The organism is Nostoc sp., from assembly GCF_036917655.1.
Taxonomy (GTDB): Bacteria; Cyanobacteriota; Cyanobacteriia; order Cyanobacteriales; family Nostocaceae; genus Nostoc.
The window spans coordinates 1-57,671 of sequence record NZ_JBALCY010000071.1; the positions used below are offsets into that span (position 1 = coordinate 1).

The 57,671-nt window shown below is 42.6% G+C and carries 55 protein-coding genes, 1 tRNA gene and 1 pseudogene (1 of these 57 running past the window's edge); 33 read left to right on the forward strand and 24 right to left on the reverse strand.

What is annotated here, in order from left to right; genetic code table 11:
* Nucleotides 1–41 precede the first annotated feature (41 nt).
* From V7K30_RS25660 to pheS, 4 genes are all read right to left on the reverse strand, one after another.
* A complete protein-coding gene (locus V7K30_RS25660) occupies nt 42–197 on the reverse strand; it encodes a DUF4926 domain-containing protein (protein WP_335004133.1) in 156 nt (51 codons plus the stop codon).
* Nucleotides 198–273: 76 nt separating this feature from the next.
* Entirely contained in the window at nt 274–558 is a 285-nt protein-coding gene (locus V7K30_RS25665) for a type II toxin-antitoxin system RelE/ParE family toxin (protein ID WP_335004135.1), read from the reverse strand.
* Entirely contained in the window at nt 555–770 is a 216-nt protein-coding gene (locus V7K30_RS25670; RefSeq protein ID WP_335004137.1) for a hypothetical protein, read from the reverse strand. The genes V7K30_RS25665 and V7K30_RS25670 overlap by 4 nt, the downstream gene beginning before the upstream one ends.
* A 44-nt stretch (nt 771–814) precedes the next feature.
* Nucleotides 815–1,807 carry a phenylalanine--tRNA ligase subunit alpha gene (gene pheS, locus V7K30_RS25675; RefSeq protein WP_335004139.1) on the reverse strand — a complete coding sequence of 331 codons (993 nt, stop codon included), beginning with the start codon at nt 1,805–1,807 and terminating at the stop codon, nt 815–817.
* Nucleotides 1,808–2,161: 354 nt separating this feature from the next.
* Between pheS and surE the strand changes: the two genes are divergently transcribed.
* The 9 genes from surE to V7K30_RS25720 all read left to right on the forward strand — a co-directional run bounded on the left by surE (nt 2,162) and on the right by V7K30_RS25720 (nt 11,992).
* On the forward strand, nt 2,162–2,959 hold the full coding sequence (gene surE / locus V7K30_RS25680) for a 5'/3'-nucleotidase SurE (protein ID WP_335004330.1): 798 nt from the start codon (nt 2,162–2,164) through the stop codon (nt 2,957–2,959).
* Nucleotides 2,960–3,246: 287 nt separating this feature from the next.
* Entirely contained in the window at nt 3,247–4,143 is an 897-nt protein-coding gene (locus V7K30_RS25685; protein WP_335004141.1) for an MBL fold metallo-hydrolase, read from the forward strand.
* Nucleotides 4,144–4,690: 547 nt separating this feature from the next.
* Nucleotides 4,691–4,834, forward strand: a complete 144-nt coding sequence (locus V7K30_RS25690; protein ID WP_335004143.1) for a hypothetical protein — start codon at nt 4,691–4,693, stop codon at nt 4,832–4,834.
* 49 nt (nt 4,835–4,883) lie between these two features.
* The gene (locus V7K30_RS25695) at nt 4,884–5,960 is read left to right on the forward strand and encodes a bifunctional riboflavin kinase/FAD synthetase (protein WP_335004144.1); all 1,077 of its coding nucleotides are present in this window, start codon (nt 4,884–4,886) and stop codon (nt 5,958–5,960) included.
* Between the two features lie 193 nt (nt 5,961–6,153).
* Nucleotides 6,154–7,062 (forward strand): AAA family ATPase, encoded by a 909-nt coding sequence (locus V7K30_RS25700; RefSeq protein ID WP_335004146.1) that lies wholly within the window; start codon nt 6,154–6,156, stop codon nt 7,060–7,062.
* A 1,027-nt stretch (nt 7,063–8,089) separates the two neighbouring features.
* Nucleotides 8,090–9,382, forward strand: coding sequence for an ATP-binding protein (locus tag V7K30_RS25705; RefSeq protein ID WP_335004148.1), 1,293 nt, complete (start codon nt 8,090–8,092; stop codon nt 9,380–9,382).
* Complete coding sequence (locus V7K30_RS25710) at nt 9,372–11,132, forward strand: tetratricopeptide repeat protein (RefSeq protein ID WP_335004150.1); 1,761 nt, start codon at nt 9,372–9,374, stop codon at nt 11,130–11,132. Before V7K30_RS25705 ends, V7K30_RS25710 begins: the two co-directional genes overlap by 11 nt.
* 120 nt (nt 11,133–11,252) lie before the next feature.
* Complete coding sequence (locus V7K30_RS25715) at nt 11,253–11,669, forward strand: XisH family protein (RefSeq protein ID WP_335004152.1); 417 nt, start codon at nt 11,253–11,255, stop codon at nt 11,667–11,669.
* Nucleotides 11,657–11,992, forward strand: coding sequence for a XisI protein (locus V7K30_RS25720; RefSeq protein ID WP_335004154.1), 336 nt, complete (start codon nt 11,657–11,659; stop codon nt 11,990–11,992). The genes V7K30_RS25715 and V7K30_RS25720 overlap by 13 nt, the downstream gene beginning before the upstream one ends.
* 283 nt (nt 11,993–12,275) lie before the next feature.
* On the opposite strand, the gene V7K30_RS25725 is transcribed toward V7K30_RS25720, so the two are convergent.
* From V7K30_RS25725 to V7K30_RS25745, 5 genes are all read right to left on the reverse strand, one after another.
* Nucleotides 12,276–13,352 (reverse strand): PstS family phosphate ABC transporter substrate-binding protein, encoded by a 1,077-nt coding sequence (locus V7K30_RS25725; protein ID WP_335004155.1) that lies wholly within the window; start codon nt 13,350–13,352, stop codon nt 12,276–12,278.
* 137 nt (nt 13,353–13,489) lie between these two features.
* Nucleotides 13,490–14,749 carry a serine/threonine-protein kinase gene (locus V7K30_RS25730; protein WP_335004157.1) on the reverse strand — a complete coding sequence of 420 codons (1,260 nt, stop codon included), beginning with the start codon at nt 14,747–14,749 and terminating at the stop codon, nt 13,490–13,492.
* A gap of 898 nt (nt 14,750–15,647) precedes the next feature.
* Entirely contained in the window at nt 15,648–16,274 is a 627-nt protein-coding gene (locus V7K30_RS25735; RefSeq protein WP_335004159.1) for a cytochrome c oxidase subunit 3, read from the reverse strand.
* Nucleotides 16,275–16,410: 136 nt separating this feature from the next.
* Complete coding sequence (ctaD, locus tag V7K30_RS25740; RefSeq protein ID WP_335004332.1) at nt 16,411–18,147, reverse strand: cytochrome c oxidase subunit I; 1,737 nt, start codon at nt 18,145–18,147, stop codon at nt 16,411–16,413.
* 67 nt (nt 18,148–18,214) lie between these two features.
* The gene (locus tag V7K30_RS25745) at nt 18,215–19,303 is read right to left on the reverse strand and encodes a cytochrome c oxidase subunit II (protein WP_335004161.1); all 1,089 of its coding nucleotides are present in this window, start codon (nt 19,301–19,303) and stop codon (nt 18,215–18,217) included.
* Between the two features lie 405 nt (nt 19,304–19,708).
* Here V7K30_RS25745 and V7K30_RS25750 point away from each other — a divergent pair, with 405 nt between their 5' ends.
* From V7K30_RS25750 to V7K30_RS25765, 4 genes are all read left to right on the forward strand, one after another.
* Nucleotides 19,709–20,644, forward strand: coding sequence for a COX15/CtaA family protein (locus V7K30_RS25750; RefSeq protein WP_335004162.1), 936 nt, complete (start codon nt 19,709–19,711; stop codon nt 20,642–20,644).
* Nucleotides 20,645–20,878: 234 nt separating this feature from the next.
* Entirely contained in the window at nt 20,879–21,832 is a 954-nt protein-coding gene (locus V7K30_RS25755) for a heme o synthase (RefSeq protein ID WP_335004164.1), read from the forward strand.
* 323 nt (nt 21,833–22,155) lie between these two features.
* A complete protein-coding gene (locus tag V7K30_RS25760; RefSeq protein WP_334942374.1) occupies nt 22,156–22,398 on the forward strand; it encodes a type II toxin-antitoxin system HicB family antitoxin in 243 nt (80 codons plus the stop codon).
* Nucleotides 22,398–22,616: a type II toxin-antitoxin system HicA family toxin gene (locus V7K30_RS25765; protein ID WP_335004166.1), complete on the forward strand. Its 219-nt coding sequence runs from the start codon at nt 22,398–22,400 to the stop codon at nt 22,614–22,616. The genes V7K30_RS25760 and V7K30_RS25765 overlap by 1 nt, the downstream gene beginning before the upstream one ends.
* Before the next feature lie 122 nt (nt 22,617–22,738).
* Here V7K30_RS25765 and V7K30_RS25770 read toward each other — a convergent pair whose 3' ends face one another.
* Nucleotides 22,739–24,103: a protein kinase domain-containing protein gene (locus V7K30_RS25770; RefSeq protein WP_335004168.1), complete on the reverse strand. Its 1,365-nt coding sequence runs from the start codon at nt 24,101–24,103 to the stop codon at nt 22,739–22,741.
* A gap of 190 nt (nt 24,104–24,293) precedes the next feature.
* On the opposite strand from V7K30_RS25770, the gene V7K30_RS25775 reads away from it, so the two are divergent.
* The 5 genes from V7K30_RS25775 to V7K30_RS25795 all read left to right on the forward strand — a co-directional run bounded on the left by V7K30_RS25775 (nt 24,294) and on the right by V7K30_RS25795 (nt 27,997).
* Complete coding sequence (locus V7K30_RS25775; protein ID WP_335004170.1) at nt 24,294–25,169, forward strand: MBL fold metallo-hydrolase; 876 nt, start codon at nt 24,294–24,296, stop codon at nt 25,167–25,169.
* Nucleotides 25,170–25,336: 167 nt separating this feature from the next.
* Nucleotides 25,337–25,618: a hypothetical protein gene (locus tag V7K30_RS25780; protein ID WP_335004172.1), complete on the forward strand. Its 282-nt coding sequence runs from the start codon at nt 25,337–25,339 to the stop codon at nt 25,616–25,618.
* Between the two features lie 137 nt (nt 25,619–25,755).
* Nucleotides 25,756–26,832, forward strand: coding sequence for a dihydroxyacetone kinase subunit DhaK (dhaK, locus tag V7K30_RS25785; protein ID WP_335004173.1), 1,077 nt, complete (start codon nt 25,756–25,758; stop codon nt 26,830–26,832).
* Between the two features lie 61 nt (nt 26,833–26,893).
* Nucleotides 26,894–27,532, forward strand: a complete 639-nt coding sequence (gene dhaL / locus V7K30_RS25790; protein WP_335004174.1) for a dihydroxyacetone kinase subunit DhaL — start codon at nt 26,894–26,896, stop codon at nt 27,530–27,532.
* 201 nt (nt 27,533–27,733) lie between these two features.
* Nucleotides 27,734–27,997: a hypothetical protein gene (locus V7K30_RS25795; protein WP_335004176.1), complete on the forward strand. Its 264-nt coding sequence runs from the start codon at nt 27,734–27,736 to the stop codon at nt 27,995–27,997.
* 98 nt (nt 27,998–28,095) lie between these two features.
* On the opposite strand, the gene V7K30_RS25800 is transcribed toward V7K30_RS25795, so the two are convergent.
* On the reverse strand, nt 28,096–30,402 hold the full coding sequence (locus V7K30_RS25800) for an IMS domain-containing protein (protein WP_335004178.1): 2,307 nt from the start codon (nt 30,400–30,402) through the stop codon (nt 28,096–28,098).
* 766 nt (nt 30,403–31,168) lie between these two features.
* Here V7K30_RS25800 and pdhA point away from each other — a divergent pair.
* The 3 genes from pdhA to V7K30_RS25815 all read left to right on the forward strand — a co-directional run bounded on the left by pdhA (nt 31,169) and on the right by V7K30_RS25815 (nt 33,360).
* Complete coding sequence (gene pdhA / locus V7K30_RS25805) at nt 31,169–32,203, forward strand: pyruvate dehydrogenase (acetyl-transferring) E1 component subunit alpha (protein ID WP_335004180.1); 1,035 nt, start codon at nt 31,169–31,171, stop codon at nt 32,201–32,203.
* A gap of 154 nt (nt 32,204–32,357) precedes the next feature.
* On the forward strand, nt 32,358–33,227 hold the full coding sequence (locus V7K30_RS25810; RefSeq protein WP_335004182.1) for an aldose epimerase family protein: 870 nt from the start codon (nt 32,358–32,360) through the stop codon (nt 33,225–33,227).
* Between the two features lie 61 nt (nt 33,228–33,288).
* A tRNA-Lys gene (locus V7K30_RS25815) sits at nt 33,289–33,360 on the forward strand.
* A gap of 163 nt (nt 33,361–33,523) precedes the next feature.
* Here V7K30_RS25815 and V7K30_RS25820 read toward each other — a convergent pair.
* Nucleotides 33,524–33,754, reverse strand: a complete 231-nt coding sequence (locus V7K30_RS25820; RefSeq protein WP_335004184.1) for a hypothetical protein — start codon at nt 33,752–33,754, stop codon at nt 33,524–33,526.
* A gap of 102 nt (nt 33,755–33,856) precedes the next feature.
* Between V7K30_RS25820 and fba the strand changes: the two genes are divergently transcribed.
* Nucleotides 33,857–34,936 carry a class II fructose-bisphosphate aldolase gene (gene fba / locus V7K30_RS25825; protein ID WP_194004712.1) on the forward strand — a complete coding sequence of 360 codons (1,080 nt, stop codon included), beginning with the start codon at nt 33,857–33,859 and terminating at the stop codon, nt 34,934–34,936.
* Between the two features lie 270 nt (nt 34,937–35,206).
* Here fba and V7K30_RS25830 read toward each other — a convergent pair whose 3' ends face one another.
* The gene (locus tag V7K30_RS25830; RefSeq protein ID WP_335004186.1) at nt 35,207–36,019 is read right to left on the reverse strand and encodes a carbon-nitrogen hydrolase family protein; all 813 of its coding nucleotides are present in this window, start codon (nt 36,017–36,019) and stop codon (nt 35,207–35,209) included.
* A gap of 210 nt (nt 36,020–36,229) precedes the next feature.
* Between V7K30_RS25830 and V7K30_RS25835 the strand changes: the two are divergent.
* Nucleotides 36,230–36,835, forward strand: a pseudogene (locus V7K30_RS25835) (MarC family protein).
* Between the two features lie 154 nt (nt 36,836–36,989).
* Here the strand turns inward: V7K30_RS25835 and trxA are convergent.
* The 9 genes from trxA to V7K30_RS25880 form a co-directional block, all read right to left on the reverse strand.
* Nucleotides 36,990–37,313 (reverse strand): thioredoxin, encoded by a 324-nt coding sequence (gene trxA / locus V7K30_RS25840; protein WP_265275256.1) that lies wholly within the window; start codon nt 37,311–37,313, stop codon nt 36,990–36,992.
* A 360-nt stretch (nt 37,314–37,673) separates the two neighbouring features.
* On the reverse strand, nt 37,674–38,837 hold the full coding sequence (locus V7K30_RS25845) for a GuaB3 family IMP dehydrogenase-related protein (protein WP_335004188.1): 1,164 nt from the start codon (nt 38,835–38,837) through the stop codon (nt 37,674–37,676).
* Nucleotides 38,838–39,173: 336 nt separating this feature from the next.
* On the reverse strand, nt 39,174–39,704 hold the full coding sequence (locus tag V7K30_RS25850; RefSeq protein ID WP_335004334.1) for a YdcF family protein: 531 nt from the start codon (nt 39,702–39,704) through the stop codon (nt 39,174–39,176).
* 442 nt (nt 39,705–40,146) lie between these two features.
* A complete protein-coding gene (locus V7K30_RS25855; protein WP_335004190.1) occupies nt 40,147–41,400 on the reverse strand; it encodes an exonuclease SbcCD subunit D in 1,254 nt (417 codons plus the stop codon).
* 62 nt (nt 41,401–41,462) lie between these two features.
* Complete coding sequence (gene cysH / locus V7K30_RS25860) at nt 41,463–42,188, reverse strand: phosphoadenosine phosphosulfate reductase (protein ID WP_335004192.1); 726 nt, start codon at nt 42,186–42,188, stop codon at nt 41,463–41,465.
* Nucleotides 42,189–42,926: 738 nt separating this feature from the next.
* A complete protein-coding gene (locus V7K30_RS25865) occupies nt 42,927–43,349 on the reverse strand; it encodes a hypothetical protein (RefSeq protein WP_335004194.1) in 423 nt (140 codons plus the stop codon).
* 400 nt (nt 43,350–43,749) lie between these two features.
* Nucleotides 43,750–44,424 carry a tetratricopeptide repeat protein gene (locus V7K30_RS25870; protein WP_335004196.1) on the reverse strand — a complete coding sequence of 225 codons (675 nt, stop codon included), beginning with the start codon at nt 44,422–44,424 and terminating at the stop codon, nt 43,750–43,752.
* Between the two features lie 61 nt (nt 44,425–44,485).
* Nucleotides 44,486–45,814, reverse strand: a complete 1,329-nt coding sequence (locus V7K30_RS25875) for an Nramp family divalent metal transporter (protein WP_335004198.1) — start codon at nt 45,812–45,814, stop codon at nt 44,486–44,488.
* A gap of 770 nt (nt 45,815–46,584) precedes the next feature.
* The gene (locus V7K30_RS25880) at nt 46,585–48,267 is read right to left on the reverse strand and encodes a SulP family inorganic anion transporter (RefSeq protein ID WP_335004200.1); all 1,683 of its coding nucleotides are present in this window, start codon (nt 48,265–48,267) and stop codon (nt 46,585–46,587) included.
* A 176-nt stretch (nt 48,268–48,443) separates the two neighbouring features.
* Between V7K30_RS25880 and V7K30_RS25885 the strand changes: the two genes are divergently transcribed.
* The 6 genes from V7K30_RS25885 to V7K30_RS25910 all read left to right on the forward strand — a co-directional run bounded on the left by V7K30_RS25885 (nt 48,444) and on the right by V7K30_RS25910 (nt 54,242).
* Nucleotides 48,444–48,668 carry a hypothetical protein gene (locus tag V7K30_RS25885; RefSeq protein WP_335004348.1) on the forward strand — a complete coding sequence of 75 codons (225 nt, stop codon included), beginning with the start codon at nt 48,444–48,446 and terminating at the stop codon, nt 48,666–48,668.
* 387 nt (nt 48,669–49,055) lie between these two features.
* Complete coding sequence (locus V7K30_RS25890; RefSeq protein ID WP_335004202.1) at nt 49,056–50,975, forward strand: iron uptake porin; 1,920 nt, start codon at nt 49,056–49,058, stop codon at nt 50,973–50,975.
* Nucleotides 50,976–51,219: 244 nt separating this feature from the next.
* On the forward strand, nt 51,220–53,028 hold the full coding sequence (locus V7K30_RS25895) for an ABC transporter ATP-binding protein (RefSeq protein ID WP_335004204.1): 1,809 nt from the start codon (nt 51,220–51,222) through the stop codon (nt 53,026–53,028).
* Between the two features lie 38 nt (nt 53,029–53,066).
* Complete coding sequence (gene ccmS, locus V7K30_RS25900; RefSeq protein WP_335004206.1) at nt 53,067–53,495, forward strand: beta-carboxysome assembly chaperone CcmS; 429 nt, start codon at nt 53,067–53,069, stop codon at nt 53,493–53,495.
* 59 nt (nt 53,496–53,554) lie between these two features.
* The gene (locus V7K30_RS25905) at nt 53,555–53,833 is read left to right on the forward strand and encodes a hypothetical protein (protein ID WP_335004208.1); all 279 of its coding nucleotides are present in this window, start codon (nt 53,555–53,557) and stop codon (nt 53,831–53,833) included.
* A gap of 169 nt (nt 53,834–54,002) precedes the next feature.
* Nucleotides 54,003–54,242 (forward strand): hypothetical protein, encoded by a 240-nt coding sequence (locus V7K30_RS25910; RefSeq protein WP_335004210.1) that lies wholly within the window; start codon nt 54,003–54,005, stop codon nt 54,240–54,242.
* 180 nt (nt 54,243–54,422) lie between these two features.
* Here the strand turns inward: V7K30_RS25910 and V7K30_RS25915 are convergent, their stop codons facing one another.
* Both V7K30_RS25915 and V7K30_RS34380 read right to left on the reverse strand, forming a co-directional pair.
* Nucleotides 54,423–54,788 (reverse strand): hypothetical protein, encoded by a 366-nt coding sequence (locus V7K30_RS25915; RefSeq protein WP_335004212.1) that lies wholly within the window; start codon nt 54,786–54,788, stop codon nt 54,423–54,425.
* 30 nt (nt 54,789–54,818) lie between these two features.
* Nucleotides 54,819–55,196, reverse strand: a complete 378-nt coding sequence (locus V7K30_RS34380; protein WP_442941107.1) for a HEAT repeat domain-containing protein — start codon at nt 55,194–55,196, stop codon at nt 54,819–54,821.
* A gap of 315 nt (nt 55,197–55,511) precedes the next feature.
* Here V7K30_RS34380 and V7K30_RS25920 point away from each other — a divergent pair, with 315 nt between their 5' ends.
* The 4 genes from V7K30_RS25920 to V7K30_RS25930 all read left to right on the forward strand — a co-directional run.
* A complete protein-coding gene (locus tag V7K30_RS25920; protein ID WP_335004214.1) occupies nt 55,512–57,110 on the forward strand; it encodes an Hsp70 family protein in 1,599 nt (532 codons plus the stop codon).
* Nucleotides 57,111–57,218: 108 nt separating this feature from the next.
* Complete coding sequence (locus tag V7K30_RS34385) at nt 57,219–57,353, forward strand: hypothetical protein (protein WP_442941106.1); 135 nt, start codon at nt 57,219–57,221, stop codon at nt 57,351–57,353.
* A 60-nt stretch (nt 57,354–57,413) separates the two neighbouring features.
* Nucleotides 57,414–57,518 carry a hypothetical protein gene (locus tag V7K30_RS34390; RefSeq protein WP_442941108.1) on the forward strand — a complete coding sequence of 35 codons (105 nt, stop codon included), beginning with the start codon at nt 57,414–57,416 and terminating at the stop codon, nt 57,516–57,518.
* A protein-coding gene (locus tag V7K30_RS25930) for a helix-turn-helix domain-containing protein (protein ID WP_335004216.1) crosses the window boundary here: on the forward strand, nt 57,502–57,671 show its beginning. 232 nt of this gene lie beyond the right edge of the window; the window shows 170 of its 402 coding nt (coding positions 1–170); its start codon is at nt 57,502–57,504; the stop codon falls past the right edge of the window. Before V7K30_RS34390 ends, V7K30_RS25930 begins: the two co-directional genes overlap by 17 nt.

The following is a 57,671-nucleotide window of genomic DNA, read 5'->3' on the forward strand; positions in this document are numbered from 1 at the left end:
CAATGTGCCGAATCATTGAGGAGCCGTGTGAAGCGAAAGTTTCATGCACGGTTTTGAAGACCAACGGGGTTGGTGACAACCTCGTTGAGTTTACTGTAATGTTCCACAATTGTTGCAACATTCCCGCGTTTCAGGTTGTATTCTGGTAAGTCCTGTGCTAAGGCAACTTGGGAGAATAGGGGGTGCTGTACCTTCATAAGTTGGCTCCTTGAACTGGCACTAAGGTGACAAATTTGGTTGTATCGTTTGTAACAGTAGAACAGCACCTACAACTTAGTAAACTTGATCATGAGTGCCGATATCAATTAGCAAAATTTCCTCTTCACCAGATTCTATATTTTGCACAAAGTTAAAGACAATGCGACAATCATAGTCCACTGAACACGCCCAAGCTCCAGACAGTTTGCCTTTAAGCTTATGAGTCTGCAACAGTGGATCAAATGGATCGGCGGTTAGTAGTGCTAACCGCTCTTGAATTCGCTCTTCTAATTGTGGCTGTCGTCCCACCAATCGTTTAAATGCTCGTTTAAACGATGATGCTAGAACTACAGTTCTCACTTGCGTAACTCATCCATTATTTGAGTAACTGTTCCACGGAAAACTTTACCAGTTTGGTATTCTACTTGTGCTTGAGCGATATTAGCAGAAATTTCAGAACGCCGCCGTTCTGCCAACCGATGACGTATCAGATCAATTAGTGCTTCTTGTTCATCTACTGATAAGTTTTCGACGCTTTCTAGAACTTGATCTAACCTGGAGAATGAGGTCATTATTTCTTGTTACCTTGGTTGCAGTACATAACTATTACGTATACCTAAAATTGCTGCAAAAACCGCAAATCGCTAGCATACAAACGACGAATATCATCGATTTGATGTAACACCATTGCAAAGCGTTCTACACCAAAACCGGCAGCAAACCCAGTATAAATTTCTGGGTCGTAACCGACAGACTTAAGTACATTTGGATCGACCATACCGCAGCCCATCACCTCCAGCCAGCGCCCATTCCACTGCAAATCTACCTCCGCCGATGGTTCGGTAAACGGGAAATAACTAGCGCGGAAGCGAATTGGTAAATCGCCAAATATTGCTTGTAAAAATACTTTAATTGTGCCTTTGAGGTCTGTAAAAGTGAGTCCCTCATCAATGGCTAAAAGTTCTATTTGATGGAAAACTGCTGAGTGAGTCGCGTCTACATTATCTCGCCGATAAACTCGCCCTGGAGCCACAACCCGAATCGGTGGTTCCTCTCTTTCCATGTAACGAATTTGCACTGACGAGGTATGAGTGCGTAAAAGATTACCATCTGGCAGGTAGAAGGTATCCTGCATATCACGGGCGGGGTGGTCAGGCGGGGTATTGAGAGCCTCAAAATTGTAGTAATCTGTTTCCATTTCTGGCCCTTGAGCCACGGTGTAGCCCATACCAACAAAGATATCCAGCGCCCGGTCGATAATACCATTGAGGGGATGAATGCGACCTTGGGGGCTGTAAATTCCTGGCATAGTTACATCCAGAGTTTCTGCCTCTAGCAAAGCTTGAATTTGCGCGGCTTCTAAGGCAGCACGTTGCTGGTCTAGACTAGTTTGCAGGGATTCTTTGACTGTATTAGCGATCGCTCCAATTTTTGGTCGTTCCTCTGCGCTCATTTGCCCCATACTTCGCAACAGCGCCCCCAGTTCCCCTTTCTTACCCAGATAGTTAACTCTGAGTTCCTCCAGACGTTCTAGGGTGTCGGCGGCTGCGATCGCTTTTTCTCCTGACTGCCGCAGTGCTAAAAGTTGAGCTTCTAAATTGCTAGTCATTAGTTATTAGTCATTGGTCATTAGTCATTAGTCTATAGTCAAAAGCTGTGAACTGCTCGATAAATAAACTTACAGCTATGCCATTAACATCAGCCAAAGGCGTGGATCGAAACCAAACCTCTATTTATCAGTTAGAGACGATTGGGCTAGTACAGCGGGCGCATCAATCCAGCTAACATCTCAATTAACCAGACAAGTAACTAGACAAGGGGGTTAAGCTCGTTGTTAAAGGTAGGCAAACTGACGCCGCAGTGTACTAGTGAGTATGGATATTTTTTTGCTGTCTGTGACCGCCGACATTGACAAATGGCTAATAACAAATAACTAATAACTAATGACCAATGACCAATGACTATGAAATTACTAATTAGCAACGATGACGGCATTTCTGCCTTGGGGATTCGTACCTTAGCCAACTACTTGGCAGAGGCAGGTCATGATGTTAGTGTAGTTTGCCCAGATCGAGAGCGATCGGCAACTGGACATGGGTTAACTTTACACCAACCAATTCGCGCCGAAATTGTTGAAGGGATTTTTCATCCTGCTGTCAAAGCTTGGGCTTGCGATGGTACGCCTTCAGATTGCGTCAAATTGGCGCTGTGGGCTTTGCTAGATACTCCCCCCGATTTGGTTCTCTCTGGCATTAATCAAGGTGCAAATTTGGGAACTGAAATTTTGTATTCCGGCACTGTTTCGGCGGCAATGGAAGGTCTAATTGAAGGCATTCCCAGTGTAGCCCTAAGTCTTATTAGTCATACATCTAAAGACTTTCAACCTGCTGCTAAGTTTGCCAAAATTCTCGTAGACCAGTTAGCCCAAAAACCGTTGCCAGATTTAATGTTGCTCAACGTCAATATTCCTGCTGTTCAGTGGGAAGAAATTGCCGGAGTTACTCTTACCCGTCAAGGAGTGCGGCGTTACATTGATGTGTTTGATAAACGAGTTGATCCTCGCGGAAAAACCTACTACTGGTTAACCGGAGAGGTAATTGAGGATGTGGAACCCCCAACCGGATTAAACCTGCTTCAAAATGTACCGTTAGACGTGCATGTTGTACGTAAAAACTACATCAGTGTTACTCCGTTACAATACAATCTTACCTACGCAGATGGACTAGATAAATTGTCTGGGTGGGAATTCAATTTTCCGTAAATCATTCGATTTATCAGGAAAAAACTGGGGTTATTCAAATGCATCACAGAAAAATGTAGGCTATAACGTAGGGGCAGTCTTGAAATAACTGATACACATCCACCCCAAAAACTGGAAAATTCTATTTGACAGTATTTCATCCACATTTACACAATCAGCCAGAAACAGGGTATGCTGTTTTACCAAGAAATCCTCCTTCTACCAAAATCGGTGAGACAGCATAAACTTAGACAAAATAAGTAACAATTTTTCCAATTATCGCCCGCTCAGTCCAGCAAGCAACACCCATGTCTAGGATAGAGAACCAATTTACCGTACAATTTTGGGGCGTTCGCGGCAGCATCCCCAGTCCAGGGCCACACACCGTTCGTTACGGCGGTAATACCCCTTGCATATCAATGCAAGCGGGCGATAAACGCTTAATTTTCGATGCTGGCACGGGACTACATGTTTTGGGGCAATCTTTGTTGCGCCAAATGCCCTTAGAAGCTTACATATTTTTTACCCACTCTCACTGGGATCATATGCAGGGTTTTCCCTTCTTTACCCCAGGGTTTGCGAAGGGGAATGACTTTCACATTTACGGCGCGATCGCACCTGATGGTTCTACCATAGAACAGCGGCTCAATGACCAGATGCTGCACCCCAACTTTCCCGTACCCTTGCAGATTATGCAAGCCAATTTAAATTTCTACGACATTCGACCAGGGCAACCAATCCACATCGATGACCTTACCCTGGAAACAGCACCTTTAAATCATCCAGGTGAAGCCGTAGGATACCGCGTCAACTGGCGTGGTGGCGCTGCTACTTATATTACTGATACCGAACATTTTCCCGACCGACTCGATGACAATGTGTTGTGGCTAGCTCGTAATGCCGACATTCTGATTTACGATTCTACCTACACTGATGAGGAATATCACTCTCCAAAATCCCCGAAAATTGGCTGGGGACATTCTACTTGGCAAGAAGCGGTGAAAGTGGCCCAAGCTGCTAATGTCAAAACTCTAGTGATTTATCACCACGACCCCGCACACGATGACGACTTTTTAGATCGTGTAGGGGTAGAAGCAGCAGCAAAGTTTTCTGGTGCGATAATGGCACGGGAAGGAATGGTACTTGAGGTTCCCACATCAGTTTCCTTATCAGAATCTTTTCCTGTTACGAAGTCTTCTGTCTAAAGATTGCGATCGGAGGAATTGGAGATTTTAGATTAGATTGGTGATCAGAAGCTTTCAGCGCGAGAGCGTACCTGTTGGCTGCCCAGAGTTGTCAGAGCGCCGACCACAGGATAAGGGCGACAACAGGAGGACACACTTTATAGATTCACCAACACAGCCCAGATATCCACAGATGCCCTCTCTTGCGGCTGCTCGGAGGGTAAACACCTCGTTGCAGTCTCAACTACGAAACTAGAGCCTTTTTAGCTCTGGTATTTGAGGTTATCTGGACTTAGCAATTAGCTGTCAACCAATTTTGGATTGAAACAGACCACTGTCTTCTCTGCGAGATGCTCCGCGAACGTAGCGGGGCGAAGTGCGGGTACTTGGCTCTGATAGCGCAGCGTCTCGTAGAGAGGAACAAGCGTCCGTAGGAGCGTCGGATTTTAAATTGAGGATTTTGGATTTGTTTCGCCCTAACATGGCGGGGCATGAACCAAAAAATCTAAAATCTAAAATCTAAAATCTAAAATTCGTATTAAGCTAATCGCACAAGAAACCATCTTGGGTGACTTCCCGTGGCTTAGGCTTTTGGCTGATAGCTAAAAGGGGTGGCATTAACACCCTGGCTGATAGCACAAGACCTGATGGGCAGTTGGTGGAAGTTCAGACCGTCTACAAAAGCTGTCCTCCTCAAGGCGGTTTACCATAAGGTAGCTTCCTGCTGATAGCTAAAATAAACCTAAAATCTCAGAATCCACGTGCTAAATTTGTCTAAAAATGGGTGTTCTGTGTGGGTTGCTTCTTCGAGCGAAGGGCTGCTAACGCCGACTGCTGTTGCCCTTGGCAAGTTTGATGGTGTTCATCTTGGTCATCAAAGGGTAATTCAACCGGTCTTGCACGCTGGTGGTCACTTGTCAGTAGCCAGTAGTCCACCAACTGACAACGGACAACTGACAAATAACGAATATACCTACTCAACAGTTGTCACCTTTGACCCCCATCCACAGGAGTTTTTTACGGGGCAACCCCGGACTTTGTTAACGCCACTGGATGAAAAAGTCCAACAATTGCGATCGCTTGGGGTAGAACAACTGGTACTACTACCCTTTGACAAAGAATTATCTGCTTTGACCCCCGAAGAATTCGTAGAAAAAATTCTTGTGCAACAACTGCGATGCCAGCGAATTAGCATCGGGCAGGATTTTTGTTTTGGCGAAAAGCGCAGTGGTACTGCCAAGGATTTGCAATTAATTGCCGCCAAGCATAATATCCCCGTTACCATCGTTCCCTTACAAACTTATACAGGTAATTCGCCCACCGAAAGCAGTTGCGTCAGTACTACTCCGACTCAAGATGCCCGCATTAGCACTTCATTGATCCGCCAAACCCTTGAGCACGGCGACATCGAAAACGCAAATCTACTACTAGGACGCCCCTACACTCTCCTTGGTGTTGTCGTTCAAGGTCAACAATTGGGCAGAACAATTGGCTTTCCCACCGCCAACCTCCAACTACCAAAAGAAAAGTTTTTGCCCCGCCAAGGAGTCTATGCTGTCCGCGTTTTCACTCTCAGTGAAACATCAGATGCCGCTCCAAGTGAGAGCTTGGGCGTAATGAATATCGGTAATCGTCCAACTGTAAATGGTACTTATTCATCTGCGGAAGTACATTTATTTGATTGGTCTGGTGATTTGTATGGTAAAAAATTGGCTGTGCAGCTAGTTAAATTTTTGCGCCCTGAACAAAAATTTCCTTCTCTAGAAGCCCTGAAAACACAAATTCAACTTGACTGCGTTGTTGCTAGAGAAGTTTTGAGTGCTGGAATGCAAAGTTAGGAGTTAGGAGTTAGGAGTTAGGAGTTAGGAGTTAGGAGTTAGGAGTTAGGAGTTAGGAGTTAGGAGTTAAGAGTTAGGAGTTAGGAGTGGGAACAATGTATTTAGGGAAATTGGGCATTGGGAATCATCCAGTTCCTAGTACCTAATCCCTAATCCCTAGTGCCCAATCCCTAGTCCCCACTCCCCGCACCGCATGAGAGAAAAAATTGACGCCTTAACACAAAATCTGGCTCTTACCATCGTTGGCAAAACTGAGGCAATACGCTTAGTGCTAGTAGCCTTGCTAGGTGGTGGTCATGCCCTCCTAGAAGATGTCCCTGGTGTTGGTAAAACCCTGCTCGCTAAATCCCTAGCTCGTTCACTGGATGGCAAGTTTCAACGGCTACAATGCACTCCCGATTTACTGCCAACTGACATTACTGGCACCAATATTTGGAACCCAAAAAGCGGCGAATTTACTTTTCTTCCTGGGCCAGTCTTTGCTAATGTGCTGTTAGCTGACGAAATTAACCGCGCTACACCCCGCACTCAGTCAGCTTTACTGGAAGTTATGGAAGAGCATCAGGTAACAGTCGATGGTGTCTCTCGTGCAGTTCCCCAGCCGTTTTTTGCTATTGCCACTCAAAATCCTATCGAGTATCAAGGTACTTTTCCCCTGCCGGAAGCGCAAATGGATCGGTTTATGTTATCGCTGAGTTTGGGCTATCCTTCCGAGGCAGAAGAACTCCAGATGCTGCAAAATCTCCAAAATGGGATCAAGGTTGCTGATTTGCAACCTTGTATTACTTTGGCAGAAGTACAGGAATTGCGTTACCTTTGCTCTCAAGTAAAAGTGGCAGCTTCCTTGCAACAGTACATCTTGGAATTGGTGCGGGCAACACGCCAAGATGAGGAAATCGCCCTTGGCGTCAGTCCGCGTGGCACATTAGCATTACAACGGGCTGCCAAAGCGTTAGCTTTTCTATTAGGGCGTGATTATGCCATCCCCGATGATGTGAAATTTCTCGTCCCTCACGTTCTTTGCCATCGGCTTATTCCCAGAGGAGGACGTAATGCAAGAACTGTTGTTGAGCGATTATTGCGATCGGTTTCTATTCCTTAATATGAAAAAGGTAGACAACAGTTGATTCTAAGTTTTGACCTAATTGCTTTCTCTTGAAAATGCTATTAACCCAAGCTGCGGGTTATCAAATACAAATCTATAGGATTCATATTTGATTTTTGAAATATACGTAGGGGAGCCAGCCGCGTGGGCGGGTTTCCCGACTTGAGCGGACTGGCGTTGCGTTATGCCTCTGGCTAACGCACCATCTGAAGACTTTGGTGCCGTACTCTCGGCGATAACACACCCTACACATACTTAGATTTTTTCATAAATCAAATCGTATTCCTATACTATTTCAGGCGATCGCGCATGGTAACATTTGGCTGTCTTTAACTGCTATTAGCGGTTCTAAATAATTTGTAAACTTCTTCTCTTAGCGTTCTTCTCTAATGAGACTATCCGCGTTGGCGGAGCGTCTCGCAGAGAAGGCGGTTCGATAATTTTTACAACTCAAATAGGATTGCTATATTAGCAGTTACTAATAGCTTTAATTTTCCTAATGACGGTTTTGTTTTAGCGTGGTGACAACTAGTGAGCCAATACTAACAACCAACAGTTACCACCCCATCCTTTATAATTAGTATAAGCCGTACAAGTACGGAGAAGCAAGCTATACGCAGCATCGGTCACGGAGAGAAATTTTGAACGAAAAAATTAGCTTTTTAGATTGGATTGAGAAAAATCTGCTCTGTCAAGATTAGGAAGAGGACACAGAAGCAAAAGAGGCTAAAAATTTAATTTTATTTATTTGTTAGGTAGCTTTCACCATTTCAAATGTATAATCTATGATTAATTCATATTTTCCAAATGTATCATTTATCATTCATTATTACTTATATTAACCTCTATTACTTGTTTCTTGGTTGGAATTGTGGAAGGTAGAGTATCTTCTTTGAAAACATAAGACAGTATCCACCTAGTAGTCATTTATTGATACCGCTAGTGAAGTTGCGATTGCCTGAACTTTGACTTCAAAAATGATGAGCCATTATATGAATAGTTAGCACGTTTACGGCACTATCCAATGTCTCAAGAATTATTAAACTCCTTTCAAGAAGCATACAGCAATCTCGAACTGTTTCCGTTGATGGAACAGAACGAAATGGAAAGATTTAGAGTCGAATATGGTGATGATTTGATTGCAGACCTTAACCAATTAGTGGAAGATAGTCCCAATAGAGATGGCAAAATTGTCTTTACAGGACATCGGGGATGTGGTAAGTCAACTTTGTTAGCTGAGTTTAGCAGACAAATTCAAAATAAATATTTTGTAGTTCTATTCTCTATTGCTGACAAAATTGAAATGTCGGCTGTTAATCATATTAATATACTGTTTGCGATCGCAGTTAATTTAATGACAGAGGCAGAAGCCCGCCGAGTTGATATTCCTCAATCTACTAAAGAAGCTCTTTATAAGTGGTTTGCTACCCGTACTCGCACTGAAGAATTAAATTTGCAGGCAGAGGCTGGGATAGGTTTTGACCTCCTAAAGTTGATTAGCTCTAAATTAAAAGCTGATGCTAGCGTTCGGGATGAAATTAAGCAAGAATTTGAACGCAAATTATCAGATTTAGTTGCCAGAATTAATGAAATTGCTGCTCTAATTCAAGCTGCAACTAAACAAAACGTTTTAGTAATTATTGATGATTTAGATAAACTTGACTTAGGAAGAGTTAACGAAATTTATAGAGATAACATTAAAGCTCTGTGCCAACCGAACTTTCAAATTATCTACACTATCCCGATCGCAGTGCTTCGTGAAACATTTATCAGTACAATAATTACTACTGAAACCAACGACCAGGTTGTAGCAATGCCTGTCTTAAAAATCTTTGAAAAAGGTAAAAATCGATTTCCTAACGCCCAACCTCGCCCTGAAGCAACAAAGATTCTCGGTGAAGTTTTACAAAAGCGGATTTCCAGTGAATTAATCGCGGCAGAAACTGCTGAAAAAATTGTGATTTCCAGTGGTGGCGTATTGCGAGAGTTAATTCGGATTGCTAAGGAATGTTGCCGCATTTGTTTGCGGATTATCCGGCGAAATCCCTCAGCCGAAGTTATCATTGATGATAAAATTCTTCTTCAAGCAATCAACAAAATCCGCAATGATTTTTCCATCCGTTTAGGAAAGGTTGATATAGATATTTTGCAGAGTGTTTATGAACAATTTATGCCCAATGACCCTAAACAAGCAGAGTTTTTGGATTTGTTACATGGGTTGTATGTTCTAGAATACCGCACTGATGAAACTTGGTACGATGTTCATCCAATTATTATAGAAACCTTGAGAAGACAGGGAGCCATTAATGTTAAATGAAGAATTATTAGATGATGAGGGAGAAAATCAAGATGCGTATGATGATTTAATTGTTTCTATTGAAGCTCAAAAACGGGGATTGAATTTACTGATTGCAGTTTGTGATGATGCTAGCTTTCGTGATCAGATTATTGCCCAGTATGAAGCTGAACTAAAACCTAAGTTTCGTCCATATCGAGTAACTTTAGCACGTCAGGAACCGAGCCTAAAAGCTGCTCTTAACCAACTGGTACAACAAGAAGAATATCTTCGTCAATATAACCCGGCGGTGATCACTGTGACGGGTGCTGAACAACTTTATTTTCTCAGATTGGGAAATGAGCAATCGGAACAGGAGAAATTTTTTGGTTACTTACAGTGGACAAGGGAAGGATTGCGCGAGTTTCCCTTTGCGATCGTGCTTTGGGTAACTAACCAAATTTTAGTTAACCTGATTAAAAAAGCCCCTGATTTTTGGAGTTGGCGTAATGGTGTATTTCGGTTTGAATCTAAAAAGACGAATGCTATTCCTGGTAAAGAACTAGAACATATACGCTTTGTTTTTAGAGACACAGAATTAGCTAGCACAGATACTAATGAAAATAACCTCTTTTTCTTGCCTATCCAAGATTTACAAAGGCTAATCGATAAAGTAGAGCAGGAAGGGGGAACTAAAGACCCCACCTTGGCTACCTTATATTCTAGGTTGGGTGATATTTACCGCAGTAGATTAGATAGGGGTGAATCTCAAAATTATCAAGAAGAACAGGAATTAGCAATTAAGTATTGGCGTCAGGCGAGTGAGCTACAAAATGAATTAGGTTTGCAGATAGACTTAGCTAATAGCCTCAACAATTTAGCAGGAATATATCGTGCAACAGGACACTACAGCGAAGCAGAACCCTTATATAAAGAAGCTTTAGAACTTAGGAAACGCCTGCTAGGAGACAACCATCCTTCTTTTGCTACTAGCATGAATAATTTGGCGGGACTCTACAAATCTACTGGACAATATACTAAAGCGGAACTCCTATATCAACAAGCTTTGGAACTGAGGAAACGCCTGTGGGGAGAAAACCATGCCGATATTGCCGTCAGTCTGAACAATTTGGCACTACTATATGATGAACAAGGACGTTATGAGAAAGCAGAACCTTTGTATCTGCAATCATTAGAACTCGAAAAACGTTTGTTTGGTGAAAATCATCCTTCTTTCGCTCTCATACTGAATAATTTAGCGCTACTTTATTATCATCAAGGACGTTACAGTGAAGCTGAACCGTTGTCGCAACAAGCAATAGAACTAGATAAGCGATTTTTAGGAGAAGAGAATCCCGATGTTGCAACAGATTTGCACAATTTAGGATTGATATACCGCGCCCAAGGACGCTACGATCAAGCCGAATCTTTGTTTTTACAATCATTAGAACTCAAGCAGCGTCTATTGCAAAAGGCGCATCCGCTTTTAGCAGATACTATCTACGCTCTTGGTTATATGTACAGGGAGCAGGGGCGTTACAATGAAGCGGAACCCTTATGTATAAAAGCCTTAGAACTTGATAAGCACCTATTGGGAGAAAATCATCCCAATGTTGCCGAAAGTCTCAATAATTTGGCAGAAATTTATCGTGAAACTGGACGTTACAGCGAAGCAAAACCCCTTTATCTGCAAGCTTTAGATATTTGTGAACGAGTCTGGGGCGTAAATCATCTGCGTAGTGTCACTGTTCGTGAAAATCTAGAAAAACTTGCCGCAGCGATGCAGAATTAATGGAGAGTGCGATGTCTTGTTTACGACATGCTGCGCGAACGACAACCCCTTCGCGGAATGCATTACATAGAGCAAAAATATCATTTGGGGTTAAGCTGACTCTAATCTAGAGATTGCAAAATGGCTAAAGATGTTTTCCATCAACAGGTAAAAAAAGCATTAATTAAAGATGGGTGGATAATTACTCACGACCCTTTTACAATTCGGATTAGTGAAGCAATTAAACTACAAATAGATTTAGCCGCTGAAAATGCCATTGCCGCAGAACGTAATACAGAGAAAATCGCTGTTGAAATTAAAAGTTTTATTGCAGATTCAGATATTAGTGAATTTCATACTGCACTAGGACAATATCTCAATTACTACCAAGCTATTGAAGAACAAGAAGCAGATAGAGCGCTTTACCTAGCAGTTCCTATTGAAACATATCAAGATTTTTTTCAACTTTCTTTTGTCCAACGCGCCCTTCATCGTTACCAAGTTAAGTTGATAATTTACGACCCAAAACATGAGGAGATTCGGCTATGGATAAAATAAAACGCTATCGACAACTTATCAAACAAATTTTGAGCGAACATCAAGAAATCGCATCTAATACCGATACAGTCAAATCACAATTAATTTTAGACAATGAAAATGACCATTATCAACTAGCTTACATTGGTTGGCAAGGAGATAAGCGGGTATTTGGCCCGGTCATGCATTTTGATATTCAAAATGGGAAAATATGGATTCAATATAACGGTACAGAAGAATCTGTTGCTGAACGATTGGTTGAGTTAGGTGTACCTTCTTCTGATATCGTCATTGGCTTTCACTCTGCTTTTAAACGCCAATTTACTTCTTATGCTGTCGAGTGAATGTAAATTTTTAAAGCCTTGCGGAAAAATCATTCTGCCGCAACTATTACTTTTTCAAGCCAGTTTTGAGGATTTGTAGTAAGGACTTTAGTGCTTAGAAAATAAGGACTAAAGTCCTTACTAGGAACTTGCTTACCCATCAATTTAAACTTGACAGACTACTATATGCATGGCGCGATCGCACTCAATCAATAAGCAACAACTTGAGCTATAGTACACTGTGGCGGAAATTTGTCCCTTGTTTGGTTAATTCAGATACTAGCTGGATTTACGCTGTGCTGTATTAACGAACCCCGACGAAACCAGCTTGCTCAATTGCTCTTTGCCCCTGGTCAGTTAATAAAAGTTTGCCATAGGCATCCCCAATCTGCTGTTCCCGACCTTTATTTTGCTTAATAATTACAAACAAATTAGCGATTATAGGATAGCTGCGATTTTTGATAGCCTGAGTATTTAGCTGGTTGCGCTGACGTGGACATTGCTCAGGCGATACCATCGGTTCGCGATAGGGGGGAATTAGCTGACCAGAAGTCAGACCCAATGGCAAAGCCTTCACACTACATTGAGGTACTACTGAACGAGCAGAAGCGTAATACACACCACCAGGGGTTTTACTGAGTTGGCGCACTGCCTCTGTAGTAGAGTAGACATACTGCACATTAGAGCTAAGTGCTTGCTCTTTCAAGTCGCTGTTGGTAGGAAATATTACTGTATCTGCGTCCTTTGGTTGTTGGGAGAAAGGTGTAATGGGTAGGTTTGGCCCACCTACTTGATTCCAGTTAGTAATTTGCCCCAAATAAATTTTCTGCAATTGATTAACAGTTAAACCCGACACATTGAGTGATGGGTTGACTACCACTGCTATCCCATCCATACCCACCTGACGTTGCTCAAGGGTGAAGCCTCGCTCTCTTGCCATAGCTTGTTCTTCACCTGTAAGGGGACGGGAGGACTGAACAAAGTCCAGTTTCCCATCAAGCAACATCCGAATGCCTGAGCTAGAACCAGGGCTACCATTAACAGGGTCTACGTATCGTAATTGTAGTTCAGGGCGAGCGCTCTGGATCTGAGAATCTACCAATTGCCGGATAGATGCCCAAGCTGTACTGCCTCCGTAGTTAAATGAGGCGGTGGGGACATCAGCAACTGTCTGAAAAGTTGATGCAGTACTAGAGAGGGCGTTGGAACTTTGATTAGAGGAAGAGTTGACGCTGCTGCGGGACAATAAATTTGGCTTCAATAACCACCAAAGCAATCCGCCAATAACCATAAGTGTCAGCACTTTACCAATAATCAAACCTCTAAGAAAGAGGGCGATTTCACCGTTAATTAAAGCTTTCTTTTGATTTGTATTGTCCATATCTTTAAATGTTGTTTATTATATTTATCCTACAGGAATCTATAAATATTTTAGTTTAAAATAAATCTGCAATAAACCAGTTAATAGCCAGTTTGATGATTGCTGGTAGATGATTTATTTTTTCTAATGTAGTGAAATTAAATTTGCTCTTTGGTAGTTTTTGCAATGCGGGAATTGCTTTTATAGACTCCTCTGTTAGCTGCTGATTTGGCTACTAGGCTATTCACATTAACATTAGCTAACGGTGACCCAATCAATTTTTCTATAAAATTATTTAATTGAGTAGGTTGTTTTGGATGCGATATACTTGTAGTAATAAATGCATAGATTAAAACTATTACTATCAAACTAGTGATCCCACCAAGCCCTATTCCCAGCAGCAAAAGAAAGTTTCTATAAGTTAGCAAATAGCTATCATCAGTATTTTGGTTTATGTCAGCAGATTGTGAGGACTGCGACAACACCAGATCAGAATTAAGCGCTTGCAATGCTTCTGTAGCAGATTGGTAACGCTGGTTATAGCGATCGCAAACCATCGTATCTAAAACATTTGCAAGAGCGCCACTTACCTGTGCTTTATCGCGCCAGATAACTTCTCCAGTATTGGGATCTTCTTGTAGTTGCTCAGGTAATAAACCTGTCAAAGCTTGAATGCCAATCATTCCCACTGCATAAATATCGCTGCAAAGTTTTGGCTTTCCCTTAGCCTGTTCGCTTGGCATATAGCCAGGAGTCCCAACAGCAACTGTTAAGCCTGCTCCCAAAGCACTAATTTTCTTAATACTCCCAAAGTCAATTAGCACAATCTTCTGATCGGTGTGCCGCCGCATTAAATTTTGGGGCTTAATATCTCGGTGAATAATATTATGTTGGTGGACGAAAGCGAGCACTTCCAGGATCTCTCTTAATAAATTTAAAACTGCATTCTCGCTAAGACGCTGACCTGGTACAATTTCTTGAGTCAAGGCATGACCGTCAATAAATTGCTGGACTAAATAGAAATCCCCATCTTCATTAAAATGGGCAAACAGTCTAGGGATTTGATCGTGATCGTTGCCTAGCTGATATAAAACTTCCGCTTCCCGATCAAATAGCCTTTTGGCGATCGCTACAACCGTAGGATTGGGATCTTTTGGGTGGAAATGTTTGACGACACAATGGGGTTGTCCTGGTAAATCCCGGTCTACGGCTAAGTAGGTATCACCAGATCCCCCGCTTCCTAAGTGTTTGATAATTTCAAAGCGATTCCGAAGTATTTTTATGGCGATCGAGGATTGATGTCTGTTACCTCTAGCACCTGCTAACAAGTAAGTATTACCATATCCTCCGCTTCTCACCAGTTTGACAGTCTCAAAGCGACCTCGGAGTGTTTTTCTGACTAGAGGGTTTTGGCTCATGTGGTGTCTACTACTTGTTAATTTGCTGACCATTCACAACTTGGGTGAGGTTATGAATACCTGCCGCTAGATTTGTTGGTATTTGAGACAGTCAGCTTTTCAGGCGACCTATGCTTTGGAGCAGTTTTATGGTTAGCCTCTTTATTGATTCATTTAATACCTTTATAGGTATCTTAATATAAAATTTATTTCTGGAATAATTCAATAATTTTATCACTTAAGTAAATTTAACACTAGTCCACAGTATTTAGAACTGCGGGTAGAAGACAACATTCAGGAGTCAGGAGATTTATTTATTTTAACTATTGGGTCTGATTACTGACAAAAGCTTGAATAGTGGAATTTAAAGGCACAAATATCCTTACAGTGTCCACCACAATTTTGTTACCAGATTTTAGTGATTACTAACCGCGATCGCGTCGTCATATCAACGTGATTTGCGTAAATTTGCGAACTTTATTTATTGCTTTGCTCTGTCCTTAACATATCAAGTTACAGCATATTAACCAGTTATTCAATAGTTTCTACAAAACATCCCACTTTTCCGACTTTTCCCACCTTTTACTCGCATCTCTATAACTTGCAATAACTCCAGTTGCATTTAGCAAAAGTAATAGTGGGAATAGTCTAGGCTTGTTTTAATATATTTATATATTTGCTGTAACTTTTGCTAGGTAAAGAATAAAACTGTTTTATCAGAAAAAACTGTTTAGAACACTCCCCTGATGATTTAATCTTCTAGAAACTGTCCTAATTTAGGTTTTGCTGCCAGCCGATAGACAAAATAATGTGACATCAGGGCAGCTAGCAGCAACGGCAGCATTCTGTTAATTAAAAAAGCCCCCTAGTGGGGGCCTATTAAGTTGTTCGCGTGGAATGAACAACTAATAATTAATACTCACAGTAGATACAGTAATCCGAACAAAATAATCCAAATCACGTCAACGAAGTGCCAGTAAATTTCGGCAGCTTCAATGCCAAAGTGCTTTTTGTTACTGTAGTGACCCGGAACGCGCGATCGCCACAACACGGCAACAATCGCCAAAACTCCGATGGTAACGTGTAATCCGTGGAAACCAGTCAAAACGTAAAATGAACTAGCAAATAAATTGGTAGTTAAACCAAATTCTAAATGGGTATATTCATATACTTGACCCACCAAGAAAATAGCACCCATTATAGCGGTAATTGCTAACCAGATTCGCGCACCCCGCGGATCGTTCTTTTTAATCGCAGCGTCAGCATTGTGCATGACAAAACTACTAGAAATTAGATTGATGGTGTTGACCCCAGGTAGCAATAGTTCTAATTCTGGGGTACCGGCTGGAGGCCACACAGGTAAGGTAGCACGGAAAGCCAAGTAGGCTCCGAACAGTCCCATAAAAATCATCCCTTCAGCAATTAGAAAGACAAACAGCCCAAACAGGCGATGGTCTGGATGTTCTTCATGATGACCGACGGACGCTTCCGCCGCTTGGTGATGATTTAGTTCAGTTTTAGCTGGGTCAATTATTTGACTTTGCATGAATTTTGATAAGTGGGGGGTGGGGAGTGGGGAATGGGGGAGCAAGAATTTTAGATTTTGGATTTTGGATTTTAGATTGAAATTTAATCCAAAATTTAAAATCCAAAATCCAAAATTGAATTGCCCCATGTCCTATTTATTTCCGGTCTTCGGGATTGGCGGCAACTGCTGGGTCGGGTTCTGCTCTTAATACTGAGTTTGGCCCAGCAGATAAGAATGGATTGGGATCAGATAAGGGTACACCTTCTTTAGCCCTTTCCAAACCGTAGTCATAGGGACCTGTAGCCAGTACTGGAGTTTGATCAAAATTCTCGATCGCAGGCGGTGAGGTCGTCATCCACTCTAAGGTAAGTGCCCTCCAAGGATTATTACCAGCTTTCTCGCCATACAACCAACTCCAAATGGCATTGATGATGAAGGGAAATGTCGAAATTGCCAGTATATAAGAACCATACGTGCAGATTTCGTTCAGTGTGGTGAATTTGGGATCATATTGAGCGATACGGCGATTCATGCCCATTAAACCCAGCTTGTGCATGGGTAAGAAGGTCATGTTTAGACCGACAATTGTCAAGGCAAAGTGAACCTTACCCCAAAATTCGTTCAGCATTCGTCCCGTCATTTTCGGGAACCAGTGGTAAATCGCCGCATAAATGCCGAGAACACTACCACCAAATAGGACATAGTGCAAGTGTGCAACGACAAAATAGGTATCGTGAACGTGAATATCAAAAGGCACTGCTGCCAACATCACGCCACTGATCCCGCCAATCACAAAAGTGCCAACAAAGCCGATGGCAAATAGCATCGCGCTGTTAAGCTGGATTTTTCCACCCCACATGGTTGCTAACCAGCTAAATATTTTAATTCCCGTGGGTACGGCAATGATCATGGTGGTGATCATAAAGAACATCCGCAACCAACCGGGGACACCACTGGTAAACATGTGGTGCGCCCAAACAATTAGCCCTAAAAAGCTGATGGCGAGAGAGGAATAAGCGATCGCTTTATAGCCAAAAATCGGCTTGCGGGAATGAACGGGGATAATTTCAGAAATTCCGCCAAAGAATGGCAAAATCATGATGTAAACTGCTGGGTGGGAGTAAAACCAGAACATATGCTGGTATACTACCGGGTCGCCACCGCCAGTCGGGTTAAAAAATGTTGTCCCAGCAATTAAGTCAAAGGAAAGCAGAATCAAACCTGCTGCTAGTACTGGGGTTGATACCAAAACCAGTGACGAAGTGGCGAACATCGCCCAGCAGAACAAGGGCATTTTGTGTATGTCCATGCTGGGAATACGCATCTTCAGCAATGTCACAAGGAAATTTATCGACCCCAAAATTGAGGACGTACCCAGTAGTAGGACACTCATAATCCAAATGCCTTCACCCACTTGTCCTGTTACCAAACTCAGGGGAGGGTAGGAAGTCCAACCGGCATCGGGTGCATCGCCCACTACTAAACTGGCGATCAGCAACACACCCGCAGGCGGAATCATCCAAAAGGCAACAGCATTCAGCCGAGGAAATGCCATATCTTTTGCCCCAATCATCAGGGGAATTAGATAGTTAGCAAACCCTGCCCCGGTTGGCACGATCCAAAGGAAAATCATGATCGTGGCGTGCAGCGTGAACAGACTATTGTAGACTTCTGGGGTGACAAAATCTACCTCTGGGGTTCGCAGTTCTGTACGAACCAATTCAGCCATTACGCCACCAATGCAGTAGAAAATAAACGAAGTGACTAGGTATTGAATCCCAATCACCTTATGGTCGGTGTTGAAGCCAAAGTAGTCTTGCCATTTTCTGCTCCCTGGTTCCTCAAGAAGGGCGGGGATATTGGCAGTTTCTTGCAACTGAGCTTGGGTCATAGTCATTAGTCATTAGTCATCAGTCATTAGTCATTAGTCATTGGATTTTGACTAAATAACATATTGATTAATGGTGAACTTGATGGAGGATTTCTGGCTGAATTCCCATGTCCTTGGTGTAAGGAGCGAGAAATTCATTTGGAGATAGATCGGCAGGGTTAACAGCAACGGCTTGATTTAGCATTTCTTTGCTGGCAACTAGCTGCTCCTGCATCCATTTGTCAAAGGCTTCTTCTGTCTCAACAACTACTGGCGCTCTCATTGCACCGTGGTAGGGGCCACAAAGTTCAGCGCAGATCAGAGTATAATCGCCTGCTTTTCTGGGTGTGAAGCGAATCTCGCTTTGTCTACCAGGGATTGCATCTTGTTTCAGACGGAACTCTGGCACCCAAAAGGCGTGGATGACATCGTTGGCTGTCATATTGATTTCCACTTCCCGTCCGATGGGGACGTGCATTTCACCTGTAGTTATACCAGTTTCAGGATAAGTGAAAATCCAGGCATATTGTAGACCTGTGACGTTGACCCGTAATTCTGCTGGTTTACCTGCTTTTTCAGGACTGCCGCCAATTGTCGGAGCAACACTACCTACACCTGGGGCATTCCGCAGTTGGGGAATTTGGTCAGCATTGCGGACTTCTGCGGTAGCTGGATCTTGCATTGCCTGATCAGATTTTTCTTGATTCAGGTTGGGTTCGCTGCTGGGAGGAGTATCGCTTAAAGTTGCCGCGAGTGCGGTTCCATGCCCTGGCATTTTCATCGACTGTTGATTCATCGGTGCTTCATGGATCGCATGGGGATCAAAGCCACCGATTTCGTTGTAGACATCAAAGCTGTAAACTGAAATGCCGAAAACGATAATTGCTGGGATTGCCGTCCAGAGAATTTCTAGAGGTACATTGCCCTCAACTGGTGGTCCGTCTTCATTGTCACCTGCACGCCGACGGTATTTAAATGCAGAGTAAATTAAAATACCTTCAACGAGCAGGAATATACCTGTAGAAACGACCATCATCGTGTTGAATAGACCATCCACCAAAACGGCTTCATCCGTTGCGGCTGCTGGCAACAGACCGTGATTTTGGCCGTACCAAAAGCTGGCTAGCGTTAGTACGATGCCAATCAGTAATGTCCAGATTGAACTTGGAATCTTCACGGCTTACTTAATTGAATTTACTACGTTATCTCAAAGCTGCTCACTTACTAAGGTAGTCTAGGCTGGAAGGCATAGAGTCCAAAGGTCTGAAATTTTTATTAATTTTTTTAACTATTTTACTAATTTTGGGTACAAGGTGACTATCAGATACTGCCAAAACGTAGATATGAATCAGTAGAAAAATTTAAGGAAAAATTTAGAATGCTTAAATTAATTGTCACTAATCAATTTTTCACATCTTGAAAAATACCTAAAGCTTCAGGCAAAACCTTTCTGGAGTGATTCAAAGTATAAGTGAGTGCTAATCTATAAACCTTTAGCCTATACGCTAGGGTGAAGATAGGACGCTAAAAGAAAATTGAAAATTTTAACAGATCCACCAAGAGCGGGCAGAAAGTATCCTTCATGAGCGAATTTGTCCTACAACAACAAAATGAAGCGGCAGTTGAGCAGCAAAAGCCCAAGGAAATGATTCGGCGCTTGGTGTGGAAAATTTGCATAGCCACCTTAATTTTGATGGCAATAGGCAGTGCCACCCGTGTGATGAATGCTGGACTTGCTTGCCCAGACTGGCCCTTATGCTATGGCGAACTGGTGCCAGCCAAGCAAATGAATCTCCAAGTGTTTTTGGAGTGGTTTCACAGATTGGATGCAGCTTTAATTGGTGTAAGCGCGATCGCACTCTTCGGTTTATCCTGGTGGCATCGTCGTTTCTTACCCAGATGGCTGCCTTGGGCATCCACATTCGCTCTGTTTTTAATCGTCTTCCAAGGCATTTTGGGAGGACTCACCGTTACCGAACTGTTGCGGTTTGATATCGTTACCGCTCATTTAGGCACGGCACTGTTATTTTTTAGCACCCTCCTGATTATCGGCACGGCACTCACACCCTATCAGGGGACTGGAACCGTTGGTAAGTTGCCTTGGGTAAGTTTAACTGCTGCTGTTCTGGTTTACCTGCAAAGTCTGCTTGGTGCTTTGGTAGGCTCTCGTTGGGCGGTACACCAATGCCTTGGCGGTTCTCAACTTTGTACTGTAATGTACAGCCATATTGCTGGTTTGGTGCCGCCAACAGTGACAACCTTGGCAATGGTATTTATCTGTTGGCGTACACCAGCACTACATCCAGCCTTACGGCGACTAGCAAATATGGCAGGTGGGTTGTTGACCTTACAAATCTTGTTGGGATTTGCCACTTTCAAATTACATCTCCAAGTCGAGCCTCTCACCGTCTCTCACCAAGCTATAGGAGCTACTTTGCTGGGTACTTTGGTGGTTTTCACAGTTCTTGCACTGCGTGACTCAGTTAGTGCTAAGTCACGAGTGCTGAGTGCTGAGTAGGGCATTGGGCATTGGGCATTGGGCATTGGGCATTGGTTCTTCTCCCCACTCCCTACTCCCTACTCCCCACTCAGCACTCAGCACTCCCCACTCCCCACTCCCCACTCCCCACTCCCCACTCCCCACTCAGCACTGATAATGGGGTGCAGAAAATCTGTGTTTTCATTTGCCTGAAAGAGCCAGCTTGAGCGGTGGCTACATTAAGTTTTTGAAAAATAAGGAACCAGAGCCAAAATGATTGAGACTAATGTCTCTCGCCACCACGAAACATTTTTACAGGTAATTCAAAGTTACTACCAGCTAACGAAGCCTCGGATTATTCCGTTGCTTTTGATTACCACGGCTGGGAGTATGTGGATTGCTGCTAAGGGAGAAGTAGACCCATTGCTGTTGCTAGTAACTCTTACTGGTGGCACTTTGGCGGCTGCAAGCGCCCAGACGATTAATTGTGTCTATGACCGGGATATTGATTATGACATGGAGCGGACGCGCCATCGTCCGATGCCTTCCGGGAAGGTGCAGCCACGCGATGCTCTAATTTTTGCGATCGCACTAGCGACGATTTCCTTTACACTCCTAGCAGTATTTGCCAACCTGTTAGCCGCCCTATTAGCCTTCTCTGGCATCGTCTTTTATATTTTGGTTTATACCCACTGGCTGAAACGTCACACCACCCAGAATATTGTTGTTGGTGGGGCGGCTGGGGCAATTCCGGCGTTAGTAGGTTGGGCTGCTGTCACAGGCACTTTAAGCTGGTCAGCATGGTTAATTTTTGGCATCGTCTTTTTGTGGACACCACCCCATTTCTGGGCGCTAGCTCTGATGATTAAAGATGACTACGCAAAAGTTGGGATACCAATGTTACCTGTGATTGAAGGTACTACGGCAACCGTGAAGCAGATTTGGTATTATACCCTGCTTACCGTAGTTGCAACCGTGTTATTGGTTTATCCCTTGGGCGCAAGTGGAATTCTTTATGGTGCGATCGCCATAATTCTGGGAGGATTATTTATCCACAAATCTTGGCGGTTGTTGCAAAATCCAGAGGATAGCACTGTAGCTAGAGAGTTGTTTCTCTATTCCATTTCCTACATGATGCTGTTGTGCTTGGGGATGGTAGTGGATAGCCTTCCTGTTACCCATAATCTAATTAGTGCGGTGAGCAATCATCTGCATTTTATTGGTTAGGGGAGAGAAACTTTAGCGATCGCGTTGGTAAAAGGGCGCGATCGCATCTTTAGAAATTAAAAATTATACATAATAATTAGAGTTTGGCGGATTTGCGATTAAAAGTAAAATTTCAGTTATAACCAAATTGATTAAAAATAGGACTTATAGACGAGTTACGGAATAACGAACCGCAGAGGAGCCAGTGCGCTCTTGCGGTTCCCCGACTTGTTCGCGCAGCGTCTGCCTTAGGAGAAGCAACTGGCGCGACACGGAGAAATGAGAGTTTGAGAGATATTTTGCATAAGTCCTAAAAAAGCTGAATTAAGTTGCAAAAAATATAAATGTTGACAAATTACATTCGTACAGCAATGCACAAAGCAACTTATGAGTTGCTTGAGGATGGAACTTTCTATGGCGAAATTCTAGAATGTCAAGGTGTGTGGGCAAACGCTGCAACACTAGAAGCTTGCCGGGAGGATTTGCAAGATACTCTTGAAGGATGGATTGTACTAGGATTGCGTTTGGGTCATACTCTACCAATACTTAATGGTGTTGACCTGAATTTTACCAAAGAGGTCGCCTAATGCCACCCTTTGGATCGATTAATCGGCGGGATCTGATTCGTTATCTGAAAGATACAGGTTTTGATGGGCCTTACCCAGGTGGTAAGCATCAATACATGGTAAAAGGTGAATTAAAGCTGACAATTACCAATCCACATCAGGGAGACATCAGCCCAAGCTTACTAAATAGAATATTACGTCAAGCTAATATCAGCAGAGATGAATGGGAGACGTTATGAATTATATGCGCGATCGCTCATGAAACGATAATCTCTCGTGCGATCGCATCTCTAAAACTTAAAATCCAAAACTGAAAATTTTCAATACCTTATTACAGTCATAGCAAATCTTTCTTTAACTACTAAATTTTACAATTCTCAAGCTTTGATGTAAGAGCAGATAGTCTTTTTCTTCTTCCAACTATTCTCATACTCCATACTGCTCTGGGTAATTGTCCAGCGGGAGCAGTTAATGTAAATGATAGAGAATCATAAAGCTTCCAATTATTTTTAATTCGCCAACCTAGACACTCTCCAAAATATTTCCAAGTTTTAAAATCTAAGTCAGGTTTTCCCCCAACCCTATCCCATATTCGCTTCTGGATACTCAAACCAAAGCGCCCATTACTATATTTAACCCACAAGCGATCAATAGTTAAGAGGTCTTGACAGGGAAAATTTATGATATCTTCTACTCTGAGGTAACGTTCTTTTTCTCGATGAGATATTCTAAGCATAAGCTTCCAAGTTTCTTGATCAGCTTCTCGCCATTTATCAGATGCTAGTAGCTTTTGCAAAATTGTATAATCTATGCCTACTGCTGAATTTAAATTGTCAGCATTAAGATCTTGTATTACCTCATCAACAGATTGATAGCGTTCCTTAACATAATGCTGAATTAACTTATCTAAAAGTTGCCCACATTCAGGAGTAACACTTCTACATTGTGGTAAGTATTTTCTCCATACCCAGCAACCCCTGAGCGCATCATAAAGTTCATCAGAACCATCTGGACTTGGAAAACATTGGGTTAATAGCCGAATACAAGTCACACCCAAACTATAAAGGTCACTTGCAGGGAAAACTTGACCACGTATTTGCTCTAGTGGTGTATATCCAGGTGTTCCTACTGTTGTGCCAACACCTATAAAAGTTTTTGTAATTTGTTTAGAAACACCAAAATCAATTAATATTAACTTGCCATCCAAACGACGCATGATATTTTCTGGCTTGATGTCTCGATGAATCACACCGCGTTCATGGATAAACTTCAGGATAGGCAATATATCAGCCAAAAGCTGTTTTATCTTTTCTTCGCTAAAGGCTCCCTGCTGCTGCAATTCTTGTAACAAATTCTGTCCTTCAATTAACTCTTGCACCAGATACAGCCGCTTATCCTGTTCAAAATAAGCAATCAGACGGGGAATTTGCGGGTGTTCTCCCAAGTCATAGAGCCGCTTCGCCTCTTGCTTAAATAACTCCGTAGCTTTCTCAAGTGCAGCCGTTCCTTCAAATTGAGGGACAAATTGCTTAATTACGCAAGGTTCATCTATCTTATCTGCATCCCTGGCTTCATAAGTTCTGCTAAATCCACCCTCACCCAAAAGTCGTATTACTCGGAAGCGGTTTCTGAATAATGGTGTAAGTCTTTGTCCACACTTAATGCAAAACTTATTGTCATCAGGGTTAAAGGGATTTGAGCAGTTGGAATTAGAACAGTAAAGCATATTTGGGAATATATCAGCAGATAGTGTCTATATTCAGTTTTCCCATTTTCTGCTGACTGGGTTTCACGAGTCTTTATATTTTTGAGCAAATTTATTTCTAGTAGCGTCTACAATCTCAAGTCACTTTTGCTAGCGTAGTGATATAGAGTTTATCGCTCCCCGGTAAGCGGCTGGAAGCAAAAGGATTAATATGGCTCATTTAAATCAACGTCGCTCCCAAAATGTCAACGGCGATTTTTATGTAGATACTACCTGTATTGATTGTGATACCTGTCGCTGGATGACTCCTGAAGTGTTTTCTCGTGTTGATGAACAGTCGGTGGTTTATCATCAACCAACGAATGATGCAGAAAGATTAGCAGCACTTGAAGCACTTTTGGCATGTCCTACTAGTTCTATTGGTACAGTTGAAAAACCAAAAGATATCAAAATGGCTCAACAACAGTTTCCAATATTAGTAGCAGAAAATGTTTACCACTGCGGCTATCATTCTGAAAAATCTTACGCTGCTGCTAGCTATTTAATTCAACTTGCAGAAGGTAACATATTGGTGGATTCTCCCCGCTTTACGCCGCCTTTAGTTAAGCGTTTAGAAGAGATGGGTGGAATTCGTTATATGTACCTAACTCATAAGGATGATGTGGCAGATCATCAAAAGTTTGCCGAGCATTTCCAGTGCGATCGCATCCTTCATACTGATGATATTACTGCGGATACTCGCAATGTGGAAATACAGCTAACTGGTTCTGAACCATTTACCTTGACACCAGATTTATTAATAATCCCAGTTCCCGGTCACACCAAAGGACAAACTGTTCTACTTTATAAAAATAAGTTCCTCTTCACAGGCGACCATCTCGCTTGGTCAGAAAGCTTGCACCAACTAGCTGCATTCCACGGTGCCTGTTGGTATTCTTGGTCAGAACAGACTAAATCAATGCGTAACTTGGCTAATTACTCTTTTGAGTGGGTGCTACCAGGTCATGGACGAAGGTTTCATGCTGATAGGGAAACCATGCACCAGCAGATGCACAAGTGTATTGAGTTGATGGAATCTTTGAATTGACATTAAATAACCGACTTTTTACTTGATATTGAAAAGCCCAGGAAAAACCTAACCCCCTAACCCACGCGGGAAGAGGGAAAAATCAAAGTCTCTCTCCTTTTAGGAGAGAGATTTAGAGAGAGGTCAGACTCTATTGCAAGACTTAGACACTGTACAAATTGGCTATTATGTGGATAACGATTGGTTCAAAACACGAGTTTGTTGCTTCAGAAAACAAGTCGATTGGTTCAGAAAACAAGTCTGTTGATTCAGAAAACAAGTCTGTTGATTCAGAAAACAAGTCCATTGGTTCAGAACACAAGTCTGTTGGTTCAGAAAACAAGTCTGTTGGTTCAGAAAACAAGTCCGTTGGTTCAGAACACAAGTCCGTTGGTTCAGAAAACAAGTCCGTTGGTTCAGAACACAAGTCCGTAGCGATGGCATTTGTAAAGCCATCATCACCCGGTTAAAATCGATAATACTCTGAGACAACCAAATATCCTTATTCACATTCAAGACGATTTGTACACTGCGTAAGTCCTATATTGCATACAAACCAGAAGCGCTATAACCTGGGTTTTAGCACCCTTTTAACTAGACACGGATTATGAAAAAGCTGATCAACAAGCCGGAAGACTTTGTGCGGGAAAGTCTACAAGGTATGGCGGCGGCTCATTCCGATTTAATTAAAGTAAACTATGATCCCACTTTTGTATATCGAGTCGATGCACCTATACAGGGTAAAGTAGCAATTATTTCTGGTGGTGGCAGTGGACATGAACCAATGCACGCTGGCTTCGTGGGCAGAGGAATGCTTGATGCAGCTTGTCCTGGGGAGGTTTTCACATCACCTACTCCTGACCAAATGCTAGCAGCTGCCAAGCAAGTAGATGGAGGCTCTGGTATCCTTTATATCGTCAAAAATTACAGTGGCGATGTCATGAACTTTGAGATGGCAACGGAGTTAGCCCGTGCTGAGGGTATGCGAGTGCTAAATATTTTGATTGATGACGATGTGGCTGTGAAAGATAGTCTCTATACCCAAGGACGCCGGGGTGTGGGAACAACAATACTAGCGGAAAAAATTTGTGGTGCAGCCGCAAAGATAGGCTATGATTTGCCACAAATAGCAAACTTATGTCGCCGAGTAAATCTGAATGGGCGGAGTATGGGAATTGCTCTAACATCTTGTACAGTGCCAGCTAATGGAACGCCAACATTTGAATTGAGCGATCGCGAAATTGAATTAGGTATCGGTATTCACGGTGAGCCAGGAACAGAACGTACAGCCATCAAATCAGTAGATGAGATTACCGAAATTTTGACGCGATCGCTAATTGACGATGCACCATATAGCCGCACACTGCGCGAGTGGGATGAAAACAAAGGAGAATGGGTAGATGTAGAACTCATAAATCTCCCATTTGCCAAAGGCGATCGCCTATTAGCTTTTGTCAATAGTATGGGTGGAACCCCGATTTCCGAACTGTATATTGTTTACCGCAAACTCGCCCAAATCTGCCAACAGCAAGGATTGCAAATTGTGCGAAACTTGATTGGGCCTTATATTACATCTCTGGAAATGCAAGGTTGCTCCATTACCCTGCTGAAATTAGATGATGAAATGATCCGCCTATGGGATGCACCAGTAAAAACACCAAGTTGGCGCTGGGGAATTTCATAATTACGTTAGCGTAGCGTTAGCGAGTCTTTGAGCGTCATTACGAATTACGAATTACGTTGATATGGTGAGTCAGGCGCAGATATTACAATGGTTGCAGGCTTATGCAACCGAGATAGAGCAGAACAAAGCATATTTGACAGAATTAGATGCTGCGATCGGAGATGCTGACCACGGGATTAATATGGATCGCGGCTTCAAAAAGGTAAGCGCTCAGTTACCAACTCTTACAGACAAAGACATCGGCAACATTCTCAAAACCGTGAGTATGACCTTGATTTCTTCTATTGGCGGTGCTAGTGGCCCTCTTTATGGCACATGGTTCTTAAGAGCTAGTACAGCAGTACTTGGTAAGCAAGAATTAACAGCACAAGATGTTTTAGGGCTACTCCAAGCAGGCTTAGACGGCGTGTTACAACGTGGCAAAGCGCAACTAGGAGACAAAACAATGGTGGATGTGCTATTCCCGGCTGTGGCGGCTTTTAGGCAGACTGTAGGAGAAAATAAGGGCATCGTGGAAGCTATGCAAGAATCTGTAGCAGCTGCTCAAAATGGGTTACTGAAAACTATACCAATGCAGGCAAAAAAAGGACGAGCTAGTTATTTGGGAGAGAGGAGTATTGGACATCAAGATCCAGGAGGGACTTCTGCTTATTTGATGTTGAAGAGTTTACTAGGGGTGTTAGAAAGTTCTGGTGAATAACACTGGCTGTATCAAAGGGATAAATGGCAGACTACAAACGTTTCCACAAGCTGCGTCTGAGTATCTATCTTACGTAGTCGCGGCTATCTTTATGAAGACTTTCCAAGATAACCAGACGACTTCATACATTTCAATAAAACCAACAAACTAAATGTATCATTAATGTTCGGCTTTCTCTTTAATTTTTTTAAAATTAAACTCGTGGTAAAAAAGTCGCGTTTAAATCTGAATAAGATTAATCATGGAGTGATTGGGTATCAAGGGGTTTTTGCTCAACTAAAACTGCAATATCAGCGTAATAATTTACCAAAAGTTTGGCGAAATGGACACTACCATGACTGGCGGAATCATTTTGCTGTTTACCAAAGTGCTGATGGTAATAAAACCCCGATTTATTCAGGATGGAAGTCAGGTAAGCTGAGAATTGAGGTGGGTGGGTATCAGTTTCAGAGTCAGAGCGATTGAAGAAGAATTCAGGAATGAGAATCACTCTTTTTGGGGGATTGGAACCACCCACTTCGTACTAGGCGAGCTTATCGTAAACATCGCCTCAAAATTCCAACTTATCTGATTATCTGATTGACAGCAGATATACTCTGGATGCGCCATTTACCTCGTTGTCGAATCAAATCATACCGAACTCGCAAATTATCGTTAGAAGAGTTTTGAAACTGACCATTTTCATATAACTGTGTCACTTCCTTAACCGTAGCTTTCACTGCGGCACGATCTGCAAATAAATCAATTTTCTCTACAGATTCTATCTTCAGGCTATGGTCGTATTTGTAGTAGAGGTTTTCTGACTTATACTGTTGAGCAGTCTCCCGCGATTGAGACAAAGCTGAACCAGTTAAAATCTGCTCTAAATTATTAATGTCATGATTGGGCCCGAAAGCTTCGGCTTTGTTAGATAGCCAAGTCCGAATGACTTCCTCTGCCGTTGCATTTGTTAAAGGCCCATCTGATGATTGTAGTTTAGTGTTTGGATCAGGAATAGATATTGGTGGTTGATTTATCTGTACAAACAACTGTGAACCACGCACAGATGATGTAGGGAAAAACAAATTTTTTAACCATCCAAAAGTTGTTGTGACTAACACCCAAAAAACTAATATGCTTACCAAAGAAATAAACACCCTCCATACCAGCCGTGTTTTCCCTTCTATGGTGTTAGCAAAGGTTCGCCGCCGCCGGGGACGACGAGAATGAGGACGATTATCTGGTACACGCTCTCGGCTAGCAGATGGAGTAGGTTTTCTCCGCCTACGGTTTTGGTTATGACTGGGTGCAGCAGTCTTAGCTGAACCGTTAAAATGCTGATTAGTGCCTCTGCTCATCCGTTCGGCAGTAGGAATCTCTGATTTTACACTCCCCGATGAATTCCACATGGGTGGTGAGAAGTTTGAATATTCGGGTGTTTCTTTTGTTGGTGTTTCTGGCAAATCTAGGTCAGGTGTTCTGCTGTGATTAAATTGCCCTGAAGTCCTAGTTGAATTTTTGGGGAAAGGGGGATTATTTGTCTGGCGCTGGGGAAAATACTGGGGGTTAATTACAGCCCATTCATTAGTTGTTTCTGCATCGGTTGGTAGTGTTTCTAAATAAGCTTGCACCTGTTGGTTAGCAAAGTAATCTTTTAGGAAAGCTTGCTGGTTTGCTAAATCTCGAAAATGTGGAAATACTTCGTGTTGCAACCACTGTTCTGCATATAGACACAGCCCCGGTAATAAATCTGGAGAATCTTGAGATTTTTCCCGAATAAAAGCTAAAGCTTCGTACTCCTGACTAAGCTCTAAAACACGAGTTGCTTCTTCAGTTTGTCCCAAGAGTAAGGCACATAGCGACTGTTCTAAATGTACATCTTGGCGTTTGCCCAGACGCATAAGCATTTGCCTTGCTTGACGAATTAAAGCAGGTTGCCGTTGAGCAAATCCCCGTGCTATCAAGGCATAAACAGCTAAGTAAGTGGCAACAGCAGAAGGACGTTTGCTTTGGGCTTCAAATAACTTGTGCTGCTCTGCGACTGTTAAGTGGTTGCGTAACTGCTGGATAAATCGCAGAAAGTCATCTATATTTAAACCAGATTCATCATTGCTCGTACCATCAATCCCACCACGATCTTCTAAAAGGTTTTGCAATAATTCCAAACCTTGGCGTCGTTCGGCAGTCTTGTCTTGAGGTAGTGCCAGCAACTCCAAAATTCGATATGGTCGCAATTTGTAAAGATCGACTTGAATTTCCGCCTGTACACTGGAGAACAACCCTTCGCGGGCTAGCAGTTCTTGACCAGTTTCTAGGGATATGGCGGCATTTTCATAGTGACCTTGCTGCCACTGTTCGCGACCTAATTCTAGACAAGCAAGGGCAACAGTGAGAACAACATCTGGATGTTCGGCACTTTCGTGTATTTCTTCGTCTGCTAAATTATTGCTTTTTCTTATACTTGTAGCAGCATTTTTATTTACCAGGTACGGACGACCTAGTTTCAATACAAGTTCGTATTCTCCCAACTCTTGCAAAATTAATAAAGCGCCAACTAATTCGTCTTGGGTAATTTCGATGCCCAGACTCTGGGTGGCAGTACCCCTTTTGGTGCTTTCTGTGCGATTTTCCAGTGCTACTGCGGCAGCAGCAAGGTTATCAGGGTCATAGGCGTGGGCAAGATAAAGCTGATCGTAGGTACTGCGTTGTTTTGGATCTGATAAAACCACGTAAGCTTCTTCTATGAGTTGTTTACGAGAAGAAATTGCAGCCTGAGAATACTCACGTCGTGGCAATTGGACAATGCGATCGCTATATGCCTGCCGCAATTGTTCATCACTTGCCGCCAACGGTAGTCCTAAAATTCGGTAGTAATCTAGCGGAATTCGCACAGCCTACTTCCCCTGCACCGTGATCAACATAATTCACCTAGAGCTTTCCAGGCCTGTAAAACCGTGCCATAAAAATGCAGTGTAGAATTTACTCTACAAGTGTATATTGCAACAACTTGTTTTGTACCTTCCCCAAATTTTGAGTCACATTCTAGTACTAATTTTTTGTTTTCGCCTAGAAAGCCTCAATTTTTTGTCTTAATTCTTAGTATTTTTGTTTAACACGACTATTATCAGCCTTCGATACCACAAACCACAACTACCGCTTTTAATCACGGCATAAATGTTGTGGTTGCAAGAATCTATTGATGATTGATTTTTTCGGGATTTTCCCAGTAGGTGGTAACAAAAATACTACTATTGGGGATTTACCCTGATAACTGGAGAAAAAAATCATATCATAATTAACCTTTAATTACAATTACCTATTTGGGTATATAAACTTTTGCTTCCTTTTTTTTAAATTGTTAATGGATATGCAGAAAGCAATCTATCTTGATTGCTAGTCTATGAAGAGGAATAGTGAGAGAGAAAAACCCAAAGCGGCAGATATTGTCGTTAGAGTCAAATCCTCACGGGGCATGGGCTGAAAAGTTAAAAATCAAAAATTAAAAATTCAGCTATTCCCTAAGACCCTTTTTTGGTGCATAAATAAAGTTTGATTGTTGAGTCTTGCAAACGCTAGCCTGTTAAAAGCTGAGGTGTTATCAGACCAACTTATTTAAGACCGTAACTTTAAGTTGTACAACAGGGATACTCAAAAATAATGGTTCAAGAACGTACTTTACCCACATTTAATCCTGCTACTACCCACATTACTAAGGAAGAAGGGTTACGGTTGTATGAGGACATGGTACTAGGGCGCTTGTTTGAAGACAAGTGCGCTGAAATGTACTACAGGGGCAAAATGTTTGGTTTTGTCCATTTGTACAACGGTCAAGAAGCCGTTTGCAGTGGTGTTGTGCAGTCAATGCGACCGGGTGAAGATTACGTTTGTAGTACTTACCGCGACCACGTTCATGCCCTGAGTGCGGGTGTACCAGCAAAAGAGGTAATGGCAGAATTATTTGGTAAAGCCACAGGTTGCAGCAAAGGGCGCGGTGGTTCCATGCACATGTTTTCTGCGGAACATCGCTTGCTGGGTGGCTATGCTTTTGTGGCCGAGGGAATTCCTGTGGCAGCTGGAGCGGCTTTTCAAAGCAAATACCGCCGCGAAGTGCTGGGAGATCAAAATGCTGACCAAGTGACAGCTTGCTTTTTTGGTGATGGTGCAGCTAACAACGGTCAGTTTTTCGAGACGCTAAATATGGCAGCCCTATGGAAACTGCCAATTCTGTTTGTAGTCGAAAATAATAAGTGGGCCATTGGGATGTCTCACGAGCGAGCGACTTCCCAGCCAGAGATTTATAAAAAAGCCAGTGTCTTTAACATGGTGGGCGTGGAAGTTGATGGCATGGATGTACTAGCAGTCCGAGCCGTGGCTCAAGAAGCTGTAGCCCGTGCCCGTGCTGGTGAAGGCCCAACTTTAATTGAGGCGCTTACCTACCGCTTCCGGGGTCACTCCTTGGCAGACCCAGATGAAATGCGAAGCAAAGCGGAGAAAGAATTTTGGTTCGCCCGTGACCCAATTAAGAAGTTGGCAGCTTATTTACTGGAGCAAAATCTGGCGGATGAGGGAGAAATCAAAGCCATTGACCGTAAAATTCAGGATGTAATCGACGAAGCAGTTAAATTCGCCGAAAGCAGCCCCGAACCAGACCCCAGTGAGTTATATCGTTTCGTGTTTGCAGAAGACGAATAAGTTTTGGGGACTGGGGACTGGGGACTGGGGACTGGGGACTGGGTACTGAGAAAGAGTTATTTTAATCCTAATCTTTAGTCCTTAATCCCCAATCCCTAATCCCCAATCCCTAATCCCCAATCCCTAATCCCCAATCCTTTCAGGACTAAAACTTGTGTTTACCATTGCAGTTCAACAGCAACAATATAAAACCTACATCCTTTCTGATGAAACCGCTGGTTCTCAACTGGAAGTTGTTCCAGAACGTGGTGGGATCATCACTCGTTGGCGTATACAAGGTCAAGAAATTTTCTACTTAGATACTGAACGCTTTGCTAATCCTGATTTGAGTGTCCGAGGTGGAAATCCTATTTTGTTTCCCATCTGCGGCAATATACCGGATAATACTTATACTCACAATGGGCAGCAGTATACTCTCAAGCAACACGGCTTTGCCCGTGATCTACCGTGGGAAGTAACTGACCAAGTAACTCAAGATAAAGTTAGCCTCACCCTCGTCCTCAACAGCAACGAGCAAACACGGGCTGTTTATCCTTTTGACTTTCAGCTGGTGTTCACTTACGAACTCCAAGGTAATACCTTAGAAATTCGCCAGCAGTATAAAAATCTTTCATCCACATCACTGCCCTTTTCTACAGGTTTCCATCCTTATTTTTTGACGGTTGATAAAACTGGGCTGGAGTTTGAAATTCCTTCCCAAAAGTATCAAGACCAGAGAACCAAGGAAATTCAGCCCTTCAATGGTAATTTTGACTTTAGCCGTGATGAAATTGACGTTGCCTTTAAGCAGCTAACCAGTCGATCTGCCGCAGTCATAGACAACACCCGCAAGTTAAAACTGACTCTGGATTATGGGAATGAATATCCAATTTTGGTGTTTTGGACGCTCAAAGGCAAAGATTTCTACTGTTTAGAACCGTGGAGCGCTCCCCGTAACTCCATGAATACTGGTGAAAACCTGACTGTGCTAGAACCAGGAGCCAGCTACACGACATCTGTGCGGTTAACGGCAGATTTTTTCTAAACTCCTTTACAAATCTACAGATATCTATGCTATGATGGCAAAGTTGCGAAATGCAACGAAAGGGTCGCTAACTCAACGGTAGAGTACTCGGCTTTTAACCGATTAGTTCCGGGTTCGAATCCCGGGCGACCCATATAGAAGTTTATTGAATGGTATGAAAGAGCGATCGCCTGTTGATTGAGACTGACGATGGCGATCGCTCCTCTTTTTAATTGCAAGTCAGTGCGATCGCCCCTTTATTGGTAAAATTTTACTAATTCCGTAGGCTACTCATAATCTAATCCCAAATGCAATAGTTAGGGGAAAACACGCTTACAATATTTGTCAGAAGTTAGTAGCTTTAGGTTGAAGCGATCGCTTAGTGATGACCATTTAGGATACCGGGCTACCAAAACTACTAGTTGTAGGGTAGCTAAATGTACAGCAATACACAGCAAGTATGCGGCATAGTACAGCAGTAGAGAGCAAGTATAGGGCATATTTATAGTGACTATGGCGTAAACTTTTTCAACATAGACACACCACACTAGTTATAATTTCCTATAAGTTGAAAAAACTCTTAAGATTTAGCGTAATTATTACGCTTCTTTCACACCGACTAGCTGACAACCACATTAGGAGGACTATCTATGGCGCTTGTACCACTGCGGCTGCTGTTGGATCACGCAGCTGAAAACGGTTACGGCATCCCAGCTTTCAACGTTAACAATTTGGAGCAGATTCAGGCAATCCTGAAGGCTGCTGTCGAGACAGATAGCCCCGTAATTTTGCAAGCTTCTCGCGGCGCTCGTGCTTATGCTGGAGAAAACTTCTTGCGCCACCTAATTTTGGCAGCGGTAGAAACCTATCCTCAGATTCCCATTGTCATGCACCAAGATCATGGGAATGCACCTGCTACCTGCTACTCAGCAATTAAGAACAACTTCACCAGCGTGATGATGGATGGTTCTTTAGAAGCTGATGCTAAGACCCCCGCTAGCTTCGAGTACAACGTCAATGTTACCCGCGAAGTTGTAAATGTAGCTCATGCTTTGGGCGTCAGTGTTGAAGGTGAACTCGGTTGTTTGGGTTCTCTAGAAACTGGTGCTGGTGAAGCTGAAGATGGTCACGGTTTTGAGGGTACACTCGACCACTCACAACTGTTAACTGACCCCGATGAAGCTGTTGACTTCGTAGAAGCAACCCAAGTAGATGCTTTGGCTGTTGCCATTGGCACAAGCCACGGTGCTTACAAGTTTACCCGCAAGCCGACGGGCGAAATTTTGGCCATCAGCCGCATTGAAGAAATTCACCGCCGTTTGCCCAACACCCACTTGGTAATGCACGGTTCCTCCTCTGTACCAGAAGATTTGCTTGCACTGATTAACCAGTATGGTGGTGCAATTCCTGAAACCTACGGTGTACCTGTAGAAGAAATCCAAAAAGGTATTAAGAGTGGTGTACGTAAGGTAAATATTGACACCGACAACCGTTTGGCTATTACTGCTGCTGTACGTGAAGCTTTGGCTAAAAAACCAGAGGAATTTGACCCACGTCACTTTCTGAAGCCTTCTATTACATACATGCAGAAGGTTTGTGCTGAACGCTATCAGCAATTTGGCACAGCTGGCAACGCAAGCAAGATCAAGCAAATTTCTTTGGAAGATTTTGCTGCTAAGTATGCTAAAGGTGAACTCAACGTTGTCACCAAGGCAGCTGCTAAAGTTTAATTTTGACAACAAATAAATAGGGGCACAGTGCTGCTATGCTCCTAAAAAACTGAGGATTTTAATGTTGTCAAAAACCGGGTAGTTTACCCGGTTTTTTATTTTATTCTGTAATGGGCATTGGATATTGGGAAAATTTTTACTTTGTCTTTCTATTCCCTAGTACAGCATGGCGTAAATAAACCACCCATTTGAAATGTCCAAAACCCTTACGCAATGGGAATTACGAATTACGAATTACGAGAAGCGGTACCAGTCCCCAGTCCCCAGCGCCTAGAATACCCGATGTTGTAAAGAGGGCATTTGACGGCGGACTTGTTCGAGTCTAGTGGGGTTGATTTCAGCGATCGCAATTCCCGGTTTTTCCCCAGCATCGGCTAAAATTACGCCCCAAGGGTCGATAATGACCGCGTGTCCGTGGGTTAGACGGCGGGCGTAGTTATTGCCTGTTTGGGCAGGAGCAATGACATAAGCGGTATTTTCGATGGCTCTGGCTTGTAGTAGTACTTGCCAGTGGTCTTTACCAGTAAAGGCGGTAAAGGCGGCAGGAATAAAAATAACATCAGCTCCCTTATCTGCCAGATGACGGTACAGTTCAGGGAAGCGGACATCATAACAAATAGAAAGTCCTAGATTACCGAGTTTTTCTGAGAAATAGACGGGGGGTAGTTGCGTACCAGCTACAACAGTGCTGGATTCGCGATAGGTGTTGCCGTCGGGGACATCGACATCAAATAGGTGTACTTTGTAGTAGCGGGCAAGTTCTTGACCGTTTGGGTCGATGAGTAGAGTGGTGTTATAAACTTTGCCTGTATTGTCTACAGGAAGTGGAAAGCTGCCGCCCAAGATCGTAATTTGAAAGCGTTGAGCCATTTTTTTCAGAAAATTTTCACTTTCACGAGCGATCGCATCGCCTTGGGCGAGTTTGTCTTTTTCTTCTCCCATATAGGAAAAGTTTTCTGGCAAACCTACCAATTCAGCACCTTGACGCACGGCAAGCTCTATTAATTCTTCTGCCTGTGCCAAATTTTTCTGTAAATCTGGCACACTGGTCAATTGAATAGCGGCGGCTAAATAAGACTTCATAGATTCAACAACGAACAGTTGATTTATGGAAGATAGATTATCAAAATATATCGCTAGTTAAACATCTGTGGAACTTAATTAGAAATGCGTCAGCGTTGCTTTTCTTTAACAGACTTGTTTTATTGCTGATCTTAATCTTCCTCTGGGTTCTAGCAAACTGAGCAAGATTGGGATTAGGTTGTGAGCAAACCTTGATAAAAGCTACCTGCTGTGGATATTTCTATTCTCATTCAAACATTTATCGCTGTGTTTGTCTTAGCAGATGCTGTGGGCAATATACCGATTGTTTTAGTTCTGACTAAGGGCATGATGCCAGACCAAAGAAACAAAGTCATAGATAAAGCAATTATCATTGCGATCGCAGTTCTTTTGCTATTTACCAATGCTTGGCAAGTAATTTTAAATTATTTGGAAATCAGTATCGGCTCTTTGCGAGTAGCAGGAGGATTATTGTTGCTGTTAATTGCTTTGCAAATGCTGCGGGGAGAATTAGATTAGCCGATTATTGAAGAAGGACGCGATGTCGCAATTACTCCACTAGCTTTACCACTGCTAGCGGGGCCGGGGACTTTGACAACGGTGATGTTGCTGATGTTTAAATCACAGAGTCCGCATATTGGTGTCGTGGTAGGTATCTTAGGGGCGATGTTTAGGGGCGATGTTTGTCACTTGGTTGATTTTGCGTTTAGCAATCTGATTGACCAGTGGATTAGTGCAGAAGGTAGAGTGATTGTGACTCAGCTTTTGGGTTTTCTCTTGGCGGCGCTAGCAGTGGAAATTGGTAGTGCGGGAATTAGGGAGTTGTTTTTGAAGTAGAAAACTCCTAAAAATATTCGGAATCGGAAACTGTATACAAATGTAAACAAGTTTGAGAGACCAGAAATTTGTCCCTCTCAAACTTGTTTATAAAAATTAACCTAAAGTTAGAACAACATGGATAACTCAAGAGGATTTTATTGTCGATTGAGTTTCAAAGATACTTTTCGAGAGTGGAAGCTAATGTACTTTTAGGCACAGCACCGACCACCATATCCACTTTTTGTCCACCCTTAAAAATCATTAAGGTGGGAATGCTGCGGATGCCGTACTGACTAGCAACATTAGGATTTTCATCCGTATTGACTTTTACGACCTTTATTTGACCTTTGTACTGTTCGGAGATTTCATCGACAACAGGAGCTACCATACGGCATGGTCCGCACCAGGGTGCCCAAAAGTCAACTAAAACAGGTACATCGCTGTCGAGTACTTCTTGCTTGAAACTAGAATCGGTAACTTGTGCGGCTGTTGACATGCCTAAAACCTTCGCCAATAATATCTGAACTTGGTGAAAATTCTACCATAGCAAAAACCTCAGCTTGGAAGTGCGAGGATGTACATTTGCAAAGAAGCTCTAGAATTTATTTATAAACATAAGGAACCGCCCGAACAGTAGTCCGGGCGGAGTGTGGTGTGAGGAGTGAACGGAAACATGCGTCTCCGCTATCTCTATTGTAGGCGACATATCGAATTTTTCCAGCAATTGTTTAGGGGGCTGGAAAAATTTATTAAAGAATTTGATGTTGGGCATGGGGCACTGGGCATTGGGCATTGGTTATTCTCCTTGTCCCCTTTGTGTCCCTTATGCCGATGCCCCATGCCCCATGCCCAAATTTTATTTCCCCATACCCAATTGTTGAGCTTTTTGGTAAACTTTACCCTCGGTTAATAGGGAAGGTGCAATCACAACTTCCACTTGCTGCATTTCTTTAATATTTTTGACTCCCAAGGTACCCATGCTCGTCTTTAAGGCTCCTAAAAGATTGTGAGTGCCATCATCTAATCCTGCTGGGCCAATGAGGATTTGCTCTAGGCTACCAGTGGTACCAACGCGAATCCGGGTGCCACGAGGCAAAACTGGGCTAGGAGTCGCCATACCCCAATGATAACCTCGTCCTGGGGCTTCGGCGGCTCTGGCAAAGGGGGAGCCAATCATCACACCATCAGCACCGCAGGCAATGCATTTACAAATGTCGCCACCGGTGATTAAACCGCCATCAGCAATAATGGGGATATAGTTGCCAGTTTCCTTGTAGTAATCATCTCGTGCCGCAGCACAATCTGCGATCGCAGTCGCCTGCGGCACACCCACACCCAACACCCCACGAGAAGTACAAGCGGCACCAGGCCCAATTCCCACCAGTACCCCAGCCGCCCCAGCTTTCAACAAATTCAAAGTGACTTCATAAGTCACGCAATTCCCCAACACCACGGGGATGGGCATGGAACGGCAAAATTCTGCTAAATCGAGTGGTACTAAAGACTCTGGTGACAGATGTGCAGTAGAAACCACCGTAGCCTGCACAAAAAATAAATCTGCCCCAGCTTTTGCCACAGCCTCACCGTATTTACTTGCACCGGCTGGAGTTGCACTCACCGCCGCAATGCCACCTTGTTGTTTAATTTCCTGAATACGTTGTTCAATTAATTCTGGCTTTATTGGTTCGGCATAGAGTTCTTGCATCAGGGCAACAAATTCATCTTTCCCTACAGAGGCAATCCGATCTAATATTGGCTCTGGATCAGCATAGCGAGTTTGAATCCCCTCTAAATTAAGGACACCTAATGCTCCTAACTGTGACAAACGTACAGCCATGCGAACATCTACTACGCCATCCATCGCACTGGCAATTATCGGGATTTCTCGCTCTATATTGCCAATCCGCCACTTAGTATCTGCCAAACTGGGGTCTAGTGTTCTGTTACCGGGGACTAAAGCAATTTCATCTATTCCGTAAGCTCTGCGAGCTGTTTTTCCCCGCCCAAGTTGAATTTCCACGCTTTAATTTTTCTCAAATCTGTTTAAGCTAGGGTATCAAATTGTGGAGGGAATTGGGACGTTTTTTTCCCCGAACTACACAGGTAAATTCAAGTTACCCAAGCCGTCGCTCGAAACTTTGGTGGACGCAAAGTATTCACCAAGCAAACAAATGAGCAAAAATTGTTAATTGATTTGAAGGTTAGTGTTGTTTGAAGGTTAGTGTTGCACTAGTTTTCGATAATTGTAGTTTCATGTGTCTGTTATTACTTAGTTAATACCACGATTCTTGGCATTGATTGTCTTAATTTACCTGTATTGAGTTAGGCCAAGTTCATGCAAATTCCCACTGATGATTTACCGTTTATTTTTAGCTGCATCCACACCAGTGTAACCAGTTGCTAACCAAAGTATCGCTCTAGCTCCATCGCGAATAGATTTTTCGATAGATTCAGGGGGTTTTTCTGAAGGAACTGACACTGGTTTTAAATAAATACCTCGACTACCCAAAATAATTTCGCCGATGAGACAAGCCCGGCGCATATGGAAGTCTGAAGTAATCAAATAAACGCTCTTGATGCCGCGAGCTTGCAAATCATCCACCAAGGTAGTAAAATTAGTAACTGTATCTACGGCTTCATAGTCCAAGTGTAAACGTTTGGGATCTACACCAGCTTTGGTAAACACTCGTCGGGTGAATGTAGGTGGACTACCCCCAGTTATCCAAATTGGTATATTTGGATGCTCGCGAACAAATTTTGCTGTAAACTTCTCTCGCTCTAAATGTCTCGTTGAACCACCCAACACTATAACTGCTTGCGGCTGTACAAATTGGTTTTGTACTTCTTTGTATCCCCACCAGATGATTAGCGGTAGGACAAAAGCCATAAAACGAAAAGATTTACCTGTAAAGAGTAGCTTATTCAAGGCTCGATAACTTTTTTTACTGAGTCAAAAATTTCCTCTGGCTAGAAGAAAAACAACAATTGATAGTAGAGTAGCAAACTCCTAAAAAATCTGCCCAAATACAAATTTGGGTGGTTTTCATGTAAAAGCGCGATTAAGCGTGCTTGAAGTTTTTCCTCTAATTGATGGATTATCCTAACCTGTATCGGACAATCCATCAAAGGGTTCTAGCAGCTTGCCAGGAAACCCGATTTAGAAGATGAAAATATAATTGGCATCCATCCCAATCCGGTTGGCATAAGCTCTTGAGGCAGGGGAGGAAAAAGAGTTATTGAGCAATAATTCTTTCTCCCTCTGCTCCTCCTCTCGCCCTGCTCACCTCAACAGATAACTTTATCTTTTCCGAACCGTATTGGCATCTATCCTACTCACTAGTTGCTGCTTCCAGCCAGACTTCCACATCATCTGCTAGCAACTTATGTGCTGCATCCAGCATTGATGCTGCTATGTCTTTGAGGTCTTCGCGATTGTTCAAATAAGTTTTCAAGGCGTCCATTGGGTCGATGCTGCTACTTGCACTCAATTCAGGAATCCGGGGCCTGGCTAATTGACTCACTAATTCTGCTTGAATGGTGTAGGTATGAGCGGCACTTAAAGCAGTATGTAGAGAAGAACTATCAATTAAATCCATCTGTTCAGAGCGGAGTTTGTAAATTAGCCGCACTACAGCATCTTGAATATCATACTTAGCGATCGCTTTCATTAATACCGCCTGGGGATCATCTGCTTTCGAGACATCCACTTCAATGGTGCGGAAAGTCCGAACTGTTAAGGGACAAAATTCCCATTCAGCGCTTCCCCGCTCCAGTTCCAGCATTACATAGCCTTTGTCTTCTTTTTCTTCGCTAAAATCTACCCGCTCAATACTCCCTGGATAAATCACCGGTGGGTTGTTGGATTTATTCAGATTTTGGTGGCGGTGGACGTGTCCCAACGCTACATAATCAAAACAAGGTCGCGTCAGTAAAGATAGGGGTAGAGTAAAGCCTTTACCTACTGCCAAAAAGCGTTCTGCGCCCAAGGTAGCATTGTCAGACATTAAGTGAGCCAGAAGGATAGTTGGCACATCGGGGTCAAGACGGCGAATTTCCCCTTCCAAGACAACTCGCAGACGTTCCGTTAACAATTGGTTGACTTCGGCCAAAGACAAACCTTCAGTCTCTTGGCGAGTCATCAGGGTAGAACGGGTCAGCCAAGGGAGGGTGATTACTTGCACTTTACCATTGCGGGTTTCGATGCAGTGAGTAGTTAATGTATCACCAACAACAAATCCTGGCACTCCCAAAGTCCGGTAAATATTTAAACTCGCTCCTCCCTGTCCTTGGGAGTGTTGGTCGTGGTTGCCCACCAACAGTACTGTGGGAATATTGGCATCCATGAGACGGCGAAACTGGCTAGCAAAAGCTTGTTGTACATAGGGCGGTGGTGTCGCATCCGGGAAAGCATCACCACCAAATATCACCATATCTACAGCATCTGTCAGCGCTCGGTCAATACATATAGACAAGGTGTTGACAAAATCCTCCAACCGTGTATTTAATCCAGTCGCGGGATTAATTCGTCCGTGGGAGAAGCCGCTTCCCATGTGGATGTCGGAGAGGTGGAGGATTTTAATCATATTTGTCCTTAGTCATTAGTCATTTGTCTAAATACTAATGACTAATGACCAATACGTAACGACTAAATATGAATTCCACATTCTGTTTTATCACTTCCCCGCCAGCGTCCGGCGCGTTCGTCTTCGCCTTCGCCTACTTTGGTGGTGATAGGTTCGTCGCCAATGCTGGGATAACCTTGGTCGTGCAAGGGGTTGTAGATGACTCCGTGTTCAGCCACGTAAACCCAACTGTCTTGGCGTGTCCAGGCGGCTATAGGATTTACTTTCAGCCGACCTTTACCGTCTAATTCAAATATGGGCATATTCGCACGGGTTACTGCTTGGTCACGGCGGCGTCCGGTTATCCAAGCGATGCTGTTGAGTTCGTCTAGACCCCGTAGCAGTGGTTCAATTTTTGTAATGTGGTGGAATTGGGCAATATCCTTGTCCCAGAGTTTATCGCCGTATTTGGCTTCAAAGGCTTCGCGGGTGTCTACATCGGGAGTTTTGTAAGTTTGCAAATCCAGGTTGTAGACTTGTTTGGCTTTGGCAACTAATTCTAAGCTTTGGGGGAAGTGGTGCAAGGTGTCGAGAAAGATCACAGGAACGGGATGCTTCAGTTCACTGTAAAGAATATGGGTAATTATCATGTCATCCACGTTAAAGGCGCTCGTTTGCACCAGTTCCGTTGGGATATTCTCTATAGACCATGCCAGTATTTCTTTGGGAGTGGCAGTTTCAAATTGCTGATTTAATTTTTCTAAGTCAAAAGCGATCGTTTGGTTTCTAGATGCCGTGGAAACTGTCATGATAATCTTCTGTTCAAATATTTTTACCTTGATTAAGATTTATTTTAGCCTATAAAGGCCCGTATTCCGCTCGGAGATAAGGTAATTATTCTGTTCGGGAATTACTACATTGTGGAAATGGAGAATGGGGAGTGGGAAGACTATGAAAATAACCTATGGCAAGTAAAAATGAATACATAAGTATAAATTACAGTAATTACTAAGAAAATTTACGGTAGTTTAAGTTTTACAATGCTTTTATAGATATTTATACTGATTTTGATATGGTTAAGAAACAATTAATAAATAGGATTTTACTTAAATGAACACTTCAAAATCCCCCAATCGCTTAGGCGAATCTATAATTATGGGTGCTTTAATGATCTTGACTAGCGTTAGCATTATTACAATAATGAACTTTTTCTAAGATAAAGGTTTTTAATTTTAGCAATAAAACTTCACAGAGTCCTGCTCAAAACTGAGTGGGGCTTTTACTTTTCTGCTTCACATATATCAGTGGATGTTAAGTCTCTTGTATAATTTATGGTAAATTATACTTTTAATGCGGTGTTTTTACGTAGTTTTGCGATCAGAGAATTTCAAATAGGGATGCGATCGTTATTTCCCCTTAGCCCTTTTCTACTACTCTTTCTAAGAGGATGTTTGAAAAGTCCTCTTGTCGGTATCAAAAGGTTCTAGAACCCTCTAAATCCCCCGATAAATTGGGGGACTTTGATTCCGGTTCCCCCCTTAAAAAGGCTACCGTGTATACACAAGTCCACCCAGAGCGAGTTTCCAGCCAAGAAAGATGGATTCAAATTGTCTTAAACCATGAACAAGGGTAGGGATTCCAGGAGGTCTCCCAGAGGTATAACCAGACCATCCACCAAGTCGAGCAATGATCCAAGTAGCCCAAGGCAAACAACCCCGTGGATAAGGATTGTGCAGTTTTTTGGTATCTCCTTCAACAGAAGATTTAATTTGAGATAAGCATTGCTGCTGCTCAACACAAAAGGTAAGCTCGGCAGAAAGCTGAGTATTGTCGCGCCCTTCAACCATTTGTAAGGTTCGCACGGCTACTGATAAAGCAAGGATTGTAAGGCGTTGCACAGCAATACTAGACTCTAACTGTGTTGCTTCTAAATTTAATCCAGCTTTTTTGAGGAAGATGGGATTATCCATAGTTTTTGCTTCTCAAAAATCCTCTCCACCTACTTTACTAGGACTTGTGTATACACGGTAGCTTTTTAAGGGGAGCCAGCGCTCCACTTGGGGAGACCCCAAGTGGAGCGACTGGCGTGGGTTGGGGGGATCTTCGAGAGATAAACACGTTAACCGAACCGTATTGATACAACAGCAAGCGATCGCAACTGTTGTTTTGCCAATGATAGAGGGCGAATATTTGCGATCCCATTTTTTGATAAACGATTCAATTTGACGCAAATATTATTTGGGATGAAACTAAAAAAATAATCTTGTTACTCAGTTAAATCTAAATCACTCTGAGTATTTAAATTTCTCTGAATCCGATTTGCAACAAAAGCGGGATTCTTAATGCTTCTATATTACCCTGAACAAATTACTAACGCTGAACTTGCTGAATCAGGGCTTGTGTTTGTTGATAAGCTTGGGTATCGCCTTTTTTAAGAAATAATCTTGCAGCTGACTGAAGGTCTGTGACAGCACTCTTACTATCTCCTAAAGCATATTGTGCCAGTCCTCGATTGCCGTAGGCATCAGCTAGGTTGGGATTGATTTGTAGTGCTTGGTTAAAGTCTGCAATTGCTTGTTGATGATTTCCCTGTCTAAAATGGGCTAGTCCTAGATTGTAATAAGCATCTTGTGAGGTTGGATCAATTTTCACTGTCTGATTAAAGTCGGCAATGGCTTTCTGAAAATCTCCTAGTTCTACATAAGAGATTCCCCGACCATTATAAGCATCTGTATGGTTGGGATTTATACGCAGCGCTAGGTTAAAGTCAGTAATTGCTGCACTGAAGTCTTTTAATTGAGATTTAGCCAAACCTCGAAGGCAAAAACCCTCATAAAATTGTGGATTCAGCCGCACTACAGAATCAAAATCTGCGATCGCTCCTTTGAAGTTGCCTTGCTCAAGCTTTTGCACCCCTTGGTTATAGTAATCTTGAAAGTTCGCCGCCTTCAGAGGTATTTGTGCTTCTCGTGCATAAACAGCAGGCATTACACTCAGTACACTCGTTATTCCCAAGAGGACTATTGTTCGCTTGACATGGTTCATGGCTTTACCCCTTCATAACTTGTAGCACGACATTGGATTGCCAAGGATCTGTTACTTCATCTTAACTGGGAACTTGGAACAGCCATCCCAAAATAATTTGTAATAATAACCAAACATTTAAGCCAACGATAATAATAGCAACTAACCAGGCTAAAGATTTTAACCATAAGGGATTCACAAACTCACCCATCAAGCGGCGATTACTCGTAAATATCACCAATGGAATCACTGCAAACGGTAACTGTAAGCTGAGGATAACTTGACTGAGAACTATCAGGCTACTTGTACTCTTTTCACCAAAAAGAATGATTGTAATTAACGCTGGAATGATGGCAAGCAGACGGGTTATTAAACGGCGTAACCAAGATGGAAAGCGAAATTGCAAAAAGCCTTCCATAACAATTTGTCCTGCCAGGGTTGCAGTCAGTGTTGAACTTTGCCCAGAAGCAAGTAAAGCGATGCCAAAAATAGCACTGGCAGCACTAACTCCTAATAATGGTGAAAGTAATTTATAAGCATCTTGAATTTCTGCCACATTCTGATTACCAGAAAAATGAAATGTTGCAGCAGACACAATTAAAATCGCTGAGTTGATAAACAGTGCTAATGACAAAGCAAAAGTTGAATCAATTGTGCCAAACTTAATTGCTTCCCATCTTTTTTCAGTATTAGGTTGCCAATCACGGGTTTGCACAATTGAGGAGTGTAAATATAAGTTGTGAGGCATCACTGTTGCCCCTAAAATACCGATAGCAATGTAGAGCATTTCTGGATTCTGTAAAATCTCTCTCTTGGGCAGATATCCCAACAAAATTCCCCCCATATCAGGGCGGGAAAACAGAATTTCTGCTGTAAAACAGATGCCTACTGTTGCTACCAGCATTATTACCAAGGCTTCTGTATAGCGAAAGCCTTTATGTTGCAGGAATAACAATACCAAAACATCCAGCGCAGTGATGCACACACCCCATATCAAGGGAATACCGAATAAAAGTTGCAGGGCGATCGCACTTCCCAATAGTTCTGCTAAGTCACAAGCGGCGATCGCAATCTCACACAGTACCCACAAATAAAAGCTCACCTTTCGGCTGAAATAGTCTCGACAAGCCTGCGCCAAATCTCGCCCTGTAGCAACTCCCAAACGTACAGACAAAGATTGCAGTAATATCGCCATCAAGTTCGAGAGCAGGATCACTGTTAACAGAGTATAACCAAACTTTGACCCGCCAGCGATGTCTGTTGCCCAGTTTCCAGGGTCCATGTATCCGACTGAAACCAGATACCCTGGCCCTGTATAAGCCAGCATCTTACGCCAAAAGCTGCTGCTGTTAGGAACTTTAATACTACGGTGAACCTCTGGTAAGCTAGGTCTGTTTTCTGGGGGAGTCATTTACTTTGCCGTTAAATATTCTCATATTCTTTTCATAATCTCAGAAAATGTAGAAGAAACATCAACCTTTAGGCGAGTATGGATCAATACGCTTGGGTTAATGATATTTTGCCTCGGTAGATTCCCTCAACCCCACTTAAAAAGGGGGGTAAAACCTCTTAAAGTCCCCCTTTTCAAGGAGGATTTAGAGGGATCACACGATATTTTGCATCGTGTATAGAGATGTGTGTACACCGTAGCTTAAAAAAGGGGACTTTGATTCCGGTTCCCCCCTTTTTAAAAAGGGGAGATCTAGGTTTTAGGTTTTCAGTCCGTAATACCAATTCTGTATGAAGATCCGCCAAACTATATAAGGAACGAACCGCATTCGCGCAGCGTCTCGCAGAGAAGAACGCATAGACACGTACTCCTGCAAAGAAGCAAGCTACGCCTCTGGTTTCCAAAAGTTGTGGCTTCCCGCAGGGTAGGACACAAAGAAAGAAAGTAAGTAAGAAGCCAATAAAATTTGGCGCAGCCTCACAAAGAAATGGTATAAATCCTGGAAGTATTAAGGGATGTTTGAAAAGTGTTTGGCTGTGCTTTTAGGCACTTAATTGATCCTCCCTACTGCCTTAAAAAGGGGGGAACCGGAATCAAAGTCCCCCAATTTATCGGGGGATTTAGAGGGATCTAGAACCTTTTGATCCCGACAAGGGGACTTTTAAAACATCCTCTTAGGTTTCAGTTGTCATTACAGGTATTTATTTTGCCATCAAGAGAGCAAAATCTTGTCATTCATTTAATTCCAGCAATTCTTTTGTTTTCAAATCATCTGCTACAGGTAGAGAACATCCTACAATCTGAGGAGAGATAGAGCAAATCGCATCTGTCGTTGTTTCAAAACAATTTGATAACCCAATTGTTTTTAACAATCCTGTGCGTTCTAATAGTTGTTTGACTTCGGGTTGTAAACCTGTGAGAATTAAGCGGCAATTGTGCCGTTCCATATCATGGTAAATATCCTCTAAGGCTACTAACCCAGTTGTGTCCATATTTGGCACAAACCGCAAGCGTAGAATTAAATACTTCACTTCCGGTTCATCGCGCAGAAAGGTAGCAAACCGTTCAGCAGCACCAAAAAATACGGGGCCATCTACCCGATAAACGGCAATTTCCTTACCTAATTCCAGAGGAGTACCAGGGGGAAATACTTCGGTTTCAGGTATTTTGACTAGGCTTAAATCGCTCATCCGTTTGATGAATAAGGCTCCGGCTGCAATCAATCCCACTTCGACAGCGAGAACTAAGTCAAACAAGATTGTCACTAGCCAGGTGAGAATCATCACCGCAAAGTCGGAGTAGGTAGCACGCATTAACAAACCAATGCCTTCCCACTCAATCATCCGCCCGCTAACCACCATCAAAATCCCAGCAAGTGCTGCTAAAGGAATCTGTGCTGCTAGGGGTGCTAAAGTTAAAACAATAATGGCTAAGGCAACGCCGTGAATTACCCCAGACAGTCGGGTTTTAGCGCCAGAACGGACATTCACAGCAGTCCGAGCGATCGCACCTGTTGCCGGAATGCCACCAAAAAATGGGACAATAATATTTGCCAATCCTTGACCAATTAATTCGCGATCGCTATTGTGTTTTTCGCTCACCGTCATCCCATCAGCCACCACCGCCGATAGCAACGATTCAATACTTCCCAATGCTGCTAAAGCCAAAGCTGGATTAATTAGTTCCCGAATCACGCTAAAATCATTCCAGTGGGGAATACCTTGGGGCATTGGTAAAGATTGCGGAATGCTGCCAATTGTGGGTACATCCAGATGGAAATAAGAAGCGATCGCTGTTGCCAACACCAATCCCATTAAAGAACCCGGAATTGTAGAATTAATCCTGGGCCACAAAACCGTGGTTGCAATCACCACCATTGCCAACCCAACAGCAGCCCAGCTTAAAGCTTCTACATGAGTTACACTTTGCCAAAGTCCCGGCAGAAAATGTTCACTACGCGGTACTTGTAAACCAAAGAAATTATTTAATTGACCACAAAATATAATTACGGCAATACCATTGGTAAAGCCTGCCGTCACTGGATAAGGAATAAACTTCACTAGCTGTCCAAGTTTGGCAACCCCCAAGGCAATCTGGATAATCCCAGCCATTACCCCAGCAATCCAAACTTTCTCAATGCCGTACTTGGCGACAATTCCCACCAAAACCACAGCCATTGCCCCTGTTGGCCCTGTAATCTGGACTGAGGAACCACCAAAAATTGCCGCTACAATTCCCGCCACAATAGCGGTGTAAAGTCCAGCTTTTGGTTCTACTCCACTTGCCACCGCAAAGGCTAAAGCCAAAGGCAAGGCAACCACTGCTGCTGTCAGTCCTCCCGTCAAATCGCCACGCAGTCCACTAAACAAGCGACTCAGACGCTGTGGTTCTTCGAGGATATCAGATATTGCCATATTCCGTTTCAACTCTCATACACAATTTGTTGATGCACAGATAGATGTCATATGATATCCGGGCAATTAAGTATAATACCCGGAACCTCAAAGAGCCTGGGGGGAAAAGCTCTTTTATTATAGACATCTCCAAAAAAAGTCAAAATTATATTGTCATTAACTTGTATAGTGCAGTCTTGAAGAATCCGCCCGTTTTGGTTTTAGATGAAGCTACCTTGGCGGTGGATAATGAAATAGAAGCGGCAATCTGGCGGTCGCTGGAACGCATTACAGTAGATCCACTGATAATGGTGGAGGAATTCCTTCTAACTGTTTTCTTCCCGATCTTAGCCTGCACCAAATTGAGCAGCGATCGCAGCCTCTTGATTTTTTTGAGTAAATTATTCTTTGGTAGATATTGAGTCGCGGATGTCGGCTCAATACTATATTCGATATCACAAAATTAGACTTATGTAATTATTATTTTGTCAATAGTAATTATAATAACTATCAATATTCCTATATTCGATATCACAAAATTAGACTTATGTAATTATTATTTTGTCAATAGTAATTATAATAACTACCAATATCATTTATGGTTAATTATTTCCCAAAATAGTATTTACTATAATTTAATACTTGCGATATAAGCTGAGGTTCTGGTAAGTCAATTCAGGAAAAAAATCCTGATATTCAAAATTTAAAGTTTATAAGATTTTTTTATAAATATACTTTAAATTTACTTATCAATCTATTTTAAAATCGCAATGAATTTTTCCACTATTTTATAGGTGTTAGGAGTTATCATGGCAAAATATCTACTAGCTTATGCTAGTGGGATGGGATTATTATGTTTAATTGCTGGGTTATCACCTGTGCAAGCCCTTCCCAGTTTAGAAATTGCAGATAAAAATGTAACTGTTAATCAAGATGATGGCAGCTATCAAAAAAATGATTCTCATCAAAGCGATTTAACAAATAATATCTCCAGTAAATTGCTGATAGCTAATGAGACTCAAAAAAACTTACCTTCAGTCAATCAACAGCAAAAAATTCAAGATATAGGAGTAGATTCTGCTGTTAACTTGTGGCAGCCAATCATACCACAACCTGCAAGTTCATCTCCAACCTCATACAAACTTGCACAAGTAACATCCGTATCCCAATTGTCTGATGTACAGCCGACTGATTGGGCTTTTCAGGCACTCCAATCTTTAGTCGAGCGCTATGGTTGTATCGCAGGTTATCCCAATCAAAGCTATCGCGGTAATCGGGCGATGACTCGCTATGAATTTGCTGCTGGCTTAAATGCTTGTTTAGAGCGAATCAACGAACTGATTGCAACTGCAACTGCTGATTTGGTCAAGAAAGAAGATTTAGCCACGTTGCAGAAACTACAAGAACAATTTGCGGCGGAATTGGCAACATTGCGGAGTCGAGTAGATGCTGTAGAAGCTCGCACAGCAGAACTAGAAGCAAATCGGTTTTCTACTACGACCAAACTCAATGGAGAGGTAATTATCGCTGGTGTTGGTGCTAGCGGCGGCGCTCCTAATAACAGCGACTCGAACATCATGCTAGTCAATAGAGTGCGGTTAAATCTCACCACTAGCTTTACTGGTAAAGATTCATTAATTACTGGATTGCAAGCCTATAACTTTTTGGGTGGAGCCGATGGACAGGGTAGCCTACAACAAAGTTTAGGATTAGCTGCGCCACTTTTAAGTGCAAGTAGCGCTCGTACCAGTTTTGAGCCGCAATTTCCGGGGTTAAATGTCAATACTTTGTCGAGTGTTGGCGCAAATAGTGTTCAGCTTTACAAATTGCTGTATGTCTTTCCCGTCGCTAATAAATTAACCTTGTTTGTGGGAACTGCGGCAGAGACATCAGATGCTTTCCCAGCAATTACGCCTTTTTATGGTGAAGGACAAGAGTCAATTTCTCGTTTTGGCGGCTTGAATCCTGTGCTACGGGTTTCTGGTGGGACTTCGGGTACTGGTTTAGCATCGGCGGCGGGATTTATTTTTAACATTTCGCCAAATTTGGATTTAAGAGCTTTATACGGCAGTGTAAATGCCAATTTGCCCGAAAAATCTGCGACTGAGGCAGTACCAGGAGTTTCTACTACACCTTTGGGAGCAGGTTTATTTAGTGGTAGTAGTATTATTGCCACACAGTTAACCTTCAAGCCAAGTTCCTCTCTGGATATTGGTTTAAACTATGCCCACAGTTATCACGAAATCAATATTTTGGCTACAGGATTAGTTAGTAGTGATATCGGTGCTTTAGCAGGAGTTGCAGTTGGAACACCGCTCACACTCAACTCTGTTGGCGGTACGGTAACATGGCGATTGTCTCCCAAAATAGCATTATCTGGCTACGGTGCAGCAATATTTGTTGATGCTGCTTCAAATAGCGTGAATGCTTCCACCACCTTTACAAGTTGGATGGCGGGAATTCACTTCAGAGATTTATTCAAGTCAGGAAACACTGCCGGGATTCTTTTTGGTCAGCCGCTTTACCGTACTGATACTGGTGGTTCTGCTCAACTTACGCCCACAGGCGACAATCGGGCGACTCCTTACCATTTAGAAGCCTATTACCGCTTTCAAGTTAGCGATAATATCAGCATTACCCCTGGTGCGTTTGTTCTCTTTAACCCAGAAGGTAACAGCAACAATGAGACTACGACTGTAGGTGTACTTCGGACTACTTTTACATTTTAAGAGATTGGAAGTAGGCAGTCAAAATCCCCCAATTTCTTGGGGGATTTTGAGATTGGATAGAACCTATCCCACTATTCTAAAAATCCCTACTTATTTTCGTAAAATATGCTTGAAAACCTGGATTTTTCGTTTTCATTTCTTAATAAGCTTAGGCTTTGTAGCACAAATATTAGGCTCTCCAACACACTGGCTCCTCAGGACTTTGTTCTGTGTTAATATCAGTTGCACAAAACCGCAAAAAGCCGTGGCTACTGGATTAAAATCTCATCGGGTATCAAGAAGGCGTAAACATTCAACGCATCCTCTCCAGCGTTTGCTTGAGTATGGACACCAGTATCGTAAACAAATTTGGCTGGCGACTACTTATTCTATCCTCAATAAGTTTTTCGACTTAGCACCACCCGGCTTAATTGGTGTGGCGGTGGATGTCGTAGTCAAGCAGCAGAATTCCATAATTGCCCAGTTAGGCGTACGCGATGTCTTTCAACAACTTTTGATTATTTCCTTCCTGACTGTGATCATTTGGATACTAGAATCTGTTTTTGAGTACGCCTATGCTCGACTTTGGCGGAATTTGGCTCAGAATATTCAGCATGACTTGCGTTTGGATGCATACAAACATTTGCAAGAGTTGGAATTGGCTTATTTTGAAGAACGCAGCACTGGCGGTTTAATGTCTATCCTCAGTGACGATATTAACCAATTAGAGCGGTTTTTGGATGGGGGAGCAAATGATATTATCCAAGTTTCCGCAACTGTTCTAATTATTGGCGCTGCTTTTTTCATTTTGGCTCCTAGTGTAGCGTGGATGGCTTTGTCACCGATGCCATTTATCCTCTGGGGTTCCTTTGCTTATCAACGATTACTTGCGCCTCGCTACGCTGATGTCCGGGAAAAGGTAGGTTTTCTCAATTCGCGTTTGTCAAACAATATTAGCGGAATTACTACTATTAAAAGTTTCACCACCGAAACTTATGAAGCATCTCGTTTAGAATTAGATAGTGATGCTTATCGCCGCAGTAACTCTAAAGCAATTACTCTTTCTGCTGCTTTTGTACCGTTAATTCGGATGCTGATTTTGGTGGGTTTCACGGCATTACTTTTATATGGCGGGATGGCTGTGGTTTCGGAAACAATGTCTGTAGGTACTTACAGCGTATTAGTGTTTTTAATCCAGCGCTTGCTGTGGCCTCTAACTAGATTAGGCGAAACTTTTGACCAATATCAACGCGCAATGGCTTCTACTAATCGAGTCATGAATTTGTTGGATACTCCTATCGCTATTCATACAGGTGATGTGTCGCTACCTGTGGATGAAGTGCGCGGTGAAGTCCAATTTAAAAATGTTTATTTTGCCTATAAAGATAGATTTCCCGTGATTAAAAATCTGTCTTTGGATATTCCGGCGGGGAAAACCATCGCAATTGTCGGTTCAACGGGTTCTGGTAAAAGCACTTTAGTCAAACTTTTGTTGCGGTTATACGAAGTGCAAACTGGAAGTATTACCGTGGATGGCATTGATTTGCAAAGTTTAAATTTGCAAGATTTACGTCGCTGTATTGGTTTGGTGAGTCAAGATGTCTTTCTATTTCATGGCACTGTAGCAGAAAATATTGCCTATGGCAGCTTTGAGACTACAGAGCAAGAAATTATCACGGCGGCGAAGGTAGCGGAGGCGCACGAATTTATTATTGAATTGCCCGAAGGTTATGAGACAATTGTGGGGGAAAGAGGACAAAAGTTATCAGGTGGACAAAGACAACGGATTGCGATCGCCCGTGCAGTTCTCAAAAATCCGCCCATTCTGATTTTAGATGAAGCGACCTCAGCAGTGGATAATGAGACAGAAGCGGCAATCCAGCGATCGCTAGAACGGATTACAGTCGATAGAACTACAATTGCGATCGCTCATCGTCTTTCCACCATCCGCAATGCCGATTGCATTTATGTCATGGAACATGGGAAATTAGTAGAGTCGGGAACCCATGAGCAATTGCTGGAGAAAGACGGAATTTATTCTAGTCTCTGGCGTGTACAGTCAGGTTTGAGATAGGTTTCGCCTATTGTCTGTGTCTTCATTACAAATTATTTATGTTTTTTGGTAATAGTCAACCAGAATCAGGTGATACTAAGTGGCGTCGCCAGTTGGATAAGTTTGTGAAAGCAAATCAGCAGGAATTAGCGGCGCTGTTTTGGGGATTGTGGTTAGCAAATGGTGACAGTCAGGGTACTGTTGGTATTGATTTGCTACCAACGCCACATTTTGTTTATTGTCCAAAAGAGCAGATAGAGAACTTAAATATTAAAGTTGAGAATCGGCTGCAAGAAATTTTGGGAATTGTCGAGAACCACAAGCCGGAAGTGGAAGTTGTGATGATTGGGATTGGGAAGGGTGAAATTAAGTTAATTCAGTTTGTACCGGAACCAGCACCACCAATTTGCTTTGAGCAAGCTGGGAAGGATGTGGATGGGTTATTGGATGTGCTGGAAGAGAGCATGAGGGAGGAGTTGAAGTTATAACTAACTAAGGCTTATTTATTTGTATAGCAGAGTTGTTTCTAATCTTCAGGCTTTTTAAAATGAGTCGTAAGATTTCAGATATTATTCTTATTGGGCCAATTAGTACAGGTAAAAGCACCCTTGGAAAACTACTTGCCCAGAAGTTAGAAATTCCACAGTGTTCTATGGACGATGTACGATTGGATTACTATAAGGAAATAAATTATGACGAGGAACTAGCACAGGAAATAAGAGAAAAAGAAGGATTTCAAGGTATTTATCGTTATTGGAAACCCTTTGAAGCCTACGCGGTTGAAAGAGTGCTTTCGGAATATATAGCAATCCGATTTGATTTCTGAAATTATTTGCGTAGGCTGGGAGTAGGGAGTAGGGAGTGGGGAGTAGGGAAGAAGCCTCTTTGAGTTGTACTGAGTTTTTTCAAAAATCAAATATGAGTCCTATAGCAGTTGTGTTATTGATTTTGGTGCAGGCCATTCTGTTTATGAAGATGACGAACTTTTCAGACGGGTGCAACAAGTTTTAGAGCCATATATAAATGTTGTGTTAATTCTTCCTTCTCCAGATTTAGAAGAATCTATCCAAATACTTAACGAACGTAATGGTGGGATTGTCAGTAATGGGTTTGATTTAAACGAATATTTTGTTAAGCATCATTCAAATTATGATTTAGCAAAGTTTGTTGTTTACACAAAGGGTAAATCAACTGAAGAAACACGGGATGAGATACTTAAAATTGTAAAACTTTAAAACTGATTACTTGTTCTCTAGTTTTAAGTGTCTTTTTTAGATGGGTTACAGCTTTAGGAAATACCTTTGATGCTATGCTATAATACCGCGATGAATATCTAATTTTATGTTTTAACGCAAAGGGACGCGGAGGGAAGCGCAGAGGAACGCGGAGGAAGATAAGAACTCTGCGCTTGTTGTTTAGTTCATTGCTTTGTGGAAGTCTGGGTAAGTTAAATTTTCGGCACAATGCCAGATCAAGTTAAACACAGCCTCGTAGCGATAAGAATTGTTTTTGTAGAACTGTTTACTTAGATAGTCTTTTAGAGTTATGACTACTTGTGGTAAATGTTCGCTTTGGAGGATTTTCGTTAAAATATCAGCTATATCCAAGAGAGAGGATTCATAGGATAGACGAATAGTGGCGTTGCTACAGCAGTTTTTATTCTCGTCATCTTGTTGAAAGTTTTGAACAAATCGAATCAGAGTAGGGATAACTTCGTTAAGCTTCTCTTTAACCAATTTGTTTTCTAGATCGAGTTGTTCTAAATTTTGAACTGCATCCATCAAGATTGATTCATATTCATACGGATTGCTTTAGCGTATTTGGCATAAAGTAGCGATCGCCTTTGGATTACCTGGATCAATTTTTACTAGGCTTTCAGCTGCATACAAACGTCCACATTCATCTTGAGATGTTTGAATCCTCTCCAATAGAGCCGGGATCGCTATTTTATTACCTGGATCAATTTTTCCTAAACTCGCAACCGCCTCGCATAATAGGTAATCATCTTTAGTGGAAGCGATTAACTCGATTAAAGTTACAATTGCACCTTCATTATCAGCACCAAAAAGACCTAAGTCCTTTACTGCTAGGGTGAGGTAAGAATGCTCATCAGCAGTCCTAATCAGATCAACTAGAGCATTAATTGCATCAGCACAGACGAAACAGCTAGCGCCAGAGGTATTGTCAATAGCGAATAATCTTGAATAACTAGCAGAGGAATCTCAAGACGAAGCAGATAAAATGAAGTAATAAATTGAAATAAATAGACGGATTTCAAAACAAGCCAGACTGAACTAGTTTTGACATCAGAGTCCAGATAAAAACTAGCTGCACCGGACAGAATCTATATCTGGGTTGGGATTTCTCCGTGATGAGAAATCTGGGATAGCTTGCTTCTTTGCAGAAGTAAGCATCTGGGCGCATTTGCATTGTTGGTGGCTTATAGAGAATAATCACAAATAAAGCAGCTTTGGCCTCTTCGTGCGAGAGAATAAATATAAAATATGGCGATCGCAATCGATTTTGGTACTAGCAACACAGTCATTGCTCGTTGGAACCCTGTAACCCAGCAGCCAGAAACCCTGAATCTACCAGGTTTATCAATTAAACAAAGTCTCAATCCGCCACTGATTCCCAGCTTGGTTTATGTTGAAGACGCAGCCCAAAATAAAGTCTTAGTTGGGCAACAAGTACGCGATCGCGGTCTTGACCTCAAAGGCGAAACGCGATTTTTCCGCAGCTTCAAGCGGGGCATCGGTGCAGATATCCAAGGTTTCTTACCCGAACTAGATGGGCAAATTGTCACCTTTGAAAAAGTAGGGCAATGGTTTCTCACCCAAGTGATTGAACAACTAGCACCTCTGCAAGGTGGGTTAGATTCTCTAATATTAACCGTACCCGTAGACAGTTTTGAAGCTTATCGTCACTGGTTGGGGAAAGTTTGTCAAGCCCTTCCCGTCGAACAGGTGCGGATGCTGGATGAACCCACAGCCGCCGCCTTGGGTTATGGCTTGGCAGATCAAGAAATTCTCTTGGTGATTGACTTTGGTGGCGGTACTTTGGATTTGTCCCTTGTCCGCTTGGATCAAGGTGTACAAGCAACCACAAAGCCTCTGGGATTTATCCTCAAGTGGGGTAATAAGTCCCTGGCTGAAGATTCAAAACAAAAAGTCAAAACAGCCCGTGTCCTGGCGAAAGCTGGGCAAAATTTGGGTGGTACTGATATTGATAATTGGTTGGTAGATTACTTTGCTAAAACTCAAGAGTTGGCGATAAGTCCCTTGACAACACGATTGGCAGAACGGGTAAAAATTCAGCTATCAACCCAAAACCAAGCTAGTGAAGTTTATTTTGATGATGAGACATTTGAAAGTTATGAACTGGAACTAAACCGCGACACTTTTGAAAATATCCTCAAAGAACACGCATTTTTTGAGTTATTGGATGAGTCGATGACGACACTGTTGCAGCAAGCAAAACGCCAAGGGATAGAACTTCCTGATATTAATGCAGTTTTGTTAGTTGGTGGGACAGTGCAATTACCAGCAGTGCAGACATGGATAAAACAGTATTTTGAGCCAAAAAAAATCCGTTGCGAACGTCCCTTTGAAGCGATCGCTCAAGGTGCATTACAGCTAGCTCAAGGTGTGCAAATCAAAGACTTTCTCTACCATAGTTATGGTATCCGCTACTGGGATCGCCGCAATCAGCGTCACAAATGGCATTCTTTAATTAAAGCTGGACAGGCATATCCAATGAGTCAGCCAGTGGAATTAGTCTTAGGCGCTTCTTTGGAAAATCAGCCCAGCATTGAATTAATTATGGGAGAATTGGGAGCAGATACAGGCAATACTGAAGTTTATTTTGATGGCGATCGCTTGATTACGCGCCGGATGGACAATACCGAAACCAGCGTCAAACCCCTCAACGATCAAGAAGGCGCGAGAACAATTGCCCAACTGACACCAGCCGGATATCCTGGAAGCGATCGCATCAAAATTCTCTTTCAAGTTGATGATCAACGCTTTTTGCGAATCACCGTTGAAGACTTGTTAACGAATGATACGCTTTTGGAAAATCAACTTGTGGCACAATTGAGCTAGATATAGCGTTTCCTAATCACATGAGCTACATCATAGCCCCCTCTCGAAGAGCGGGGAGGGGGTTGGGGTGGGGTTCTTGTACCTCACTCAACCGAGAACCGCTATATAATGCACATCATCAGTCGTAAAAAGCTGCGCGAATTTTGTCAAAAGTATGCTGACTCTTGTGATGCACTTAACAACTGGTACAAAGCTGCCAATAAAAGTGCATGGAATAATCTTGCCCAAGTGCAAGCCGTTTAGCCTGAAGCAGAAGCTGTTGGGAATTTCACTGTTTTTAATATCAAAGGCAATAAATATCGTCTGATAGTTGATTTGGTTTACAGCGACCAAATAATTTATCTTAAATACATTTTTACGCACGCAGAATCCGATAAGGATAAATGGAAAAATGACCCTTACTTTTAACCGTGAAACTTATGCTAGTTTGCTTGCTCAATATCAACCCAAGGTTATCAAAACAGATGAGGAAAACGAGCAAGCTATTACCCTAGCAGAGGAACTGTCTCATCGAATTAACCGAACTTTGGAAGAGTCGGCATTATTAGACCTCTTGATTGC

What these genes read in the sequence shown, in the direction of transcription:
- V7K30_RS25685 (WP_335004141.1), top strand. Translation starts at nt 3,247, where the DNA reads ATGTCTAGGATAGAGAACCAATTTACCGTACAATTTTGGGGCGTTCGC.
- dhaL (WP_335004174.1), top strand. Translation starts at nt 26,894, where the DNA reads ATGGTGAGTCAGGCGCAGATATTACAATGGTTGCAGGCTTATGCAACC.
- V7K30_RS25755 (WP_335004164.1), top strand. Translation starts at nt 20,879, where the DNA reads ATGATTGAGACTAATGTCTCTCGCCACCACGAAACATTTTTACAGGTA.
- V7K30_RS25880 (WP_335004200.1), bottom strand. Translation starts at nt 48,267, where the DNA reads ATGGCAATATCTGATATCCTCGAAGAACCACAGCGTCTGAGTCGCTTG.
- cysH (WP_335004192.1), bottom strand. Translation starts at nt 42,188, where the DNA reads ATGACAGTTTCCACGGCATCTAGAAACCAAACGATCGCTTTTGACTTA.
- pdhA (WP_335004180.1), top strand. Translation starts at nt 31,169, where the DNA reads ATGGTTCAAGAACGTACTTTACCCACATTTAATCCTGCTACTACCCAC.
- V7K30_RS25780 (WP_335004172.1), top strand. Translation starts at nt 25,337, where the DNA reads ATGTGGATAACGATTGGTTCAAAACACGAGTTTGTTGCTTCAGAAAAC.
- fba (WP_194004712.1), top strand. Translation starts at nt 33,857, where the DNA reads ATGGCGCTTGTACCACTGCGGCTGCTGTTGGATCACGCAGCTGAAAAC.
- V7K30_RS25865 (WP_335004194.1), bottom strand. Translation starts at nt 43,349, where the DNA reads ATGGATAATCCCATCTTCCTCAAAAAAGCTGGATTAAATTTAGAAGCA.
- V7K30_RS25735 (WP_335004159.1), bottom strand. Translation starts at nt 16,274, where the DNA reads ATGCAAAGTCAAATAATTGACCCAGCTAAAACTGAACTAAATCATCAC.
- V7K30_RS25720 (WP_335004154.1), top strand. Translation starts at nt 11,657, where the DNA reads ATGGATAAAATAAAACGCTATCGACAACTTATCAAACAAATTTTGAGC.
- ccmS (WP_335004206.1), top strand. Translation starts at nt 53,067, where the DNA reads ATGTTTTTTGGTAATAGTCAACCAGAATCAGGTGATACTAAGTGGCGT.
- V7K30_RS25775 (WP_335004170.1), top strand. Translation starts at nt 24,294, where the DNA reads ATGGCTCATTTAAATCAACGTCGCTCCCAAAATGTCAACGGCGATTTT.
- V7K30_RS25660 (WP_335004133.1), bottom strand. Translation starts at nt 197, where the DNA reads ATGAAGGTACAGCACCCCCTATTCTCCCAAGTTGCCTTAGCACAGGAC.
- V7K30_RS25705 (WP_335004148.1), top strand. Translation starts at nt 8,090, where the DNA reads ATGTCTCAAGAATTATTAAACTCCTTTCAAGAAGCATACAGCAATCTC.
- trxA (WP_265275256.1), bottom strand. Translation starts at nt 37,313, where the DNA reads ATGTCAACAGCCGCACAAGTTACCGATTCTAGTTTCAAGCAAGAAGTA.
- V7K30_RS25850 (WP_335004334.1), bottom strand. Translation starts at nt 39,704, where the DNA reads ATGGCTTTTGTCCTACCGCTAATCATCTGGTGGGGATACAAAGAAGTA.
- V7K30_RS25750 (WP_335004162.1), top strand. Translation starts at nt 19,709, where the DNA reads ATGAGCGAATTTGTCCTACAACAACAAAATGAAGCGGCAGTTGAGCAG.
- ctaD (WP_335004332.1), bottom strand. Translation starts at nt 18,147, where the DNA reads ATGACCCAAGCTCAGTTGCAAGAAACTGCCAATATCCCCGCCCTTCTT.
- V7K30_RS25875 (WP_335004198.1), bottom strand. Translation starts at nt 45,814, where the DNA reads ATGACTCCCCCAGAAAACAGACCTAGCTTACCAGAGGTTCACCGTAGT.
- V7K30_RS25725 (WP_335004155.1), bottom strand. Translation starts at nt 13,352, where the DNA reads ATGGACAATACAAATCAAAAGAAAGCTTTAATTAACGGTGAAATCGCC.
- V7K30_RS25730 (WP_335004157.1), bottom strand. Translation starts at nt 14,749, where the DNA reads ATGAGCCAAAACCCTCTAGTCAGAAAAACACTCCGAGGTCGCTTTGAG.
- V7K30_RS34385 (WP_442941106.1), top strand. Translation starts at nt 57,219, where the DNA reads ATGCACATCATCAGTCGTAAAAAGCTGCGCGAATTTTGTCAAAAGTAT.
- V7K30_RS25855 (WP_335004190.1), bottom strand. Translation starts at nt 41,400, where the DNA reads ATGATTAAAATCCTCCACCTCTCCGACATCCACATGGGAAGCGGCTTC.
- V7K30_RS25765 (WP_335004166.1), top strand. Translation starts at nt 22,398, where the DNA reads ATGCCACCCTTTGGATCGATTAATCGGCGGGATCTGATTCGTTATCTG.
- surE (WP_335004330.1), top strand. Translation starts at nt 2,162, where the DNA reads ATGAAATTACTAATTAGCAACGATGACGGCATTTCTGCCTTGGGGATT.
- V7K30_RS25915 (WP_335004212.1), bottom strand. Translation starts at nt 54,788, where the DNA reads ATGGATGCAGTTCAAAATTTAGAACAACTCGATCTAGAAAACAAATTG.
- V7K30_RS25710 (WP_335004150.1), top strand. Translation starts at nt 9,372, where the DNA reads ATGTTAAATGAAGAATTATTAGATGATGAGGGAGAAAATCAAGATGCG.
- V7K30_RS25870 (WP_335004196.1), bottom strand. Translation starts at nt 44,424, where the DNA reads ATGAACCATGTCAAGCGAACAATAGTCCTCTTGGGAATAACGAGTGTA.
- V7K30_RS25715 (WP_335004152.1), top strand. Translation starts at nt 11,253, where the DNA reads ATGGCTAAAGATGTTTTCCATCAACAGGTAAAAAAAGCATTAATTAAA.
- V7K30_RS25830 (WP_335004186.1), bottom strand. Translation starts at nt 36,019, where the DNA reads ATGAAGTCTTATTTAGCCGCCGCTATTCAATTGACCAGTGTGCCAGAT.
- V7K30_RS25905 (WP_335004208.1), top strand. Translation starts at nt 53,555, where the DNA reads ATGAGTCGTAAGATTTCAGATATTATTCTTATTGGGCCAATTAGTACA.
- V7K30_RS25670 (WP_335004137.1), bottom strand. Translation starts at nt 770, where the DNA reads ATGACCTCATTCTCCAGGTTAGATCAAGTTCTAGAAAGCGTCGAAAAC.
- dhaK (WP_335004173.1), top strand. Translation starts at nt 25,756, where the DNA reads ATGAAAAAGCTGATCAACAAGCCGGAAGACTTTGTGCGGGAAAGTCTA.
- V7K30_RS25920 (WP_335004214.1), top strand. Translation starts at nt 55,512, where the DNA reads ATGGCGATCGCAATCGATTTTGGTACTAGCAACACAGTCATTGCTCGT.
- V7K30_RS25700 (WP_335004146.1), top strand. Translation starts at nt 6,154, where the DNA reads ATGAGAGAAAAAATTGACGCCTTAACACAAAATCTGGCTCTTACCATC.
- V7K30_RS25770 (WP_335004168.1), bottom strand. Translation starts at nt 24,103, where the DNA reads ATGCTTTACTGTTCTAATTCCAACTGCTCAAATCCCTTTAACCCTGAT.
- pheS (WP_335004139.1), bottom strand. Translation starts at nt 1,807, where the DNA reads ATGACTAGCAATTTAGAAGCTCAACTTTTAGCACTGCGGCAGTCAGGA.
- V7K30_RS25760 (WP_334942374.1), top strand. Translation starts at nt 22,156, where the DNA reads ATGTTGACAAATTACATTCGTACAGCAATGCACAAAGCAACTTATGAG.
- V7K30_RS25890 (WP_335004202.1), top strand. Translation starts at nt 49,056, where the DNA reads ATGGCAAAATATCTACTAGCTTATGCTAGTGGGATGGGATTATTATGT.